This window comes from Flavobacterium notoginsengisoli, assembly GCF_014207905.1.
In the GTDB taxonomy this organism is placed as follows: Bacteria; Bacteroidota; Bacteroidia; order Flavobacteriales; family Flavobacteriaceae; genus Flavobacterium; species Flavobacterium notoginsengisoli_A.
In genome coordinates, this window is sequence record NZ_JACHLB010000008.1 from 1 (window position 1) to 57,671 (window position 57,671).

Annotated in this window: 58 protein-coding genes (1 of these 58 running past the window's edge); 40 read left to right on the forward strand and 18 right to left on the reverse strand. The window is 33.3% G+C overall.

Going from position 1 to position 57,671, the window contains the following annotated elements; genetic code table 11:
* Positions 1-241: 241 nt before the first annotated feature.
* The 10 genes from HNP35_RS20515 (at position 242) to HNP35_RS20560 (ending at position 9,735) form a co-directional block, all read left to right on the forward strand.
* Positions 242-2,461, forward strand: a complete 2,220-nt coding sequence (locus tag HNP35_RS20515; protein ID WP_184166611.1) for a RelA/SpoT family protein — start codon at positions 242-244, stop codon at positions 2,459-2,461.
* Positions 2,462-2,549: 88 nt separating this feature from the next.
* Entirely contained in the window at positions 2,550-3,005 is a 456-nt protein-coding gene (locus HNP35_RS20520) for a Fur family transcriptional regulator (protein WP_184166613.1), read from the forward strand.
* Between the two features lie 95 nt (positions 3,006-3,100).
* A complete protein-coding gene (locus HNP35_RS20525) occupies positions 3,101-4,372 on the forward strand; it encodes an adenylosuccinate synthase (RefSeq protein ID WP_184166615.1) in 1,272 nt (423 codons plus the stop codon).
* A 56-nt stretch (positions 4,373-4,428) separates the two neighbouring features.
* Entirely contained in the window at positions 4,429-5,010 is a 582-nt protein-coding gene (locus tag HNP35_RS20530; RefSeq protein ID WP_184166617.1) for an NUDIX domain-containing protein, read from the forward strand.
* A gap of 31 nt (positions 5,011-5,041) precedes the next feature.
* On the forward strand, positions 5,042-5,506 hold the full coding sequence (locus tag HNP35_RS20535) for a hypothetical protein (protein WP_184166618.1): 465 nt from the start codon (positions 5,042-5,044) through the stop codon (positions 5,504-5,506).
* A gap of 89 nt (positions 5,507-5,595) precedes the next feature.
* Positions 5,596-6,480 (forward strand): L,D-transpeptidase, encoded by an 885-nt coding sequence (locus HNP35_RS20540; protein WP_184166620.1) that lies wholly within the window; start codon positions 5,596-5,598, stop codon positions 6,478-6,480.
* Positions 6,481-6,637: 157 nt separating this feature from the next.
* Positions 6,638-7,228, forward strand: coding sequence for a TetR/AcrR family transcriptional regulator (locus HNP35_RS20545; protein WP_184166623.1), 591 nt, complete (start codon positions 6,638-6,640; stop codon positions 7,226-7,228).
* Positions 7,229-7,305: 77 nt separating this feature from the next.
* Positions 7,306-8,445 (forward strand): FAD-dependent oxidoreductase, encoded by a 1,140-nt coding sequence (locus HNP35_RS20550; protein WP_184166626.1) that lies wholly within the window; start codon positions 7,306-7,308, stop codon positions 8,443-8,445.
* Between the two features lie 115 nt (positions 8,446-8,560).
* Complete coding sequence (locus tag HNP35_RS20555; protein WP_184166629.1) at positions 8,561-9,394, forward strand: hypothetical protein; 834 nt, start codon at positions 8,561-8,563, stop codon at positions 9,392-9,394.
* Positions 9,395-9,441: 47 nt separating this feature from the next.
* Positions 9,442-9,735, forward strand: coding sequence for an RNA polymerase alpha subunit C-terminal domain-containing protein (locus HNP35_RS20560; protein ID WP_184166632.1), 294 nt, complete (start codon positions 9,442-9,444; stop codon positions 9,733-9,735).
* 136 nt (positions 9,736-9,871) lie between these two features.
* Here HNP35_RS20560 and guaB read toward each other — a convergent pair whose 3' ends face one another.
* From guaB to HNP35_RS20580, 4 genes are all read right to left on the reverse strand, one after another.
* Positions 9,872-11,344: an IMP dehydrogenase gene (gene guaB, locus HNP35_RS20565; RefSeq protein WP_184166635.1), complete on the reverse strand. Its 1,473-nt coding sequence runs from the start codon at positions 11,342-11,344 to the stop codon at positions 9,872-9,874.
* 280 nt (positions 11,345-11,624) lie between these two features.
* Positions 11,625-13,025, reverse strand: a complete 1,401-nt coding sequence (locus HNP35_RS20570; RefSeq protein WP_184166638.1) for a DUF5723 family protein — start codon at positions 13,023-13,025, stop codon at positions 11,625-11,627.
* Positions 13,022-13,570 (reverse strand): hypothetical protein, encoded by a 549-nt coding sequence (locus HNP35_RS20575; RefSeq protein ID WP_184166641.1) that lies wholly within the window; start codon positions 13,568-13,570, stop codon positions 13,022-13,024. The genes HNP35_RS20570 and HNP35_RS20575 overlap by 4 nt, the downstream gene beginning before the upstream one ends.
* Before the next feature lie 74 nt (positions 13,571-13,644).
* Entirely contained in the window at positions 13,645-14,511 is an 867-nt protein-coding gene (locus tag HNP35_RS20580) for a hydroxymethylglutaryl-CoA lyase (protein WP_184166644.1), read from the reverse strand.
* 211 nt (positions 14,512-14,722) lie between these two features.
* Between HNP35_RS20580 and HNP35_RS20585 the strand changes: the two genes are divergently transcribed.
* The gene (locus tag HNP35_RS20585; protein ID WP_184166647.1) at positions 14,723-15,334 is read left to right on the forward strand and encodes a hypothetical protein; all 612 of its coding nucleotides are present in this window, start codon (positions 14,723-14,725) and stop codon (positions 15,332-15,334) included.
* Positions 15,331-16,047, forward strand: a complete 717-nt coding sequence (locus tag HNP35_RS20590; RefSeq protein WP_184166650.1) for a DUF3307 domain-containing protein — start codon at positions 15,331-15,333, stop codon at positions 16,045-16,047. Before HNP35_RS20585 ends, HNP35_RS20590 begins: the two co-directional genes overlap by 4 nt.
* Here HNP35_RS20590 and HNP35_RS20595 read toward each other — a convergent pair.
* Entirely contained in the window at positions 16,033-17,067 is a 1,035-nt protein-coding gene (locus HNP35_RS20595; RefSeq protein WP_184166653.1) for a quinone-dependent dihydroorotate dehydrogenase, read from the reverse strand. The two genes, HNP35_RS20590 and HNP35_RS20595, sit on opposite strands and share 15 nt — an antisense overlap.
* A 315-nt stretch (positions 17,068-17,382) precedes the next feature.
* On the opposite strand from HNP35_RS20595, the gene HNP35_RS20600 reads away from it, so the two are divergent.
* The 7 genes from HNP35_RS20600 (at position 17,383) to HNP35_RS20630 (ending at position 26,044) form a co-directional block, all read left to right on the forward strand.
* The gene (locus tag HNP35_RS20600; protein WP_184166656.1) at positions 17,383-19,824 is read left to right on the forward strand and encodes an arylsulfatase; all 2,442 of its coding nucleotides are present in this window, start codon (positions 17,383-17,385) and stop codon (positions 19,822-19,824) included.
* Between the two features lie 92 nt (positions 19,825-19,916).
* On the forward strand, positions 19,917-20,504 hold the full coding sequence (locus HNP35_RS20605) for a hypothetical protein (RefSeq protein ID WP_184166658.1): 588 nt from the start codon (positions 19,917-19,919) through the stop codon (positions 20,502-20,504).
* Positions 20,505-20,654: 150 nt separating this feature from the next.
* Entirely contained in the window at positions 20,655-21,764 is a 1,110-nt protein-coding gene (locus HNP35_RS20610; protein ID WP_343069223.1) for an OprO/OprP family phosphate-selective porin, read from the forward strand.
* 79 nt (positions 21,765-21,843) lie between these two features.
* Entirely contained in the window at positions 21,844-22,830 is a 987-nt protein-coding gene (locus HNP35_RS20615) for a DUF6515 family protein (protein WP_184166664.1), read from the forward strand.
* Positions 22,831-22,927: 97 nt separating this feature from the next.
* Positions 22,928-24,058, forward strand: coding sequence for a formylglycine-generating enzyme family protein (locus HNP35_RS20620; protein ID WP_184166667.1), 1,131 nt, complete (start codon positions 22,928-22,930; stop codon positions 24,056-24,058).
* Between the two features lie 119 nt (positions 24,059-24,177).
* The gene (gene pepT / locus HNP35_RS20625; RefSeq protein WP_184166670.1) at positions 24,178-25,455 is read left to right on the forward strand and encodes a peptidase T; all 1,278 of its coding nucleotides are present in this window, start codon (positions 24,178-24,180) and stop codon (positions 25,453-25,455) included.
* 1 nt (position 25,456) lies between these two features.
* Complete coding sequence (locus tag HNP35_RS20630) at positions 25,457-26,044, forward strand: YdeI/OmpD-associated family protein (protein ID WP_184166673.1); 588 nt, start codon at positions 25,457-25,459, stop codon at positions 26,042-26,044.
* A 320-nt stretch (positions 26,045-26,364) separates the two neighbouring features.
* Here the strand turns inward: HNP35_RS20630 and yajC are convergent, their stop codons facing one another.
* The 3 genes from yajC to HNP35_RS20645 all read right to left on the reverse strand — a co-directional run bounded on the left by yajC (position 26,365) and on the right by HNP35_RS20645 (position 29,106).
* On the reverse strand, positions 26,365-26,649 hold the full coding sequence (gene yajC, locus HNP35_RS20635) for a preprotein translocase subunit YajC (protein WP_246453625.1): 285 nt from the start codon (positions 26,647-26,649) through the stop codon (positions 26,365-26,367).
* 154 nt (positions 26,650-26,803) lie between these two features.
* Entirely contained in the window at positions 26,804-27,715 is a 912-nt protein-coding gene (gene nusB / locus HNP35_RS20640; RefSeq protein WP_184166676.1) for a transcription antitermination factor NusB, read from the reverse strand.
* A gap of 284 nt (positions 27,716-27,999) precedes the next feature.
* Positions 28,000-29,106: a Glu/Leu/Phe/Val family dehydrogenase gene (locus tag HNP35_RS20645; protein ID WP_184166679.1), complete on the reverse strand. Its 1,107-nt coding sequence runs from the start codon at positions 29,104-29,106 to the stop codon at positions 28,000-28,002.
* Positions 29,107-29,310: 204 nt separating this feature from the next.
* Between HNP35_RS20645 and HNP35_RS20650 the strand changes: the two genes are divergently transcribed.
* The 4 genes from HNP35_RS20650 to HNP35_RS20665 all read left to right on the forward strand — a co-directional run bounded on the left by HNP35_RS20650 (position 29,311) and on the right by HNP35_RS20665 (position 33,095).
* Entirely contained in the window at positions 29,311-31,089 is a 1,779-nt protein-coding gene (locus HNP35_RS20650; protein WP_184166682.1) for an ABC transporter ATP-binding protein, read from the forward strand.
* 68 nt (positions 31,090-31,157) lie between these two features.
* Positions 31,158-31,526, forward strand: a complete 369-nt coding sequence (locus HNP35_RS20655) for a PUR family DNA/RNA-binding protein (RefSeq protein WP_184167051.1) — start codon at positions 31,158-31,160, stop codon at positions 31,524-31,526.
* A 167-nt stretch (positions 31,527-31,693) separates the two neighbouring features.
* Positions 31,694-32,524, forward strand: a complete 831-nt coding sequence (locus HNP35_RS20660; RefSeq protein WP_184166685.1) for an alpha/beta hydrolase — start codon at positions 31,694-31,696, stop codon at positions 32,522-32,524.
* Between the two features lie 16 nt (positions 32,525-32,540).
* The gene (locus HNP35_RS20665) at positions 32,541-33,095 is read left to right on the forward strand and encodes an RBBP9/YdeN family alpha/beta hydrolase (RefSeq protein WP_184166687.1); all 555 of its coding nucleotides are present in this window, start codon (positions 32,541-32,543) and stop codon (positions 33,093-33,095) included.
* A 158-nt stretch (positions 33,096-33,253) separates the two neighbouring features.
* On the opposite strand, the gene HNP35_RS20670 is transcribed toward HNP35_RS20665, so the two are convergent.
* A complete protein-coding gene (locus tag HNP35_RS20670) occupies positions 33,254-33,589 on the reverse strand; it encodes a tRNA-binding protein (protein WP_184166690.1) in 336 nt (111 codons plus the stop codon).
* Positions 33,590-33,717: 128 nt separating this feature from the next.
* Here HNP35_RS20670 and HNP35_RS20675 point away from each other — a divergent pair, with 128 nt between their 5' ends.
* The 3 genes from HNP35_RS20675 to HNP35_RS20685 all read left to right on the forward strand — a co-directional run bounded on the left by HNP35_RS20675 (position 33,718) and on the right by HNP35_RS20685 (position 36,074).
* Positions 33,718-34,611 carry an alpha/beta fold hydrolase gene (locus tag HNP35_RS20675; RefSeq protein WP_184166693.1) on the forward strand — a complete coding sequence of 298 codons (894 nt, stop codon included), beginning with the start codon at positions 33,718-33,720 and terminating at the stop codon, positions 34,609-34,611.
* Positions 34,612-34,737: 126 nt separating this feature from the next.
* Positions 34,738-35,292: a thioredoxin family protein gene (locus tag HNP35_RS20680; protein WP_184166695.1), complete on the forward strand. Its 555-nt coding sequence runs from the start codon at positions 34,738-34,740 to the stop codon at positions 35,290-35,292.
* Between the two features lie 386 nt (positions 35,293-35,678).
* Complete coding sequence (locus HNP35_RS20685) at positions 35,679-36,074, forward strand: GreA/GreB family elongation factor (RefSeq protein WP_184166696.1); 396 nt, start codon at positions 35,679-35,681, stop codon at positions 36,072-36,074.
* A gap of 106 nt (positions 36,075-36,180) precedes the next feature.
* Here HNP35_RS20685 and HNP35_RS20690 read toward each other — a convergent pair whose 3' ends face one another.
* From HNP35_RS20690 to HNP35_RS20725, 8 genes are all read right to left on the reverse strand, one after another.
* Positions 36,181-36,483, reverse strand: a complete 303-nt coding sequence (locus HNP35_RS20690; protein ID WP_184166698.1) for a c-type cytochrome — start codon at positions 36,481-36,483, stop codon at positions 36,181-36,183.
* A 91-nt stretch (positions 36,484-36,574) separates the two neighbouring features.
* Complete coding sequence (locus tag HNP35_RS20695; protein WP_184166700.1) at positions 36,575-37,507, reverse strand: peptidylprolyl isomerase; 933 nt, start codon at positions 37,505-37,507, stop codon at positions 36,575-36,577.
* A 42-nt stretch (positions 37,508-37,549) separates the two neighbouring features.
* A complete protein-coding gene (locus HNP35_RS20700) occupies positions 37,550-38,704 on the reverse strand; it encodes an MFS transporter (protein WP_246453627.1) in 1,155 nt (384 codons plus the stop codon).
* 142 nt (positions 38,705-38,846) lie between these two features.
* Positions 38,847-39,188 (reverse strand): cupin domain-containing protein, encoded by a 342-nt coding sequence (locus HNP35_RS20705; protein ID WP_184166705.1) that lies wholly within the window; start codon positions 39,186-39,188, stop codon positions 38,847-38,849.
* Positions 39,189-39,190: 2 nt separating this feature from the next.
* Positions 39,191-40,090, reverse strand: coding sequence for a Zn-dependent protease (locus tag HNP35_RS20710; RefSeq protein ID WP_184166708.1), 900 nt, complete (start codon positions 40,088-40,090; stop codon positions 39,191-39,193).
* A 12-nt stretch (positions 40,091-40,102) separates the two neighbouring features.
* A complete protein-coding gene (locus HNP35_RS20715) occupies positions 40,103-40,975 on the reverse strand; it encodes a sugar phosphate isomerase/epimerase family protein (RefSeq protein ID WP_184166710.1) in 873 nt (290 codons plus the stop codon).
* A 31-nt stretch (positions 40,976-41,006) separates the two neighbouring features.
* A complete protein-coding gene (locus HNP35_RS20720) occupies positions 41,007-41,540 on the reverse strand; it encodes an NADPH-dependent FMN reductase (RefSeq protein ID WP_184166713.1) in 534 nt (177 codons plus the stop codon).
* Positions 41,541-41,638: 98 nt separating this feature from the next.
* A complete protein-coding gene (locus HNP35_RS20725) occupies positions 41,639-41,992 on the reverse strand; it encodes a hypothetical protein (RefSeq protein WP_184166715.1) in 354 nt (117 codons plus the stop codon).
* Between the two features lie 246 nt (positions 41,993-42,238).
* Between HNP35_RS20725 and trmD the strand changes: the two genes are divergently transcribed.
* The 13 genes from trmD to uvrB all read left to right on the forward strand — a co-directional run bounded on the left by trmD (position 42,239) and on the right by uvrB (position 56,591).
* On the forward strand, positions 42,239-42,913 hold the full coding sequence (gene trmD, locus HNP35_RS20730; protein WP_184166718.1) for a tRNA (guanosine(37)-N1)-methyltransferase TrmD: 675 nt from the start codon (positions 42,239-42,241) through the stop codon (positions 42,911-42,913).
* A 176-nt stretch (positions 42,914-43,089) separates the two neighbouring features.
* Positions 43,090-43,440: a 50S ribosomal protein L19 gene (gene rplS / locus HNP35_RS20735; protein WP_008462155.1), complete on the forward strand. Its 351-nt coding sequence runs from the start codon at positions 43,090-43,092 to the stop codon at positions 43,438-43,440.
* 281 nt (positions 43,441-43,721) lie between these two features.
* Positions 43,722-45,941, forward strand: coding sequence for an NADP-dependent isocitrate dehydrogenase (locus HNP35_RS20740; protein WP_184166722.1), 2,220 nt, complete (start codon positions 43,722-43,724; stop codon positions 45,939-45,941).
* 141 nt (positions 45,942-46,082) lie between these two features.
* Positions 46,083-48,467, forward strand: a complete 2,385-nt coding sequence (locus tag HNP35_RS20745; RefSeq protein WP_184166725.1) for a TonB-dependent receptor — start codon at positions 46,083-46,085, stop codon at positions 48,465-48,467.
* Between the two features lie 30 nt (positions 48,468-48,497).
* On the forward strand, positions 48,498-49,319 hold the full coding sequence (locus HNP35_RS20750; protein ID WP_184166728.1) for a DUF4249 domain-containing protein: 822 nt from the start codon (positions 48,498-48,500) through the stop codon (positions 49,317-49,319).
* A 3-nt stretch (positions 49,320-49,322) separates the two neighbouring features.
* Entirely contained in the window at positions 49,323-49,805 is a 483-nt protein-coding gene (locus HNP35_RS20755; protein ID WP_184166731.1) for a GyrI-like domain-containing protein, read from the forward strand.
* Positions 49,805-50,254 (forward strand): DinB family protein, encoded by a 450-nt coding sequence (locus HNP35_RS20760; protein ID WP_184166734.1) that lies wholly within the window; start codon positions 49,805-49,807, stop codon positions 50,252-50,254. The genes HNP35_RS20755 and HNP35_RS20760 overlap by 1 nt, the downstream gene beginning before the upstream one ends.
* 115 nt (positions 50,255-50,369) lie before the next feature.
* Positions 50,370-51,032: a thiamine diphosphokinase gene (locus tag HNP35_RS20765; protein WP_184166737.1), complete on the forward strand. Its 663-nt coding sequence runs from the start codon at positions 50,370-50,372 to the stop codon at positions 51,030-51,032.
* Positions 51,033-51,156: 124 nt separating this feature from the next.
* On the forward strand, positions 51,157-52,038 hold the full coding sequence (locus HNP35_RS20770) for a leucine-rich repeat domain-containing protein (protein ID WP_184166740.1): 882 nt from the start codon (positions 51,157-51,159) through the stop codon (positions 52,036-52,038).
* Between the two features lie 82 nt (positions 52,039-52,120).
* Positions 52,121-53,071: a 23S rRNA (adenine(1618)-N(6))-methyltransferase RlmF gene (gene rlmF, locus HNP35_RS20775; protein ID WP_184166744.1), complete on the forward strand. Its 951-nt coding sequence runs from the start codon at positions 52,121-52,123 to the stop codon at positions 53,069-53,071.
* A gap of 80 nt (positions 53,072-53,151) precedes the next feature.
* Positions 53,152-53,388, forward strand: coding sequence for a hypothetical protein (locus tag HNP35_RS20780; RefSeq protein WP_026728847.1), 237 nt, complete (start codon positions 53,152-53,154; stop codon positions 53,386-53,388).
* Between the two features lie 85 nt (positions 53,389-53,473).
* Positions 53,474-54,418, forward strand: coding sequence for an alpha/beta fold hydrolase (locus HNP35_RS20785; RefSeq protein ID WP_184166747.1), 945 nt, complete (start codon positions 53,474-53,476; stop codon positions 54,416-54,418).
* A gap of 181 nt (positions 54,419-54,599) precedes the next feature.
* A complete protein-coding gene (uvrB, locus tag HNP35_RS20790) occupies positions 54,600-56,591 on the forward strand; it encodes an excinuclease ABC subunit UvrB (protein ID WP_184166750.1) in 1,992 nt (663 codons plus the stop codon).
* Here the strand turns inward: uvrB and HNP35_RS20795 are convergent.
* Positions 56,588-56,989: a TerB family tellurite resistance protein gene (locus HNP35_RS20795; protein WP_184166753.1), complete on the reverse strand. Its 402-nt coding sequence runs from the start codon at positions 56,987-56,989 to the stop codon at positions 56,588-56,590. The genes uvrB and HNP35_RS20795 overlap by 4 nt on opposite strands.
* 57 nt (positions 56,990-57,046) lie before the next feature.
* Here HNP35_RS20795 and HNP35_RS20800 point away from each other — a divergent pair, with 57 nt between their 5' ends.
* Positions 57,047-57,671 carry the 5' portion of an alpha/beta hydrolase gene (locus HNP35_RS20800; protein ID WP_184167054.1) on the forward strand. The gene runs 173 nt beyond the window's last position, so the window shows 625 of its 798 coding nt (coding positions 1-625); the start codon lies at positions 57,047-57,049; its stop codon lies off the right edge, out of view.

Genomic DNA, 57,671 nt, shown 5'->3' on the forward strand with positions numbered 1-57,671 from the left:
TTTTAGATTTTAGATTTTAGATTTTAGATTTTAGATTTTAGATTTTAGATTTTAGATTTTAGATTTTAGATTTTAGATTTTAGATTTTCTAAAAATCGCTTCGCTCTTTTTGGTATTTGGAATTTAAAAAATTGGAATTTATTCCTTTAAAAATCCAAAATCTGCACTCTAAAATCTACAATAGCAAAGCCTTGTGTATATTCAAACTAATTCTTATTTTTAGTACTTGAACTATGCCGTTATGACAGAAATAGATATTGAAAAAGAGAATAAAGCTATTGCGCAGGAATACAAGGAATTACTACGAATAAGTTACCAAACTTTAGACCCCGCTGACAAAAAATTAATTCGAAAAGCTTTTGATGTTGCAGTCGATGCGCACAAAGAACAGAGAAGAAAATCTGGCGAGGCGTATATCTTTCATCCTATTGCAGTTGCAAAAATTGTTGCCTCAGAAATTGGTTTGGGAGCGACCTCTATTGCCGCGGCATTATTACACGATGTTGTAGAAGATACTCCAATTACGGTTGAAGACATTGAACGTCTTTTTAACCCAAAAGTTGCACAATTGGTTGAAGGATTAACTAAAATTTCATTAGTTCAAAAAGATTTAAATGCTTCTATGCAAGCCGAGAATTTCAGAAAAATGATTCTGACTTTGAATGATGATGTTCGTGTAATTCTGATCAAACTCGCCGATCGTCTTCATAATATGCAGACTATGGATTCGATGGCGGAATACAAACAAACCAAAATTGCATCTGAAACTTTATATATTTACGCTCCTCTGGCCCACCGTTTGGGACTTTATAATATTAAAACCAAACTGGAAGATTTAGGATTAAAATATACTGAACCAGCTGTTTATAATGATATCGTAAGCAAAATTCGCGAAACGAAAGAAGAACAAGATGCTTACATCAAAGATATTTCAGATGTATTGAAAAAATCATTGGATAACGAAGGTGTTGATTATATTATTAAAGGCCGTCCAAAATCGATTTATTCTATTCGTAGAAAAATGCGCGCTCAAAATGTAAGTTTTGATGAAGTGTACGACAAATTTGCTCTTAGAATTGTCTATAAATCTGATCCTCACGAAGAAAAATTTATAGCTTGGAAAATATATTCAATAGTAACCGATCATTATCGTCCTAGCCCGAGCCGTCTTCGCGATTGGATTTCATCACCAAAATCTACTGGTTACGAAGCCCTTCACATTACCGTTATGGGACCAAAAGGTCGCTGGGTTGAAGTTCAGGTTCGAAGTGAACGTATGGATGAAATCGCCGAAAAAGGTTACGCCGCACATTATAAATATAAAAATGGAGCAACGGAAGAAAGTGGTTTAGACACTTGGCTGAATCTTCTTCGCGAAGCTTTAGAAAATCCAGAAACAAACGCGGTTGATTTTGTTGAAGATTTTAAAATGAATTTATATTCTAAAGAAATCTTCGTCTTTACACCAAAAGGAGAAATCAAATCATTGCCAAAAGGTGCCACATCTCTTGATTTTGCTTTCAGCATTCACTCAGAAATCGGAATTAAAACCCGCGGTACTCGCGTAAATGGACGTTTAGTACCTTTAAATTATGAGTTAAAAAGTGGCGATCAGGTCGAAGTAATTACTTCTGCTAACCAGAAACCAACGGTAAACTGGCTAGAATATGTAACGACTTCTAGAGCAAAAAATAAGATTAAAAATGTTCTTAATGAGAACACCAAGAAAATTGCAGAAGAAGGAAAAGAATTACTGGTTCGAAAACTGAAACATTTAAAAATCACTTTTAACGAACAAGTAACCAACGAATTAGTAAACTTTTTCAAACTGAAAACCAGTTTAGATTTATTTTACAGAGTTGGAATTGGTGCGATCGAAAATCAGCAGTTAAAAGATTACGCTGCCCAGAAAAGCAATTCGTTTATCAATTTCTTTAAAAATAAAATCAAAAGAAATAAAGACACTGCCGACGAGGATATTCATAAACCAGTTATCAGCAGCAACTACGATATGCTGGTTTTTGGAACAGAACACGATAAATTGGATTATAAATTATCGCAATGCTGCAACCCGATTCCTGGTGATGATGTATTTGGTTTTGTGACTATTAACGAAGGAATTAAAGTGCACAAAAAAGATTGTCCGAACGCAATCGGAATGCAATCTAATTATGCTTACAGAATTATGAGCGCAAAATGGATTGACTCTTCTCAAGAAGAATTCAAAGCCATTATCAACATTACAGGAATGGATGTTTTAGGACTTACCAACCAATTAACAAGGGTAATTTCGAACAATATGAGCGTAAATATCCAAAGTATTTCTTTGAGCACAGATGCTGGAATTTTTCACGGACAGATTGCTGTAATTGTAAAAAATAACACCATTTTAAAGAAAATGATCAACGCAATTAAGAAGATTGATGGTGTCGATAAAGTAACTCGAGAATACAGAACCTAACTTTTTAACCTATCTATAAGGGATTTATAACTAAACTTTAAACCCGAAACTTTTATTGATTGAAAATAAAAATTTATCTTTGCCGGATATGACACTCATTTCAACTGACAACACTAGAAATCAAGAAATTGTAAAAAACGTTTTTACAATGTATCTTGAGCAAAAAGGGCATCGCAAAACTCCTGAGCGTTATGCTATACTTCAGGAAATTTACGACAGCGAAGAACATTTTGACATCGAAAACTTGTATATCAAAATGAAAAACAAAAACTATCGTGTGAGTAGAGCTACTTTATACAACACGATCGAGTTATTGTTAGACTGCGCTTTGGTTAGAAAACATCAATTTGGGCAAAATCAGGCTTACTATGAAAAGTCTTATTTCGACAAGCAGCACGATCACATTATCATGACTGATTCTGGAGAAGTAATTGAATTTTGTGACCCAAGAATTCAAACCATCAAAAAAACAATCGAAGAAATATTTGATATCGAAATTACGAATCATTCACTTTATTTCTACGGAAACAAAAAACAGAAATAATAATCCAGAAAGGAATTATTCAAAAAATAAAAAAAGAAAATTAACTACATAATCAGTAGGACAACTGAGATTGTCCCAACGCAAATTAAAAAAGAATGACCGTAGATTTATTACTAGGATTACAATGGGGAGATGAAGGTAAAGGAAAAATTGTAGACGTACTTACCTCAAATTACGATATTATTGCACGTTTTCAAGGAGGACCAAATGCAGGACATACATTAGAATTTGACGGAATTAAACACGTACTAAGAACCATTCCTTCAGGAATTTTTCATAAAAATTCAGTAAACATCATCGGAAATGGTGTTGTAATCGATCCTGTAGTTTTTCAAAAAGAAATCGAAGGTTTAGAGAAATTTAACCTTGACATCAAAAGTAAATTAATCATTTCTAGAAAAGCGCACTTAATTTTACCAACTCACCGTTTATTAGATGCAGCTTCTGAAGCTTCTAAAGGAAAAGCTAAAATCGGTTCTACTCTTAAAGGAATTGGCCCAACTTACATGGACAAAACAGGTAGAAATGGTTTGCGTGTTGGAGATATCGAACTAGAAGATTTTAAAGAGCGTTACAGATCATTGGCTGATAAACATGAAGCTATGATTGCTTTTTATGATGTTAATATTCAATACAATTTAGCTGAGTTAGAAAAAGAATTCTTTGAAGCTATTGAAGAATTGAAAAAATTAGATTTCATTGACAGTGAAGAATACATGCACCAAGCTCAAAAAGCTGGTAAATCTATCCTTTGCGAAGGTGCTCAAGGATCTTTATTAGATGTTGATTTCGGAACTTATCCTTTTGTTACTTCATCAAACACCACAGCTGCTGGAGCTTGTACAGGTTTAGGAATTGCTCCTAACAAAATCAAAGAAGTTTACGGAATTTTCAAAGCTTACGTTACTCGTGTTGGTAGCGGACCTTTCCCAACTGAACTTTTTGACGAAGTTGGTGCTACAATGGCAAAAGTTGGTAACGAATTTGGTTCTGTAACTGGAAGACAAAGACGTTGCGGATGGTTAGATTTAGTAGCTTTAAAATATGCTGTTCAAGTTAACGGAGTTACGCAGTTAATGATGATGAAAGGTGATGTTCTTTCTGGCTTTGAAACTTTAAAAGTTTGTACAGAGTACAACTACAAAGGACAAAACATTTCTCACTTTCCTTACAACATTGAACCAGAAAATGTTACTCCGGTTTACAAAGAGTTTAAAGGATGGAAACAAGATTTAACTGGATTGACAACTTATGATCAATTACCAATTGAGCTAAAAGAATATATTGAATTTATTGAGAAAGAAATCGAAGTGCCGATCAAAATTGTATCGGTTGGACCAGATAGAAAGCAAACAATAACAAAATAACATACCTAAACGCTCTGATAATCAGAGCGTTTTTTTTTATACAAATTATTTCATTTATGAAAAATCCAAAAGTTAAAATTAAGGAAACTACATTATTATCAGACAATTGGTATATCTTAAACCGAGTTACTTTTGATTATCAGAAAGAAAATGGCGTATCTGAAGTTCATACTCGTGAAGTTTATGACCGTGGCAATGGTGCTGGAATTTTACTATACAATTCAACAAAAAAAACAGTCATTCTAACACGTCAATTTCGTTTACCGACTTTCCTTAACGGAAATAAAGACGGAATGATGATTGAGGTTTGCGCAGGACTTTTGGACAAAGACAATCCTGAAACCGCAATTATTCGTGAAACCGAAGAAGAAACTGGCTATAGAATTACTAAAGTTCAGAAAGTTTTCGAAACATACATGTCGCCTGGCGCCGTAACCGAAATTCTTTACCTTTTTGTAGGCGAATACGACGAAAGCATGAAAGTAAGCGAAGGCGGAGGACTAGACGCTGAACAAGAAAATATTGAAGTTCTTGAATTTACATTTGATCAAGCTTATGCCATGATTGAATCAAGAAAAATTACTGATGCTAAAACCATTATGTTATTGCAACATGCTAAAATAAAAGGTTTGATTTAATATAGGATTTCATCAAAAAAATAAATTAAAATTGGCAAATAAATTCTCTTATACGATTACATTAAATAATAATATTTCCGAAAATGAAGCGATTGATTTCTTAACAGCTTCAAATGTAAATTTTATTAAACCCGATAAAGACAGTAGAAAAAAGTTACTAGAACTACTTGGAGTAGATAAGAAATATTTCAGAGCTTTTGATTTGGTTTTAATTCCAGGACACACTAATCTTGAAAAAATTATAGAAGTAAAAAACATAGATGACATCACTCTTATCGAATTAAAAACTACTAAGAAAAAACTAATTAATTTACCATCTGGCTTTTTCTTTGGAGCTACAGAAAGTGAATTTGCATTAGCGACACAGCTTGGCAATCAATATAAATTTTGCTTTATTTCGCTACATATCGAATCATCAAATTATGTTTTACTTACATTGGAAGAACTAAACAAAATAATTAAAACAAAAAGAATTCAATATCAAATAAATTTATAATTAATGAAAATCCCGAAACCAATTCAAAAAATTATGTAACCCTTTTCAGCTATCATAATCATAACTTTATTTTCATAAAATTACGACCTATGAAAAAGTTATATTATACAGCAAACGGATTATTATTATTGACGTTAGTTTTATTAGGTTCTTGTAAAAAGACTGATACCATAACACTAACCGAAAATAAAACTGATAAAAAAGAAGTTATTGAGTATAAAAAACCTAAAACGGTTTCTTATCAAATTTCTAAAACCAAGGAATGGCTAAAAACAAATGAAGCTGACAGCAGCAAAATGAATATTGTTTACGCCTTAAACAGAACCGATAAAGCCAATTTCAAGAAACTAGATTCTGTTGTGATTCCAGCAGACTTTAGTGGCGATTTGGTTTATTATCTTCCATTTCCATTGCATGTTTCCGCTTTAGAAGAGGTTTCTAAAATAATTTTATTTTCATATCCAACTCAGACTTTTGCCGCATATGAAAACGGCGAACTCGTGCGTACTGGTCCAACTAATATGGGAAGAAAAAAAGATCCTACTCCAACAGGATTGTTTTTTACGAATTGGAAAGCAGAACAAACTACCAGCACTTTTAATGATGAATGGGACTTAAAATGGAATTTCAATATTGAAAACAAACTTGGTGTTGGTTTTCATCAATATGAATTGCCTGGATATCCAGCTTCGCATTCTTGTTTAAGATTATTAGAAAAAGACGCTAAATACCTTTATAAATTTGCAGATGAATGGATTTTGAAAGATAAAGAAAATGTAAAAGTAAAAGGAACTCCAGTAGTTGTTTTTGGAAGTTATCCCTTTGACGGTCCAAAACCTTGGCTGCAACTTGCATCAGACCCAAAAGCTTTAGATATTTCTGAAGGCGACATTGAAACCGCTACTAAACCATTTTTAAAAGAAATTCTAGAAAATCAGAATCTTAGAGAATCTAATCAGACTAGTGAAATTTAAAATTTCATAAAAATATTTTTTTTTGTTTTTTAGCTCGCAAGCCTTAATGTTTGCGGGCTTTTTTATTTTTTCAAGTATAAGTTTTAAAAAAATATTTTTATAAATAAGCGAACATTCATTTATATTATATATCTTTGTACCCTAGTTAATTAGAATTATGAGAACGAGAGATACCAACAAGGAAGAAACTGTAAAACAAAAGGCAATCGATATGATTGTTACACAAGGCATAGAAGGTTTTGGAATGAATCGTTTAGCAAAAGAATGTGGAATATCTGTTGCTACCCTTTACATTTATTATTCAGACAAAGAAGATTTGATTCGTAAAATCGGAATTGAAATTGGTCAAAATTTCTTTTCCAAAATGCTTGATGGGTTTTCTCCTGATATGTCTTTTAAGGATGGACTTAAAAATCAGTGGGAAAATCGTATTCACTTCACATTGAACTTTACGCGCGAAGCGACTTGTTTCGAAATTCTAAAACAATCTACTCATGGAGATGCTATTGTTGAAGAGATAACTGGAGATTTTAAAAAGACAATGTCGCAATTTATGATTTCCGCAATTGAAAGAAAAGAGCTCATTCCGGTTACTTTTGAAGTATTTTGGAGTATAGCCTATGGTTCGCTTTATTCTCTTTTAGAACTTCACAGAGAAGGAAAATCTATGTCGGGAAAACCTTTTGTATTTACAGATGAACTTAAAAACGAAACTTTCAATTTGGTTTTAAAAGCTCTTACTCCTTAATTAAATAATAAAAATTTAAATGATTTGTCGCTCTGAGCGAAGTCGAAGAGCAATTTTAAACATAATATTAAAACACAATGAAAACTTCAATTATAGAAAATAAAAAAATAGCTATTATTGGCGGCGGACCTGTCGGATTAACAACTGCTCGCATTTTACAGATAAATGGCGCCGAAGTAACAGTTTATGAAAGAGATGTTAATGCTGAAGCTAGAACGTCTGGCGGCACTTTGGATATCCATTCAGATTCTGGTCAATATGCAATTCAGAAAGCAGGTCTAATGGATGTCTTTCTGCAATATGCAAGACCAACTGGCGAAAAAATGGCAGATATAGACGGAAATATTACTTCTGATGAAATGCCTGATGATACTAACGCATTTTCTCGTCCAGAAATTGATCGAAACGATCTTCGAAAAATTATGCTGGATAATCTTCAAGAGAATACAGTTGTTTGGGATAGTCAATTGATTAATTTAGAAAAATCTGAAAATCAATATATTTTAGAATTCAAAAATGGCAAAAAAGAAACTGCAGATTTTGTTATTGTGGCAAATGGCGGAAGATCTAATGCTAGAAAATTTGTCAGCGATCAAGAACCAAAACTTTCTGGAACATATATTATTCAAGGCGAAATTGCAAATCCTGACCAAGATTACCCTGAATTTAAACCCAAATACGGAAATGGAAATGTAATGGCAATGGGAGAACATAAAATGTTTTATACGCATACAATGCGCGATGGTTCTGTACATTTTGGCGTTTCTTTTAAAGCCGATGAAGATTGGATTTCTAACCACGGAATTAATTTTGAAGACGACCAAAATGTCATTTCATTTCTTAATGAAACTTTTAAAAACTGGGGAGACGATTATAAAAAATTCTTTGCCGCTTCTACCGAATTTTCAGGTTTGCCTTTGCGCTTGTTTTCTTTAGAGGAAAGCTGGAAAGAACATTCGAACATTACTCTTGTAGGTGACGCGGCGCATTTAATGCCTCCATTTGCTGGTGAAGGCGTTAATATGGGATTGTTTGATGCTTTTCATTTGACAGAAAATCTAACTAACGGGAAATTCAAAACGATAGATGAAGCCATTGCCGATTACGAGAAAAAGATGTTTGGCTACGCTTTAGAAGCACAGCGCATGACAAAAAAAATGGAAGATTTATTGCATTCTGATATCGTTGCGGAAGATATTCTCAACAGCCGATTCTAATCATTTTTCAAGCTTTTACAGCGCACGAATATTCGTATTTAATAAAACAACATAGTTGCTTTTAATTTCTTACTTTCGCTTTCAATAAGTAAAAAAAACTACATTAAAAGCAACTATGAAAAAACTAATTGCACTTCTTTTTATTTCTGGAACATTTTTAAACTACGGCCAGTCTAATCAGATTTTAGATTTTAAAGCTGGATATTCTCCTCAAACCGTTTACAATCAGACAACACTTAATGCTTCGGATTATGAAGTGACCTATTCTGGAAGTGAAACTTTTTTAGAGACACTTAAGAAAAATCAAGTGCCAAATCCAACTACCATAAAAAGCAATATGACCATAGAAACACTTTCTAAAACTGGTAAAGCAAATAAAGAAGGTATGTTTCCCATCACAATTGAATACGTAAAAGCTGTTGATGGAAATGGAAAAATAATAATTCCAGGAGGCACTTTACTTTACGGAAATGCCACTTCCACTACTTTACCAAAGATGGATTCTATTGTGGCAAAAGATATGGAAGAAAGCTTAAAAAATGTTGTCTTTCAGACGGTACAAAGCACTTTTTCACAATTAGTTATGCCGCAGAAAAAACTAAAAATAGGAGAATCTTTTGTTCAAGAAAGTCCATTAACACTGCCAATTGCTGGCATTAATATTGAAATGATGATTACCACGGTATATAAATTAAAAAGCATGAATTCAAAAGATGCATTTTTTGATATTTCTCAGACTTATACCATGAAAATGTCTGACACAAGATTTGACACAACAGGATCTGGAATCGGAAGTGGAGAATTGACTTATGATATTCCAAATCATTTTATGAGTGAAAACACTTTAAAAATGGATTTCAATCTTAATCTAAAACACACCGATTTTAGTATGGAGTTAAAATCAAAAAGTGATTTTAAACAAACATCAGTAATAACAAAAAACAAATAACATGAGGACGTAAGATTTCTTACGCCTTTTTATTTGCAATCATACTTATGAAAGAGGTCTCAAAAAATAATAGGACTTGCAAAAATGGACATAACTATTTCAAAACTAGCGATTGCCCAACTTGCCCTATTTGCGAAGCTGAACGAAAACCAAATTCTGGATTTTTATCTGTTTTGTCAGCGCCTGCGAGAAGAGCTTTGGAAAGTAAAAATATCAAAACTGCAAAAGATTTATCTCAATATACCCAAAAAGAGATTATGTCTTTACATGGAATTGGGCCAAGCAGTCTTCCTAAACTTTTGGGAGAATTAAAAAAGTATGGATTAATGTTTAAAGACTAATAAAAGAACTACCTATAAGCTATTTTGCATGTAAAAACCCCAGCATGGAAAATATTTATAAAATTTCAATAAAGCAATAAAAAAGGCGTGAGAAATAAATCTTACGCCTTTTGTTTTATATTAAAAACTCAATTAATTATCTCGAATAATTTGGAGCTTCTTTAGTAATAGTTACGTTATGCGGGTGACTTTCAGTGATTCCACTAGAAGTGATTCTAACAAAACGTCCTGTTTCTTGTAGAGTAGGAATATCTTTTGAACCACAGTACCCCATACCTGCGCGAAGACCTCCAATAAATTGAAGCATGCTTTCATTCAATTCACCTTTGTAAGGAACACGTCCAACGATTCCTTCTGGAACTAATTTTTTAACGTCGTCTTCAACATCTTGGAAATAACGGTCTTTAGATCCTGTCTGCATCGCTTCAACAGATCCCATTCCTCGGTAAGATTTGAATTTTCTTCCTTCAAAAATGATAGTTTCACCTGGAGATTCTTTTGTTCCTGCTAATAATGAACCTAACATTACACAGTCAGCACCAGCAGCAATTGCTTTAGGAATATCTCCTGTATAACGAATTCCACCATCAGCAATTACAGGAACTCCAGTTCCTTTGATCGCTGCAGCAACTTCTAAAACTGCCGAAAATTGAGGAAAACCAACACCTGCAACGATACGTGTAGTACAGATAGAACCAGGTCCGATTCCAACTTTTACTCCATCAGCACCATTTTCTACTAAGTATTTAGCGGCTTCTGGAGTTGCAATGTTTCCAACAATTACATCAATTTGAGGAAATTTTGCTTTTACTTCTTTTAATGTGTTTACTACACCTTCTGTATGTCCGTGAGCTGTATCAATAATAATTGCGTCTACACCAGCAGCAACCAAAGCTTCAGCTCTTTGAACTGCATCTCCAGTAACTCCAATTGCAGCAGCAACTCTTAAACGACCAAAAGAATCTTTATTTGCGATTGGCTTTTGAGTTAGTTTTGTAATATCTCTAAACGTAATTAAACCAACTAATTCGTTTTTATCGTTTACAACTGGTAATTTTTCGATTTTATGTCCTTGTAAAACAACCTCAGCTTGCTCTAAAGAAGTTCCTTCAGAAACAGTCACTAAGTTTTGGCTTGTCATAACCTCAGCGATTGGCCTTGCTCCGTTTTTCTCGAAACGTAAATCACGATTTGTAACGATACCTTTTAAGATTTTGTTTTCGTCAACGATTGGAATACCACCGATTCCGAATTCTTTCATAGCATTCTTGGCGTCAGCAATAGTAGAATTCATTGGTAAAGTTACTGGATCAATGATCATTCCAGCTTCTGCACGTTTTACTTTTCGAACTTTTCCAGCTTGTTGTTCGATAGTCATATTTTTATGTAAAACACCGATTCCGCCTTCTTGCGCCATAGCAATTGCCATTGCACTTTCTGTTACCGTATCCATAGCAGCAGATACGATTGGAACGTTTAATGTGATGTTTCTTGAGAATTTCGATTTGATACTCACTTCGCGGGGAAGCACATTCGAGTAGTTAGGTACTAATAATACATCGTCGTAAGTTAAACCTTCGCCGATAATCTTGGAGTTGTGTGCTATCATGTTGCAATTTCTAGTTGAATTGCGTGCAAATATAGTGAATAAATTGCTAACTTAAATACTAAGTTATTCATAAAATTGTATTTACAAGAATTGTCTTATAAAAACATTTGTTTTAGCCTAGATGGAAATGGAAAGCCACGAAAAGTCAAAAAATATTTTTTTCTGGTTTAAAAAAGCGACCAACGGAAGCTCTTTTTAAACCTTGAAAAAAAATGTTTTGACTCGAGTGCTTGAAATGTACAGCTGGAATTAGCTCCTAATTAATTATTTAGAAATAAAATTAATCATCACGGTCTTGAAATACAAAATTAATTCCGAGCTGAAAAGTGGCGCTACTGGCTTTTGATAAATCTTTATATTCTAAAACATTACCAAATAAAGCGTAAATATTTACGGCTCCAACCGTACCTGCAAGGCCTAAACCAATATTCTTATTTGAAAATGTATCAAAAGTATAAGTTGCTTTTGCTTCTAATTTTCTAAAAATACTTCTTTTATAAAATGCTGTTAATGCAAATAATGGTTCTCGAGGTGCCGACATAGCAAATAATTGCGCTCCAACTGCATTCTTATAATAAGTATTGATTTTTCCTCGGCAATTACATTCATCATCTGGACGAGCCTCTCCAAAAGAATATTGTATAGAAGAATAAAATTTTGTTGGACGCCATGTAGTATACTTATTATATAGCGTATCTCTCGGTATAGCTTTATCGAATTCATCAAAAATATCTTCCGGGGCATCATTTCCTGTAAAATCAGGATTTACACCATCATACTTATATGTACCCTTGTAAGTTAGAGTTTCGATATCTTTAGATTGTTTTATAAAACCTAGATCTATGATGCTTGCTGTTAACTGCAAATTGTCTTTAATATAATATGTAAAACCGGCATCAACACCAAGACCTAAACTTCCGCTTAAAAAAGTATTATTTGCAATGTCTTTCACTACATTTCCTTCGTATTCATCTTTTGTGAATTTTGAAAGTCCAGATGTTTTTAATTCTAAATCAGAAGAAATGATTTGATTGTAAAGATTAGGATCTGTTGAACTTTGCCCTGTATAAATATATCCTGAATTTTTTGTTGATGTCGCGTTGGCACCACTTGAATAGATTTTAGCACGACCTCCATAAACAAATTTTTCGTTCACTTTTTTATGAAAACCAACATGCCAAACGGAAAGCACCTCAGCTTTCATACTCAAATCTCCAAGATTAAATGATTTTCCGATGTAATTTATGTTTCCATCTAAAGCTAAAATCGCCAAATCTTTTGGAACAAACATGAAAAAGTCAAATTCCTGATACAATCCGAAAGAGATATAAGACTTGCTTTCTCTGCCTCCAATTCTGAATCCACCAGAAAACACTTCCAATTGTTGATTGGTTACAACTTTATCTCTGTTTGTAGATTGATTAACTACGTTTCTTACCTTTTGGTTAAAATCGACTCCGTTATTAGCAAACAAATCGTAAGCCGTAAAACTGCTTGACCCTAAATTGGCAGAAATTCCAGATAAAACTGGAAATCCAAAATAATATTTATAAGAAACGTCGGCTCCTGGGTTTACCATTAGCGATTGCGGAATCGATGTAAAATTATACAGTATTTCTTTATTTTGAGAAAAACAAGAAAGCTGAAAAATGAGGCAGATAATCAGATATATTTTTTTCATCCAATTATTAAATAAGCTGTTGCACTTGATTTTAATTTTAAACCTCCTAAACTTTGATTATTTAATGGCGTTCCTTCAAAAATTGCAACTTTGAAACCTATTTTGATAGTTTTTTTTAAGAGATCCAATCGTTGGTTTTCAAAAACTTCTGTTGGAAATTTTATAACATTGGCAGTTCCTCTATAAGCAGGAATAGGAAACGTCAACGTTTGCAATACTTGGCCATTAGCATCTAATAATTCTAGACTTACTACAAAAGCGCGATCTATCGTATTTTCAAATTCAAAATTGAATTCGGCTTTTTTCAGATGATCATTAAAAAATTTATCTTTAAAAACATCAAAACCTCTTGAGTCGTCAATAACATGATTTCCTCCATCATCTATTAATTTGTTTGCTGGAATATCAAAATGAGCTAGATTAGCCAAAAAAGCAGGCTCTAACTTCAGATCATCTATTTGACCAAAGTCTAAATCACTTGAACAAGAAGAAAATAAAAGTGATAGGATTACTATTTTTATAACTTTATAGAAGTTGGATTTCATGGCAAAAGTATATACTATAAATGTAAAGCTTAATGTTGCAAATCGTTATCGAAGTTAGTAAATATAACCTTTTGTTAATGAAATTTTCCAAACAATTTTGAAGCTTCATTGTAAGCGCTTTCAAAACTTAAAGAATTTAAACCCGTAACTTTTTTATTTGCAGTAAAGTATGAAACCAATTTTTCTGTTGGCATGTTTCCGGTTAATTTATCAGCAGCCATTGGACAACCACCGAAACCTTGAATAGCTCCGTCAAAACGAGTACAACCAGCTTTTGCAGCGGCATCAATTTTTTCAAACCAACTTTCTGGAGTTGTATGGAGATGCGCTCCAAACTCGATTTCTGGATATTTCGGAATTAATTCTGAAAACAAATAGGTAATTACTTCTGGAGTCGAAGTTCCAACTGTATCTGAAAGGGATAGAATTTTTACTCCCATTCCAGCAAGCTTTTCTGTCCATTCTGCAACAATTTCAATATTCCACGGATCTCCATATGGATTTCCAAAGCCCATAGAAAGATAAGTTACGACTTCTTTCTTTTTCTTATAGGCAACTTCTAAAATTTCTTCTAAAGTAATTAAAGATTCAGCAATCGTTTTATGGGTATTACGCATTTGAAAATTTTCTGAAATCGAAAAAGGAAAACCCAAATATTGAATCTGCTCGTATCCCGAAGCCGTGATTGCGCCTTGTGTATTGGCAATAATAGAAAGTAATTTACTTGTTGTTTGAGATAAATCAAGTTGTTCTAAAACGGCAGCCGTATCCTGCATCTGTGGAATAGCTTTTGGAGAAACAAAGCTTCCAAAATCAATTGTATCAAAGCCCACACGAAGCAATGCTTGTATGTATGTTACTTTATTTTTTGTCGGAATAAAAGTCTTGATGCCTTGCATGGCATCTCTCGGACATTCGATAATCTTGATTTCTTTATTCAAAACTCATTCATTTGTAAAGGCTAAGTTAGTTTCTTTTTTATTGAAATAAAAGATAATTTTAGCCTAAGCAAAAACTATTACAAAATTTTGTAATAGTTATAATAATTACCAAAAAGTGTAATATTTTAAAATATTACCAAAAAACGTAATAATCAAAAATATTGCTTATATTTGTAATAGAAAGTTTATTATTTTTTAATTATATTTGGTTATGACTAGTGTAATTACAGGCGATATAATTGGCTCGAGACAACAATCCGAACATTGGGTTGAAGATTTGAAAAAAATCTTAACCCCCTTTGGGCAAACGCCAAGCCAATGGGAAGTTTATCGCGGAGACGAATTTCAAATTGAAGTTAGTAATCCAGAAGATGCTTTATTAGTTACAATTTTAGTAAAAGCACGTTTAAGAGCCATAAAATCTGATGCCCGTATGAGTATCGGCTTTGGAGATAAAACGCATCATGCAGAGAAAATTTCTGAAAGCAATGGTTCTGCTTTTATCAATTCGGGAGAACTTTTTGAAACTTTGAAAAAGCAAAAAGTAACTTTAGCAATGAGAACTGGTGATTTAAATTTCGATGAAAAAATGAATTTAATGATTCAACTCGCCTTGACGTTTATGGACAGTTGGCTCGTGCAATCGGCAGAATTTGTAGCATTGGCAATAGAAAACCCAAAACTATCGCAAGAAGAACTAGGACAAAAATTAGGCATTAATCAAGCCGCCGTTAGCCGAAGACAGAAACGTGCTCAGTTTGATTTAGTCATGCAATTAGATCGATATTTTAGAACACAAATAAAACAACTTACAGCATTATGATCCTATTTGTAAAACTGCTTTTGGCTCATTTATTAGGTGATTTTATCTGGCAACCCAATTCTTGGGTAAAAGATAAAGAAGCAAATAAACATAAAAGTGTTTATTTATATCTTCATATTTTACTTCATGGAGTTTTAGCCGCTGTTTTAATCGGTGACATTGGCTTTATTCGTTATGCTATATTAATAGCTGTAACACACGGAATTATCGATTTAATTAAATTGAATTTTCAGAAACCAAAAACAAAACGCACTTGGTTTGTAGTTGATCAAATTGCACATCTTTTGATTTTAATTGGAATTGCACTCTTCTATCATAGAAATAGCATTATCCCTTTACTTCCTTGTAATGATTGTTGGATTTTAATAACAGGCTTTTTATTGGTTACTAAACCTGCTTCAATTTTCATCAAAACCATTATTTCGATTTGGAGTCCGGAAAGCCAGAATAGCCATCAAGACAATTCTCTAGCCAATGCAGGAAATTACATTGGCATATTAGAACGTCTATTTGTGGTTTGTTTTATTTTGACTGGACATTTCGAAGCAATCGGTTTTTTATTGGCAGCTAAATCTATTTTTAGATTCGGAGATTTGAAAGAAGCCAAAGACCGAAAACTTACCGAATATGTAATGATAGGAACACTAATTAGTTTTGGAATTTCGATCCTTACTGGATTAGCAATTCAGGCACTTCTTTTACAATTGCCCTAAAACTTTTTTGTTGATTGCTTTTATTAAGGCTGGACCTTCATAAATAAATCCAGTGTATAATTGCACCAAACTTGCTCCAGCATTTAATTTTTCGATAGCGTCATCTGCAGAATGAATTCCTCCTACTCCAATAATTGGGAATGCTTTATTGCTTTTTTCAGAAAGAAAACGAATTACTTCTGTAGAACGTTTGGTTAACGGTTTTCCCGACAAACCTCCCATTTCTGATTGATTTGCAGATTGTAAACCATCTCTCGAAATAGTAGTATTAGTAGCAATAACTCCTGCAATCTCAGTTGTTTTCACAATATCGATAATATCCAATAATTGCTCATCTGTTAAGTCTGGAGCAATTTTCAAAAGAATTGGTTTTACTTTTTGAGTGCTTGTTTTTTGTTTTTCAACATTTCTATTTTGCAAGGTTTGCAATAAAGCCGTCAAAGGCTCTTTGTCTTGCAAGGCTCTCAAATTTGGCGTATTTGGCGAACTTACATTTACTACAAAATAATCTACATGATTGAATAATGCATCAAAACAAATGATATAATCTTTAACCGCATCTTCGTTATCGGTTACTTTGTTCTTTCCGATATTTCCACCAATCAAAACTCCTGAATTTTTCTTCAAGCGTTCTACAGCTTCTAGAACACCTCCGTTATTAAATCCCATTCGATTAATAATCGCCTGATCTTCTTTTAAGCGGAATAAACGTTTTTTAGGATTTCCTTCTTGGCCTACTGGTGTTACCGTTCCGATTTCAATAAAACCAAAACCAAAATCGCCTAGTTCTTTATATAGCTTGGCATCTTTATCAAATCCTGCTGCAAGTCCAACCGGATTTTTGAATTTTATTCCGAAAACTTCTCTCTCTAATCGAGAGTCTTTTACTTCGTATATCGCTCTTATTATTGATGAAACTCCTGGGATTTTTGAAATGAATTTAACGAATGAAAAAGTAAAGTAATGCACTTCTTCAGGATCAAACCAAAAAAGTATCGGACGAATTATCAATTTATACATAAGAGTTGTGTTGTTGTTATTTTGGCTGCAAATTTAAATATTATAGTTTAAAAAGGTGCTTATTTACTCAAACAAATAATTTCTATTTTGTTCAATTCTTCAAAATTGATTAAAAAGCTCTTAAAACCAAAACAACTTCCTTTTCCGTTCATTTTTAATGAAAACCTCGTTTTTGATGTTGCAAATTATAAAATGAAACATGTTTCTCTCTTAAAAAAAGCCTTACAAATTGTTTATCAGTTAATTTTGAGTCAATTAAGAATACTCCTCACAACAAATCTTTTTTTCCAATAACAATAAAAAATAAACTAAACTATGAAAAGCAACAACATCTCAGTACAGGAAAAAAGTCTTTTTCTATTTTTATTATTCTTGTTGTTTAGTGTAAATTCAAAATTATTTGCACAAGCTGATCCTCAGCAAGTAACCAAAGAAACGTTTAAAGGAAAAATGGCTTTAGACATTCGAGACTCAAAAAGTGACTGGACTCCATATTTACCCAAAAAAGCACCTGTAGGCTCACCAAACATCCTATTTATTTTGTATGATGATACAGGAATGGCTGCTTGGTCTCCGTATGGGGGAGCGATAAATATGCCAACCATGCAAAAATTAGCCGACAATGGAATTACCTATTCACAATGGCACACAACAGCATTATGCTCACCAACTCGTTCGACATTATTAACAGGTCGTAATCATCATCTTAATGGAATGGCAGCTATTACCGAAACAGCAGACGGGTATCCTGGTGCAAGTGGAAGAATTCCCAAACAAGCTGCCACAATTGGGCAAATTCTACAAGATAACGGCTGGAGCACTTTTTGGGTTGGAAAAAATCACAATGTGCCAGAACAAGATATTGCAGCTGGAGGTCCAAGAAGTACCTGGCCACTTCAAATGGGATTCGATCGTTTCTATGGTTTTCTAGGTGGAGAAACCAATCAATGGTATCCTGATTTAACAGAAGACAATCATTTTGTTGAACCACCTGCAACACCAGAAGAAGGTTATCATTTATCAAAAGATTTAGCAGATCATGCTTTAGAATTTATAAAAGACCAACAGGCCACAAATCCATCGAAACCTTGGTACATGTGGTATTGTCCAGGTGCAAATCATGCACCGCATCAAGCTCCTGAAGAATATATTGCAAAATATAAAGGTAAATTTGACGACGGATATGATGCTTATCGCAAATGGGTTCTGCCAAGAATGATTGCTAAAGGAGTTATTCCAGCAGGAACAAACTTTGACAAATTTAACCCAATGCCTCCTGGAGTCGCAAATCCAGCCGATAATGTTTTAGACTGGAATAAATTAAAACCAGAAGAGAAAAAACTATTCTCAAGACTAGCAGAAGTTTATGCAGGTTTTTCAGAATACACAGATGCTCAAGTTGGCCGAATTATCGATTATTTAGAAAAAACAGGACAGCTTGAAAACACCGTTGTAATTTATGCCGCAGATAATGGTGCTTCTGGTGAAGGTTCAGAATCGGGTTCTGTAAATGAAAACAAATTCTTTAACGGATATCCTGATGAATTAAAAGAAAATCTAAAATATATAGACAAATTAGGAAGTCCTGATACTTACGAGCATTATCCAACGGGATGGGCAGCTGCATTCTCTACTCCATTTAAAATGTTCAAAAGATACAGCCAATATGCAGGAGGAACTTGTGATCCTTTAGTAATTTCATGGCCAAAAGGTATTAAAGCAAAAGGTGTTGTTCGCGATCAGTTTCACCATTCAACAGATATTGTACCAACAATATTAGATGTTTGCGGACTAGAAATGCCTAAAGAATATCGCGGGGTTCCACAATATCCATTATCTGGAGTTTCTATGCGCTATACTTTTGACGCTGCTCCAAATACAAAAACTCAAAAACACATTCAGTATTTTGCCATGTTAGGAAGCCGCGCTTTATGGAAAGACGGATGGAAAGCGGTTGCATTGCATGCTCCTCTTGGCGGAAAAGGTCATTTTGATAAAGACGTTTGGGAATTATATAATACCGATGTCGACCGATCTGAATCTAACAATTTAGCAGCCAAATATCCAGACAAATTAAAGGAGTTGATAAAAGACTGGAATGACGAAGCTGCTAAAAATTTAGTATTACCACTGGATGACCGTTCTGCAATTGAAGTTTTAGGAACTGAAAGACCTTCGTCTGAAGCTCCACGCGACCTTTACAAATACTATCCAGGAACTTCAGCTGTACCAGAAGGAGTTGCAGTTAACGTTCGAGGACGTTCTTACAAAATTGTAGCCGATGTTGATGTAAAAGATGCGAATGCTTCAGGCGTATTATTTGCTCATGGCTCTCGTTTCGGAGGACATACCTTATTTTTAAAAGATAAAAAACTGCATTATGTATACAATTTCTTAGGAATTGCTCCAGAACAAAAATTCACTTCAAATGTTGCCATTACTCCTGGAAAACATGTTTTTGGAATGGAATTCAATCGTGAGAAAGCTGGTCCGAACGGTGAGTCTATTGGAACAATGAAACTTTACATTGATGGCAAAGAAGTCGCTTCGGGCCCAATGAGAACTCAGTCCGGTAAATTTACACTCTCAGGCGACGGACTTTGCGTTGGATTCGATAGTGGAGATGCCGTAAGTAAAGAGTATAAAACACCTGGAACTTTTAAAGGAGGGGAAATTTATGGCGTAGGTATTAACGTCGGAAAAATTGAATACTCCGACCTAAACAACGAAGCAAAAAGAGCTTTCAGTAAAGATTAATGAACTTAAAAAGGATCAAGAGGTATTTAATAAATACCTCTTTTTCTCATTTAAATTTAATTAATAAATGTTTCAATTAATTCCGACTCAAAATGCTTCATAGAACTACTTATAATAAAAAGAGTTTTTTCTTAATGCTACTTTCTTCATTTAGTTTTTTTGTTTCAAATAAAATGGTAGCTCAGGAAAATGAAGAAAAGACATTTAAGCCACACCATCAAATTGGACTTTCTATTAATCATGTTCATGTTTTTGAAGGTCGCGATGACGAAGGAAATCGAGAAGTTTTGAGTCTTCCTGCATGGGGTTTGGACTATACTTTTCAATTTCGTGAAAAATGGGCAATCGGACTTCATACTGACTTTATTATTGAAAAATTTAAAGTCGAAAAAAATCTTGCCAGTGGAGAAGATAAAGAAACCGTTGAAAGAAGTTATCCTATTGCACCCGCTTTAATGGGAATTTATAAACCCAATGAACATTGGAGCTTTCTACTCGGATTTGGAGGAGAATTTGCCAAAGAAGAAGATTTTTTCTTAACTCGTGCAGGTGTAGAATATGGTTACGAATTACCAAAAGGCTGGGAAATTTTCGGAACTGCCAGTTATGATTTTAAATGGAATGCTTATGACAGCTGGGGAATTGGTTTAGGAATCGCAAAAAACTTTGGAGGAAAATAAGATTTCAGGAGAAAATAAAATGATACAATTTGTACGCCTATGTTTAGCCCTAAAAATAAAATACTTGCTTGGAAAACTATTCTTTTGATTGCAATCTTTTTTATTAGTTTCAAAGGAATATCGCAAGAAGAAAAGGATACTACAAAAATAATGACTGTTCGATACGGAGACAAAGGTTTTGAGCTTCGAACGAAAGACAATAAATTCCTATTCCAACTGCACAGTAGATTGCAATTTCGTTTTTCTACACCTTATGATACCGATCCTCTAACTTACGACGATTACAGTCAGGATGCCAAAACTACTTTTAAAATAAATCGCGCTAGACTAAAAATAGGCGGCCACGCTTTCGAACCTTGGTTGAAATATTATTGGGAATACGAATTAAGTCAATCTAATTTACTTGATTTTAGATTAATGATTGAGAAATGGGATTTTCTGAGTTTCAAAGTTGGACAATGGAAAACTGAGTTTACTCGAGAGCGTTTCATTAGTAGTGGTGAACAGCAAATGGTAGAAAGATCTCTTATCAATAGGCCCTTTACAGTTGACAGACAATTAGGAGCCGAAGTTTACGGGCATTTAAAAGGAAAAGGTATTGCAGATTTCAATTATTGGTTTGCTGCTTTAACTGGAACCGGACGCGGAAGCACTTCTAATGATGATAATCATCTTATGTATTTCGGAAGAGCCCAATGGAATTTCTTAGGACGATTTCTAGATTTTGAAGGTTGTGATTTAGAATTTCACGAAAAACCAACTCCAATTATTGCTTTTTCAGCCATAACCAACCGAAGTCCATATACACGCTTTTCGCAAGCAGGAGGAGGTTCTTTAGATGGATTTGAAGATGGACAACCCGGTCAATACAGAGTAAATCAATGGAATCTAGAAACCGCTTTTATGTATAAAGGTTTTTCTTGGCAAAGCGAATGGCATACTAAAGAAATAATTGACAAATACAATAATGACGACACGACTATTATGAAAGGATATTATGTTCAGGCGGGTTATTTCTTTCACAATGTTTTTCATTGGTGGCCAGAACATTTAGAAATGGCAGCTAGACATGCTTCTTACAGACCCGATTATTCTATTAGAGAAAATAGACAAGCAGAGTCTACTTTGGCTTTTAACTGGTTTTTTAAAGGACATAAAAACAAACTAACTTCTGAGGTAAGCTATTTTAGTTTCCAAGACAAATCACTTCCTCTAGAACAAGGTTGGCGCTTTAGAATACAATGGGATATTTCACTGTAAATGCAGTAGCAAACTTTTGTTTAATTTCTTTAAATGAGACATTTTTTTTCATAACTTTAATTCATATAAATAACTGAAAATGAAAAACATATCAAAAACAATAAAAAAATCGGCACTGGTGTGTTTGATTGGTACATTTTTTCTTATTTCAATAGATAGTTTTGCTCAGCGTCATGGCGGCGGCGGTGCACACCGGGGCGGTGGCGGCGTAGGTGGCGGTACACATACTAGACCTGCCCAAACAAGACCTGGCTCTAATGGAGGTGGTATTAAGAGACCTGCAAATACTACTAGACCTACCAATTCTAATAATAAGGCTACTAGACCAGCTAATTCTAACAATAAAGTTACAAGACCTACAAATTCAAATAATAAGACGGCAAGACCAGCGACATCTACCAATAGAAACAACAATAATAGAACTGGCAACAGAAACACAAATATTAGTGGCAATACCGTTAATAGAAACAGAAACAACGTAAATATTAATGTAAATAACAGCGTTCATGTTCGTAACAATCGTAATACAGTTGTTAGACCTGGCCCTAGACCTTATGTACGACCTCCTTATGTATATGGCGGTTATAGATACAACTGCTACCATCCCTATTATCCACGTCCATACAGACCGTATTATTGGGGACCAGTTTGGCATCCATGGGGATTTTTCGTAGCTACATTAGCTGTTACGGCTATTGTAGTTAGTGTAGAAAGCACTCAATATCATTACGACCAAGGTGTATGGTATACTTCATCGACTGGCGGTTACACTGCTGTTCCAGCACCTGTTGGCGGTACCGTAAATAACATACCAAGCGGAGCAGAAACGGTAAATACCGGAACCGTAAATAATTATTATTACGGAGGAACTTATTACGAAAAAGATGGAGGCAAATATACCGTCGTCGCTCCAACGGCTGGAACGATTGTAGAAAATTTACCTGAAGGAGGAGAAGAAGTTACAATTGGAGATTCTAAATATGTTAAATTTGGCGAAACCTATTATCAACCCGTACAAGTTGATGGAAAAGACAGATATGAAGTAGTTCAGGTTGAGAAAGAATAAACTTTATTAATTCTATCATATTAGTATACTATTAAAGATTATTTTTCATAATTTTAGTCCCTCTATTACAACCATAATAAGCTCAAAAAAATAAACCATGAAAAACAAAACCTTTTGGATATTTGCGTTACTCACATTATCCATTATATCAATAGCGTATAGTTACACCAAATTTGCAGGCAAAGAAGAAAAAAAGGTTGCTGAATGTCACGACATACCAGTTACTGCAGAATCTGAATTTAAGCCCACTATCGAAAATAAATTCAAACCCGAAACAAAAGCACCAAAAGGGATGGTTTGGATTCCTGGCGGTGAATTTTCTATGGGAACAAATGTCGAAGATGAGAGTCTATGCAGTATAAAAGGAGTTACAAAAGACGCTGCTCCTATTCATCGCGTTTATGTTGATGGATATTATATGGATGAAACCGAAGTAACTAACGAAGAATTTGAAAAATTTGTAAAAGCGACAGGCTATGTAACTGTAGCAGAACAAAAACCAACCAAAGAGGAGTTTCCAACTGCAAGCGAAGAAGATTTAGTTACAGGTTCTGTTGTTTTTACTCCGACTCCAAAAGCTGTTAATTTGAATAATTTTCTGCAATGGTGGCGTTACGAACCAGGTGCGGACTGGAGACATCCAGAAGGTCCTCAAAGCACTATCAAAGGAAAAGAAAAATATCCTGTAGTTCATGTAGTTTACGAAGACGCTGCTGCTTATGCAAAATGGGCAGGAAAAAGACTTCCAACAGAAGCAGAATGGGAATTTGCTGCTCGTGGTGGTAAAACAGGAAATCTTTATGCTTGGGGTAACGACTTAAAACCTAAAGGAAAATTTCAAGCTAATATTTACCAAGGGCACTTTCCGATAAAAGATGGCGATACTGGTGAAGATGGATATAAAGGTATAGCACCAACAGCGCAATATGCACCAAATGCTTATGGTCTGTATGATATGGCAGGAAATGTTTGGGAATGGGTTAATGATTGGTACAGCATTGATTATTACAAATCATTAGCTGAAAGCGGCAAAGTAACCAAAAACCCTCAAGGACCGAATGCTTATTACGATCCAAATGACCCAACAGAAATTAAGCGTGTACACAGAGGCGGTTCATTTTTATGTACTGATCAATATTGCACTCGCTATATGGTAGGAACAAGAGGAAAAGGCGAAATTAGATCTGCCGCAAATCACGTCGGATTTAGATGTGTAAAAAGTAAATAAGAGCACTTAAATAACTGAAAGGGATTCTGTTTAGAATCCCTTTTTTTATTCATTCAAGATATTTAAAGCCAAAATCTTTCGCAGAAATTTTTTTCTATATTTGCTAAAAATTCAAAAAAATGCAACATATCATAGATCGTTTTATCAGTTACATAACAATTGACACTGAATCAGATCCACATTCACAAACTACACCAAGTACTCAAAAACAATGGAATCTTGCCAATAAATTAGTAGAAGAATTAAAGGCAATCGGATTAGAAGAAGTAACTATAGACGACAAAGCCTATATAATGGCAACACTTCCGAGTAATGTTGACCATGAAGTGCCAACTATTGGATTTGTTTCTCATTTTGATACATCTCCAGATTTTAGTGGAGCAAATGTAAAGCCTCAAATCGTTGAAAATTACGACGGAAAAGACATTATTCTTAATGCAGAAAAAAACATCGTTTTATCTCCAAACTACTTTAAAGATTTATTGCAATATAAAGGTCAAACGATTATTACAACTGACGGAACAACGCTTCTAGGCGCCGATGATAAAGCTGGAATTACAGAAATTGTCTCAGCAATGGAATATCTAATTCAGCATCCAGAAATTAAGCACGGAAAAATCAGAATTGGCTTTACACCAGATGAAGAAATCGGTCGTGGCGCTCATCATTTTGATGTTGAAAAATTCGGAGCGCAGTGGGCTTATACTATGGACGGAAGTCAGATTGGCGAATTAGAATATGAAAATTTTAATGCCGCTGGAGCGAAAATTACTTTCAAAGGAAAAAGCGTTCATCCTGGTTATGCTAAAGGAAAAATGATTAATTCTATGCTTTTGGCAAACGAATTTATTAATGAACTTCCGAAAGGCGAAACTCCTGAAGAAACCAAAGGTTATGAAGGTTTTTTCCACGTACATCATATTAAAGGAAATATTGAAGAAACGGTTTTAGAACTAATCATTCGCGATCATAACAAGAAAAAGTTCGAAAACAGAAAAGAACTTATTCATAAAATCGCTAAAAAATTCAATAAAAAATTCGCAAAGAAATTTGGCGAAGATATTGTAACTGCTGAAGTTAAAGACCAATATTACAATATGAAAGAAAAAGTTCTTCCTGTAAAATATATTGTAGATATTGCAGAAAAAGCAATGAGAGAATTAAACATCAAACCAATCATCAAACCAATTCGTGGCGGAACTGACGGTTCTCAATTATCTTTTATGGGATTACCTTGTCCGAACATTTTTGCGGGCGGACATAATTTCCACGGAAAATACGAATATGTTCCAGCAGAAAGCATTCAAAAAGCAACTGAAGTTATCGTGAAAATTGCAGAATTAACAGCAATTCCAGGAATCTTTGACGCGCCAGAAAAAACTAAAAAAGGAAAATAATTTGGAAAATCAATCCGAAAATAAAGGAATTTGGAAGTATAGCGAAAAATGGGAAGAAGAATTGCTTCTTCTTAAATCTATTCTTGATAAAACAGAACTGACCGAAACCACAAAATGGGGCGGTCCTGTGTATGTTTACAACAAAAGAAATGTCGTCGGAATTGGCGGTTTTAAAGATTATTTTACGATTTGGTTTTTCAATGGAGTTTTCTTGAAAGACACCAAAAAGAAGTTGGTAAACGCGCAGGAAGAACTAACAAAATCTTTAAGACAATGGCGTTTTACTTCTAAAAACGAAGTGAACGAAAAAGAGATTTTAGAATATATTTACGAAGCTATAGAGAATGAAAAGCAAGGAAAAGTTATAAAACCTTCCAAAAAAGAAGCGATTATTTCTGAACTTTTAAATAAAGAAATGGAACAAAATCCAGCTCTAAAAGCAGCCTTTGAAAATTTCAAGCCCTACAAACAATATGAATTTTTAGAATATATTGAATCGGCTAAACAAGACAAAACAAAACTCACGAGAATTGAGAAAGTTGTTCCAATGATTTTAGCAAATGTTGGATTGAATGATAAATACAGATAATTTAATTTTCAATATTTAAATTCCAAATTCCAATCTAGACGAGACCTTTGTCAAAGTTTTAAACTTTGACAAAGGTTTTTTCTTTTTTTGTCATTCCTTAAAAAAAAACGCTACAAACTTCTCTCCGTAAAGTTTGTCATTCTGAGGGACGAGGAATCTCCGTAAGAGATTCTACAAAGATTAGCGACATACATAACGGAGCTACTTGCGAAGATTTCTCGTTCCTCGAAATGACAAAACTAACTTGGTTGTATTTGTAAAAAAAAAAATCCCAAACTCCATTTTGGAATTTGGGATTTTAAAATATTGTAATTTAAAATTTAAGCTTTCTTATTCAAAGCTGCACTCATTTCAAGAGAAATCGCTGAACGCTCAATTTTTAATTTTCCAGCCATAGTTTCAATGATTATAGCAGTTGAATTTTCAGTAATCTCTGAAACCTTACCGTGGAAACCACTTTTTGTAACTATTTTATCACCTACTTTTAGGTTGCTTTCAAATTCTTTTTCGTTTTTAGCTCTTTTTTGCTGTGGTCTGATCATAAAGAAATAAACAACTACAGCCATTATACCTAATTGAATATATAGCATATTACCTCCGCCCATAATTTAAATTTGTTTTTGATTTATAATTAATATTTTCAGCTCTTCTCCCGAAACCTCGGGATCGCTCAGAGTGACATTATTTTTTAAACATTCAATTTTGAAGTTCCTGATTCAGATTGGAATTTGGAATTTATAAATTGATTATTTTATTTTTTTACATTAATCCTCTTCCCGCTTTTACCATCTTTTTATTTGCAGTAAGCTCTTTTACCAGATTATCTAAAATTCCGTTGATAAAAATACTACTTTTTGGAGTAGAATATTCTTTTGCAATTTCTAAATATTCGTTAAGAGTTACTTTTACTGGAATTGAAGGGAATTTGATAAACTCGCAAATTGCCATTTTCAAGATAATAGTATCAATTTCTGCAATACGATCGCTGTCCCAATTTGGTGTTTTATCGTCGTATTCTTTTGCAAATTCGTTTTCATTTAAAACTGTTCTTCTAAACAAATCTTTTGCGAAATCTTTATCTTCAATATCCTTATACAATTTAGGCACTCTAAAATCGTCTGGATCTTCTGTTTTGATTGCTTTCAATTGTTTTACAATATGTGTATTTACAACCGGAATATCATCAACCCAAGTCAATTTATCATCTTCTAAATACTCATATAATTTTTCATTAGGAACAATTACATTTTCAAACAAATCAATGATAAATTGTCTGTCTTCTTCAAATGTATTCACATTATTGCTCATGTATTTTTTGTAGATATCGCTTGCTTTAACATCATTCAAAAGCAAAATAATATAATCGTCGTTTAAAGACCAATTATTGATTTTACGAGTTTCTAAAGCGATGCTAAGAGAGTTGCTTTCGGCAAGAAGTTGAAAAATTTTATTCTTTACAAATTTTTCGTTTGGGTTACGTTCTGCTGCAGTAGCAAGGTGTTTTTTACTAGAAAGATGTAAAAAAACAGATTCTTTTTTACAAATTTCTATCAATGAAGAAAGCATTATAAGATATAAGTCCTGAATATTATCAATGCTATAAAAAAGAAATTTTTCTTCTTTTTCCATATTTTCAGAACCGCTTTGATGCATTGCATAAATGGATTGCATTACTTTAACGCGTATGTGTCTTCTATTTACCACCTCGTAAGAACATTTAAAAATTAGTCTGCAAAAGTATAACTTTTAAGGCGTATTTTAAAATTAATTCGTAAAAAAGTAGTTGTTTTAGTGGTCAGTTTTCAGAATTTAGTGGTCAGTCTCTATTTATACTGGTTAATAAGAAGTGTTTAGTGAGAAGCACCAAACATACACAAAAAAATCTCAGCTACAGATTGAACTGTAAACTGAGACTTTAAGACTGAACACTAAAAAAGTGAACACTGAACACTTAATTACTTAGCCGCGTTCTCGATTCTTCTTTGATCGATACGATTTTGAGCAATTGTAAGAGCCGCTTTATGAGTTGTAATATTATTTTTAGCAGCAAAATCTATAATTTCTAAAGTTGTATTATAGATATTTTCTGTTTTAGCCATAATTTCAGCTTTACCGTAATTTGCCAATTCAGCATAAACATTGATAATTCCACCAGCATTGATTAAGAAATCCGGAGCATATAAAATTCCTCTTTCTTGTAATCTCGCACCGTGAACATTTTCATCTGCTAATTGATTGTTGGCAGCACCAGCAATAACTTTAGCTTTAATTTTGTTTACTGTATTATCATTGATTGTTGCTCCCATTGCACAAGGCGCATAGATATCAACATCTGCAGTATATAAATCTTCGCCAGTGTAAATTGTCGCATTGTATTTTGAAGCAACTTGATATAATTTTTCTTCATTGATATCAGAAATTGTTACCTGCGCTCCTTCTTTAGTTAAATACTCAACCAAAGTTTCACCTACGTGCCCAATTCCTTGTACCAAAACTTTTTTACCATCTAAAACATCAGTACCAAACTGACTTTTAGTAGCTGCTTTCATACCTAAATAAACTCCGTAAGCAGTTACAGGTGAAGGGTTTCCAGAACCACCTCTTTCTTCAGAAATTCCAGTAACATAAGGCGTTACATCTCTTACAGTATCCATGTCTTTAGTTTCCATTCCGACATCTTCTGCAGTGATATATCTTCCGCTTAATGAATGAACGAATTCACCAAACTTACGCATTAATTCAGGTGTTTTTTGTGTTTTAGCATCGCCAATAATTACGGCTTTACCTCCACCAATATTAAGTCCAGTAATGGCAGATTTAAACGTCATACCTCTAGAAAGGCGTAAAACATCATTTAAAGCTTCCCATTCTGTGTTATAATTCCACATTCTGGTTCCTCCCAAAGCTGGCCCCATAACCGAATTATGAATACCAATAATTGCTTTTAAACCTGTATCTTTGTCATTGCAAAATACAATTTGTTCGTGATCGTCAAAAGATAATTGACCAAAAACAGGATCCATTTTTTGAAGTTCCTTTCCAGTTGCGAAAGTTGCATCCATAGCGCTAGTATTAATTAGGTTAAAATTATGAATTCGTCAAAAAGACATCTCAAACATAATTAAAAAATACACATGTGCTAATTTTTTATCTTTAAAATAACAATATTACAATATAATTGTTTTGATTAAATCGCAAATTATTATAATTTTATTTAATAATAATTCTTAAATACAAATCAATTCAATATCAGATTTCTTAAAAAAATGAAAGAATTAAGCTATTTAAACAAATATTTCGTCAAATATAAATACAGTTTTTCGCTTGGAATTTTAATAACTATAATCTCACAAATATTTGCATTATTCACTCCAAAGCTAGTTAGTAAGTCTTTAGATGCAATTGAAAAATTTGATAAACTTTCAAAAGCAGAACAATCTTCACAAGTAATAATAAATTCTTATTACGAGGGTTTAATTCACAATGTCTTACTAATTATTGCAACAGCAATAATTTCAGGTTTCTTTCTTTTCTTAACTCGTCAGACCTTAATCGTAATGTCCCGTCATATTGAATTTGATTTAAAAAATGAAGTTTTCAGACAATACGAAAATCTTTCTCAGACTTTCTACAAACAGAATCGTACGGGAGATTTAATGAATCGTATCAGCGAAGACGTTTCAAAAGTCCGCATGTATGTTGGTCCAGCGGTTATGTATACTATAAATACAGCTATTCGTTTTGCTATCGTTATATTATATATGTATAATGTATCACCACTTCTTACCTTGTATACTATATTACCGTTGCCGATTCTTTCTTATTGTATCTTCAAGCTTAGTTCTGAAATCAATAAACGAAGTACGACTTTCCAACAGTATCTTTCTAAAGTTTCGAGCTTTACTCAGGAAATATTTTCTGGAATTCGAGTAATAAAAGCGTATTCTTTAGAAAATCAGCATCAAAATAATATGGTTGATCTTGCTGAAGAAAGCAAACGTAAAAGTTTAAGTCTGGCAAGAGTTCAATCTTTATTTGGCCCTTTAATGATTGCACTTATCGGAATCAGTAATTTGGTGGTGATTTATTTTGGAGGTGTCATGTACATCAACGGAAGCATTCCGAATATCGGAACTATTGCAGAATTTATTTTATATGTAAATATGCTGACTTGGCCTGTTGCTTCTTTAGGATGGGTTTCATCTATGGTTCAGGAAGCAGAGGCTTCTCAAAAACGTCTGAATGAGTTTTTGAAAATTGAACCTGAAATTAAAAACAATAATGAAAACTCATCAGATATAGAAGGAAATATTACTTTCGAAAATGTTTCTTTTACTTATAAAGATACCAATATTGAAGCTCTAAAAAATGTTTCGTTTACCGTTAAAAAAGGAGAAACTTTAGCCATTTTAGGAAAAACGGGTTCTGGTAAATCTACCATTCTTTCTTTGATTTCAAGATTGTACGATGTAACAGAAGGCGAAGTAAAAATTGATCAAAATGAAATCAGTACTTTAAATCTAAATGATCTTCGAAATAATATCGGAATTGTGCCTCAAGACGCTTTTTTATTTTCGGATACCATAAAAAACAATATCAAATTCGGGAACCAAAATGCAACCGATGAAGAAGTAATTGAAGCAGCTAAAAACGCTGTGGTTCACGATAACATTATCGCTTTTAACAAACAGTACGACACCATTTTAGGAGAAAGAGGAATTACACTTTCGGGAGGTCAAAAACAGCGTGTTTCGATTGCAAGAGCGATTATTAAAAATCCTGCAATTCTTCTTTTTGACGACTGTTTGTCTGCTGTTGATACCGAAACCGAAGAAATGATTCTAAACAATTTATTCGAGATTTCTAAAGATAAAACAACCATAATTGTGAGCCATAGAGTATCATCTGCTAAAAATGCAGACAAAATTATTATACTTGAAGATGGTAAGATTATTCAACAAGGTTCTCATAATCAATTAATAAATCAAGAGGGTTATTATGCATCGTTATATTTAAAACAACTTTCGGAAAAAGAATTACTTTAATTGTTGCGTAATAGATAATTTTTTATGATTTTTGAGTACTATTAATTCCAAAAATGATAGAACGTATTATGAGAGAAAATGACATGTTAGAAAAAGAAGAGATTTTTTCTAAAGTATTACGAGCAGGAAGAAGAACTTATTTCTTTGATGTGAGAGCTACCAAAGCTGATGATTACTATATCACGATTACCGAAAGCAAAAAATTTACTGAAGAAGACGGTTCGTTTCACTTCAAAAAACACAAAATTTACTTATACAAAGAAGATTTTAGTGCTTTTGCTGAAATATTAGAAGAAATGACTTCATACGTTTTGAACCACAAAGGCGAAGAAGTAATTTCTGAAAGACATCAAAAAGATTTTAAAAAAGAATATGGTTCTGAAAAAGTAGAAACCCAAAGATCTAGCTTTACAGACATTGATTTTGATGATATTTAATTCAAAATAAAGCTTTTCAAAAAAGTACGAGTCCAATTTGTTTTACATTTTGGACTTTTTTTATACATTTATATATGAGACGTGAATTGTAAAATGTGAGACGTGCAATTCGCTTATTTTCTACAAATTATATTTTACTTCTAACACTTCACATCTAAAAACAAAAAATGAAAAAATTAATTCTTCTTTTCAGTTTCATCTTCTTCGGAATTTCGCTTACAGCACAAAACACAGAATATGAGACTAAAACCAATATTCAATACTACAATGCAGCAACAAATAAATCAGATAAATATATCAACGAAAGATGTGTTTTAGACATTTACTACCCAAAAAACAAAACTGGATTTGCAACCATCGTTTGGTTTCACGGTGGCGGATTAACAGGCGGAAATAAAGAAATTCCAGAAGCTTTAAAAAATAAAGGCTTTGCAATTATCGGCGTAAATTATAGATTGTCGCCAAAAGTAAAAGTGGCAAAATGCATTGAAGATGCTGCTGCTGCAGTTGCTTGGGCATTTAACAATATCACAAATTATGGAGGCGATAAATCTTCCATTTTTATTTCAGGACATTCTGCAGGCGGTTATTTAGATATGATGATCGGTTTGGATAAAAAATGGCTTCAGAAAGAAAATATCGATGCCAATCAAATTGCTGGAATCATTCCGTTTAGCGGACAATGCATTACGCACTTTGAAATGAGAAGAGAAAACGGAATTCCAGAAAAACAGCCAACAATTGATGCTTTTGCACCTTTATATCACGTTCGCGCCGATACTCCGCCTTTGTTATTAATTACTGGAGATCGCGAATTAGAAATGCTAGGACGTTACGAAGAAAACGCTTATATGGCAAGAATGATGAAATTGAACGGACATAAAGAAACAAAACTTTACGAATTAGACGGTTACGGTCACGGAATGACAGAACCGGGTTTTCCGCTTTTAGTAAATGAAGTTAATCGCATTTTAAAAGAACGTAAAAATAATCACTAAATAAAATTCCACGGCAATGGAGACACAACTTTTAATCGTACCAGGACTTGGAGATTCTGGAGAAAAACATTGGCAAACCTTTTGGCATCAGAAATTCGAAAACTCAATTCGTGTTGTACAAGACAATTGGGACGAACCAGTTCGCGAAGAATGGCTTGCCCGCTTAAACGAGAACATCTTAAAACTAGACAAACCAACCATTTTAGTGGCACATAGCCTAGCTGTTTCATTGGTTTTGCATTGGGCAGAAAAATATAGTAATCCGAATATTATTGGTGCTTTTTTAGTTGCTCCAGCTGATGTTGATTCACCTCAACACACGCCTGAATGCACGAGAAACTTCTCTCCAATTCCGCTTTACAAATTGCCATTTCCATCTGTAGTTGTGGCAAGTGAAAACGATCCTTATGCTTCTTTCGAAAGAAAAAAATACTTAGCTGAACAATGGGGAAGCGATTTCGTAAATGTCGGACAGCAAGGTCATATCAATTCCGATTCTGACTTAAAATATTGGGAAGAAGGACAGTTGATTCTTAGACAGTTTATCGAAAAAAACAAACTTTTAATTTAACCGCAAAGAACACAAAGATTTACGCAAAGATCGCAAGGTTTTATGAGAAGTTTTTTATATGTTAAAGTTCGCAAAGCTTTGCGAACTTTAACCTTTTCTAAAAAGTCACTTACAAAAAAAACTTTGCGTGCTTTGCGGTAAAATTTATTGAGTAGAAACTAGCCTATACGCAAACCATTTTCTATTTTAAAATCAGGAGCTAATAAAATTACATCTCCTTCCTCTCCTACAGCGCCAAGAACCAAACATTCGCTCATAAATTTTCCGATTTGTTTTCGAGGAAAATTAACAACAGCTACAATCTGCCGATTAATCAAATCTTCTTTTTGATATCGTTTTGTAATTTGCGCTGATGATTTTCTAATTCCGATTTCCAAACCAAAATCTATCGTTAATTGATAAGCCGGTTTTCTTGCTTCAGGGAAATCATTAGCTTCTATAATAGTTCCGACACGCATATCGGTTCTTTCAAATTCACTCCAAGTTAAATCCATTTCTTTAATGTTAGATTACAAACCTATTAATTTTGTAATTAATCGTCCTAATTCTGTAACCGTTTTCTTTCGCTTCCAATCTAATTTTACTAGAGTAAAGAATAAAACTCACGTAAAAAATATATAACATGGAACATACTGAACCAAATGCCTGCCTGTCAATAAAAGATTTTGAATCTAACCTAAAACAGATTCATACAGATAAATATATTGAAACCGCACAAAATGTGAGGCTTTATGTAAAAGATTATGGTCAAGGAAAACCAGTAATTTTAATCCATGGCTGGCCACTTTCTAACGAAATGTGGGAATATCAGATTGATCATTTAGTACAGAATAACTTCCGCGTAATTGCTTACGATCGTCGTGGTTTCGGAAAATCATCACAACCTTGGGATGGCTATGATTATGATACTTTAACGGATGATCTTCAAGAAATAATTGAACAATTGGAATTAGAAAATGTAACACTTGTCGGATTCTCAATGGGAGGCGGCGAAGTGGTGCGCTATTTCAGTCGTCATGGCGGAAAAAACGTTTCTAAAATTGCTTTAATTTCTTCAATCATTCCTTTTCTTTTAAGAACAAATGATAATCCCGATGGACATCCAAAAGAGAAAAGTGAAAATACGGCTGCCGCTATTAAAGAAGACAGAATCGGATTTATAGATAATTTCGGAAAAACATTTTTTGGTGTTAACATCATCAACAAGCCATTGAGCACACCATTGTTGGAATATTACAGAGCTTTATGTTCTGTAGCTTCTCCTCGTGCAACTTTAAAATGTGCCGAATCTTTTTCTTATACTGATTTTAGAGATGAGTTAGATTTTATAAAAGTTCCAACGCTTATTATTCATGGAAATGACGATAAAATTGTACCAATAGATCTTACTTCTAGAAAAGCTGCTGAAATGATTAAAAATAACACCTTTATAGAATATGAAGGCGCTCCGCACGGATTATTCTACACCGATAGAGAAAAATTAAATGAAGATTTACTGCAGTTTTTAAATTCATAAAAAATTAAAAAAGTATCCAAAGAAGCAAGCTGAATAAGCTAACTGCTTCTTTGGATATTTTTTATTCTTGTGCTCTTTTATTTACAGATTTTTAAACCTATTTTTGAAAATCAAATTTCTTGTAAAATGGCACGAACAGAATCTAAAATGCTTCCATTAGGAACCAATGCACCTGAATTTTATTTAAAGGATACCAATTCTAACGATACTTTTTCTTTTGAAGATTTAAAGGGATCTAAAGGCACTTTAGTAATGTTCATCTGTAATCACTGTCCGTTTGTACTTCACGTCATCAAAGAAATTGTTATGATTTCTAATGATTATCGTGTGCAAGGAATTGGAATAATCGCTATCTCAAGTAATGATGTTGTAAAATATCCTGCAGATTCTCCAGAATTAATGTCCGATTTTGCTTTAGAAAATAAAATTGATTTTCCATATTTATATGATGAAAGCCAAGACACAGCAAAAGCCTATCAAGCAGCATGCACGCCTGACTTTTATTTATTTGATAATCAAAACAAATTATTCTATCGTGGACAGTTGGACGACTCAAGACCCGGTAACGGAATTCCTCTTAGCGGAAGCGATTTAAGAGGTGCGATAGATGCGTTACTTTATAACCGAAGTTTAAAAGAACCACAGAAACCAAGTTTAGGCTGTGGCATTAAATGGAAGTAATATCTCACTAAATTCAAAAAGATTACCTATCTTTGCAAATCAATTTTAATAATCCTTATGGGAAATAGAATACCATTTACAGCCTCTAGACAGCCGTTTTGCCTAGCAAAACCAGTTGTTGCTGTAATTATTTCACATAATAAGGCCTTTATTTTTTAGGCCTCCGTCTACTTCAGTTTTCTTCTTTTTGACGGAGGATTTACAACAAGCTTAACATTTATTTATTTGACAAAAATTAGATTTTTTGATCAGATTCATTTTTGTTTACTAATCCAGACAATTTTAATCATTTTCTTTTTTTTAAAGACTAGAAAATTATTTGCTTACTAATTCCAAAAAAGAAGAAATGTCATTTTAAATAGTATAACAATAAATTCAATATAGATATGAAACCAACACCCACTTTCTGTAAATCAGATTATCAGTTTTTAAGAGAATTGATTTTAAAAAGTAAAAATTCGACAAATACAAAAGAAGCCAATCAGCTTTCACAAGAATTGGATCGCGCTGTAATTAGTAAAGAAAGCGAACTGGACAGTTCTGTAATCCGAATTAATTCTATTATAACAATTGAAGATGTAAAAGCAAATAAACAAATGAAAATTCAAATCGTTTTACCTTCTGCTGCAGATGTAAAACAATCAAAAATCTCAATTCTAGCACCTTTAAGTGTTGCTATTATTGGCTTTAAAGAAAATGACGAAGTAGATTGGGAATTACCTGCTGGCATCAAAACATTAAAAGTAGTAGCTGTAGACAATTCGGCTGTTTCGCATTCTTAACTTTTTAAACACCTCATTTTGTGACGGTGTTTTTTTTATATCTATTTGAAAATAAAAAAACTGTTCGATTGAACAGTTTTTTTTATGCTTTTTTCGAAACTATAAATTATAATTGCGAGTGAATGTAATCTGTAACAGATGCCAATTGAACTCCGTCTAATTTTGCTTTTTTACCCATACTTACCAAAATTGGTGCCCATTCTTCCTTTGTAAACTTTTTCGGTTCGTACAATTTATGGCATTTAGCACAATTATTTTCATACAAATTTTTACCTGCTTCCAGTTCAGGTGTTAAAGCTACTGTTTTTGGCGCAGCTTCTACTGGAGCAGAGGCAACTGGTGCTGCTTTTTGAGTTCCGCAAGAAACCACAAATAATGCAAGTCCTGCAAGAATTAAAATATTTTTCATCGTCTTTGTTTTTTAGTAAATATAAAAAAATCCCATATGCCAAAACATATGGGATTACTATTTAAAACAATACTAAATTGCTTCTAATCTCTTATTTTACGTCCATTAATTCAACGTCAAAAATCAAAGTTGCGTGTGGAGGAATTACACCACCTGCACCAGATGGTCCGTATGCCAAATCAGATGGAATTACGAAACGAGCTTTGTCTCCAACTTGTAATAAAGCAATACCTTCGTCCCATCCTTCGATAACTTGTCCAATTCCTAATTTGAATTCGATTGGTTTTTTACGTGGGTAAGATGAATCAAAAACTTTTCCGTTTTCTAAAGATCCTTCGTAGTGAACAGAAACTGTTTTTCCTGCTTCTGCTTTTTTACCTTCACCTTTTTGGATCATTTTATAACGTAAACCACTTTCAGTTCTATCAAAACCAGCAGCTAATTGTTCCATTTTTGCTTCAGATTCTGCCTTTAAAGCTGCTTCTCTTTTCATTCTAGCACCTTTTAAACCAATGAAAGCTTCAATTGCATTCCATTTTTGCGCTTCTTCACCAACTCTGATAATTTCTACAGATTCTAATGCATCACCTTGAGCAACAGCATCAACAATATCTTGTCCTTCAACAACGTGTCCAAAAACTGTATGTTTTCCGTCTAACCAAGGAGTTGGCACGTGAGTAATGAAGAATTGAGATCCGTTAGTTCCAGGACCAGAATTTGCCATAGATAAAACTCCAGGACGATCGTGTTTTAAACTTGGTACAAACTCGTCATCAAATTTATATCCAGGATCTCCAGTTCCAGTTCCTTTAGGGCAACCACCTTGAATCATGAAATCAGCGATAACTCTGTGAAAGTTTAAACCATCGTAGAATTTTTGTCCTTGAGGTTTTACTTTATTTTCCATATTTCCTTCTGCAAGAGCTACAAAGTTACCTACAGTTCCTGGCGTTAAGTCGTGTGTTAGTTTAACTAAAATCGAACCTTTGCTAGTGTTGAATTTAGCGTATATTCCGTTTTCCATTGTTGTTATTTTTTAATTGAACGCAAATTTACAATTAATTTCTTAATCAATTTGTGCTTTCTCTCTTTTAGATTTTGATTTATAAGTAAGTCCGTAAACTATTAATGATAATGAAGATAAGACCATACAGCCAATTGTTACAGCGTGCCATCCGCCTAATTTCCATAATAATAATCCGTATGCAGATCCTGCGGCAGTTCCTAAAAAGGTAAGTGACATAAATACCGTATTCAGTCTGTTTCTAGCTTCAGGCAATAACGAATAAACTCGTGTTTGGTTTGAAATATGGACACCTTGAATTCCGATGTCAATAAATACAATTCCGATTGCGATTCCGATTACACTTTCGATAGAAAAGTAAAAAATTAAGAAGCTTATCAAGACTAATAAAATTCCATAACCAACTGCAATTCTAGAATTCCCTTTATCTCCCAATTTTCCAACCAAAGGCGCTGCTAAAGCTCCAGAAGCGCCTACAATTCCAAATAAACCAATTGTGGCACTATTAAAATTAAAAGGTTCTCCAGAAAGCAATAAAACCATTGTAGTCCAGAAAGCACCAAACTGAGCAAAACTAAAAACATTAATTGCCGTAGCTTCGCGTAAAACAGGCTGTGTTTTTATAAGTGTAAATAAAGATTGAATCAACTGCCCATAAGTTCCCTGAAACTGAGGTTTATTAACGGGAAATTTACTTTGAATTACAAAAAAGATCAGAAGACAGATTCCGGCAGCAATGTAAAACATTGATCTCCAACCTAAAACCTGACCGATAAATCCGCTTAACGTTCGCGAAAGCAAAATTCCGACCAATAATCCGCTCATAATGGTCCCTACTACTTTTCCTCTTTGTTCCGGCGCGCTTAGAGAAGCCGCCAAAGGCAAAATAAGCTGTGGCACAATAGAAGTAATTCCGATAAGCAATGAAGCAATTTGTAAAACTAAAAAACTTTTAGCTGTTGCGGCAATCAGCAAAGCGATTACTGTTGCAAAAGTTGTCATTAAAATTTGCCTTTTTCGTTCTATTTTATCGCCAAGTGGTACCATAAAAAATAAACCAATTGCGTAACCTGCCTGAGTAAGATACGTTATTGTTCCGGCATTGGCTTCTGGAATTTTAAATTCATTAGCGATTAAAACAATCAAAGGCTGGCAGTAATAAAGATTTGCAACTATTAATCCAGTGCAAACTGCCATAAAAAGTACATTTGTTTTAGATAAATTCATGCTGCAAAAATACCGATCTAATCTTAATTGAAACTTTAAAAAAGTTATAAAATTTTTAATTTTAAGATTAGATCAGAATTTTTTAGTCAAAATTTAATTGATTATAAAGGCTTTAGTAATTCAAAAAGTCTTCTCTAGCCGGACTGAAAACATCTGTAAGCATTCCTTCTTCTAAACATACAACTCCGTGTACCGCATGAGGCGGAATATAAAAACTATCGCCTTCTTTCAAAGTCTCTGTTACACCGCTGATTGTTACATCAAACTTACCGCTTGCAATATAAGTTACCTGAGAATGATAATGATCGTGCAAAGTTCCGATTCCACCCTTTTCAAAATGAACGTTAACAAGCATCACTTTTTCATCAAAAGCCAAAATCTTGCGTTTGATTCCTTCTCCAACTATTTCCCATTCAATTTCGTCTCCTTTTATAAATTCTTTGCTTGTTTTCATTTCTATTTATTTTTAATTTTTTCGAGATCTTTTTCCATTAGCGCTAAACCATCGGTCAAATTATTCTCTTTAAAGTATTTTTGTAATTCTTCTAATCTTTTGATATTATCGTATTTAAACCCTGAATTTAATTTTCTTTGACAACGTGAGCACAGTCTAATTGAATGAGAATCTGTTTCCGGCATACTATTGGTTCCATTCATAACGCAACTCACTTCAACACAATGATGCAAGCCAAACATATGACCTATTTCATGAGAACAAATCTTAAGTAATCGATCTAATGCTAATTTAAAATCGGCTTCTTTTTGCATTCTATAGATAGAACTAACCGCAATTCTATCACTATAAGATGCCAATCCAAAAACATAACTCCATTCTGGTTTTGGATACAAATCATTTTCTGTGATAGCCATTAAAGCAACTCCTTTACTAGGTTTTTCTTTTTTTAAAACATCTCTTAAAATATATCCTGCTAAAAACTGCTCTTGCCCCATATTCCCCATCCTTCTTGCCTTATTGGGAATAATATCATTTGAAACACTTTCCAAAACTTTGGTTTCCAATTGAAAAAATATTTGCAAATACTGACGAACCAATTCAATTTGTTTGATTTGTGAAGCATCAAATTTACCGATTGGCTGTAAATAAATTATGTTTTCTTCTTTAGTTGGAACTACGTGTTTTGTCTTTATAAATTGCTCAAAACTCTGTTCTTTTTCTTTGTTAAAAAAACGCCATTCTCCGTAAGCTGGTGCAGCGAGCTTTACATCATTATCTTCAATATCCATAAAATACGGACTTGGAGGCGGAACCGAAACTGAGATTAAATTTGATTTTTCTTTTTTATTTGATTCACAAGCAATAAGAACTACAAAAGCCAACAAAAGAAGTTTCTTCATAAATTAAATATACTAGATTAAATTTTTAGAAATAAAATCGCAACTAGATTTAATGGATTCGAAAGAATTGTTAGCAAAATTATTCTCTTGTTCTACAAAAAAATGGATCATTCCTGATTGTTTTGAAGCTGCAAATAAAGGCTTAAAATCGATAGTTCCCGAACCCACTTCTGTATTCAAATCATTATTCTTTTTGTCTTTATCTTTTACATGCCACATTTTAAATCGTCCCGGATTTTCTTTGAATAATTTTAAGGGATCATTTCCAGAATGAATTACCCAATATAAATCCAATTCAAAAAAGACTAAATCTTTATCGGTTTCTTTTAATAAAATTTCAAAACCTGTAATGCCGTCGTGTTTTTCAAATTCAAAATCATGGTTGTGATAAGCTAGTTTCAAACCTGCTTTTTTACACATTACTGCCGCTTCATTTACACGAGCAGCAATCTTTTTATAATCTTGAATATTTCTTCTAAAAGGTTCATCGACCCAAGGAATGGTCAAAAACTCACTTTTTAGAATTTTTGCAGCTTCTATTGCTGCAATTAATTCTTCTTTTTTTCCATCATATAGAAAACTTCCTAAATTATAATGCCCGCTGACAGCTTTGAGATTATTTTCATCTAGAATTTTCTTTAGCTCAATTGGAGTTAAACCCCAAAACTGATCTTTGATTGAAAAACCATACGTTTCAACCGCTGTATAACCTGATTTAGCAACTTTCTCTAAAGTTGTTTTTACATCTTTTGGAAGTTCTTTACGAAGCGTATACAACTGTAATCCTATTTCTTTTTTACTCATAGAAAATGCAAATGATGGTGACGCCAAAACTGCTGCCGTGGCGAGACTTGTGGTTACTATAAAATTTCTTCTTGTGGTCATTTAGTTAGATAAATTTCAGAAAGTAAATATATTATAAAAAATGATTCTCAAATCTGTTTATAAAATTTTGAAGCAAAACGGCTGTTTCTAAATCTACAATTTCCCCTTCTGGATTGATTTTGCCTCGCACACCTTGAATTAATAATTGCGTATCAGAATCAAGCTCTGCTCCAAGAGTTTTCATAATTAGCAAAAGCTGTTCGTGTGCCATTTCTCCTGAAGCTGAAGCCGTTATCAACCCCACTGTTTTATCTGTGAAGAGAGTCGTCGACACAAACCATTCTAAGGCATTTTTCAAACTTCCCGGAAGGCTGAAAACATACTCGGGAGTACAAATAATTACTCCTTGTGCATCTCTTATTTTATTTCGCAAAGAAATAATCTCTTTTGGCAGATTGTCAGTATCTAAATCAGGATTAAAATGAGGCAGAATATCTAAATCTTCAAATATTTCTAATTCAAATTCCGAAGACAATTGATTGGAAATATATTTTAGGATTTTAAAATTACTCGAATCTTTTCTCGTGCTGCCTGATACAGCAAGTATTTTTATTTTTGATGACATTATGATATAAAAAAAAGTAGTACTTCTAAATTAACATTTAAAAATACTACTTTTTAGAGATTAAAATCTCAAAAGAAAATGCTTTTATTCAAAGGGAATTATTTTTTTGAAGCCATTCCTATCGTTTTTGCATCAACCGATTGAGGTGGAAATTTTTGTTTTTCATTTTTCCAAGAAATAATCTTACCTGATTTATTGATATACATATAATCATATTTCCAATAAGAAGGACCAGCATCACCTGAAACCTCTCTACTATGATTCGTTGTGAAAATTTGATCTGCATAAAGAAATATATCATTATTCTCGTCATCATGAAGAATTCTTACTGGCGGTCCCCATGATTTTATTAATTTTTGTTTCGATTCTCCGACCCATTTATCATGGACATCGTTACTCGAGCAGGATATTTGCAAGAATATAATTGCAATTAAAAGTAAAGTTTTCTTCATAAGCTTTTGGTAATTTTTAGAGTTTAGATATAGAGTTTATATAAATTTAACACTATTGCACCAAATAAACGTAATGATAGTTTATCATAACATTAAATCCGATGAAAGTCACAATATATACGACGAAATGCATCTTTTGGATTTATATCGTATAAAATCAATCTAAAATAAGCTACAGATAAATCTTTGAAAATTGACAAGCATTAACTTTGTATCTTTGTCGACAAGAAAATTATTGATTAGAAAATGCGAATTGACATTATTACACTTTTACCAGAATTATTAAGAAGCCCATTTGAAGCTTCAATTATGAAACGTGCCATTGATAAAGGTTTAGTCGAAGTTCATTTTCACAATCTGCGCGACTACAGTACAAACAGACAAAAAAGCGTTGATGATTACCCTTTTGGCGGCGGAGCAGGTATGGTAATGACAATTCAGCCTATTGACGATTGTATTACGCATTTAAAAAGCCAACGTGAATACGATGAAATAATTTATATGTCGCCAGATGGAGAAACTCTAAATCAAAAAATGGCTAATAAAATGTCAATGTATGAAAACATTATCATTTTATGCGGACATTATAAAGGAGTAGATCAAAGAGTGCGAGATCATTTTATAACTAAAGAAATTTCTATTGGGGATTATGTTTTATCTGGAGGAGAATTGGGCGCAATAGTTTTATCTGATGCTTTAATCCGATTAATTCCAGGTGTTTTAAGTGATGAAACCTCAGCTTTGACAGATAGTTTTCAGGATAATCTTCTTTCTGGACCTATATATACTAGACCCGCAGATTATAAAGGATGGAAAGTTCCAGAAGTTTTAACCAGCGGACATGCTGCAAAAATTGACAAATGGCGCGAAGATAAAGCGTACGAACATACAAAAAACAGACGTCCAGATTTATTAGAATAAATTTCAAATTTTTAAAATCCCAAATTCCAATTAATCAACTACTTAAGAAATTGAAATTTGAAATTTATTTTTATTGGAATTTAATTTTTTTTATCTACATTTGCACCCGAATTTGACCAACCTCTGGCGAGATCCGTGAATGTTGCTCTAATATAAAAACCATAATTTAAATTATCATGGCAGATTTATTAAAATTCGTTCAAGACGAATTCGTTGCTAAAAAAGATTTCCCAGATTTCGGAGCTGGAGACACAATCACTGTTTTCTACGAAATTAAAGAGGGTGAAAAAACAAGAACTCAGTTCTTCAAAGGAGTTGTAATCCAAAGAAGAGGTTCTGGAGTTACTGAAACTTTTACTATTCGTAAAATGTCTGGATCAGTTGGTGTTGAGCGTATCTTCCCAGTAAACTTACCAGCTTTACAAAAAATCGAAGTTAACAAGAAAGGTGCTGTACGTAGAGCTAGAATTTTCTACTTCAGACAACTTACTGGTAAAAAAGCTAAGATTAAAGATAAAAGAAGATAATCATTTATCTAAATGTTATAAAAAACTCGTTTCATACCATTTGAAACGAGTTTTTTTTATGTTCTAATTTTATCACTATCAAAACCGTAATTTTTTAATACCAAAATCATCGATTTAGCAATATAATGAGTATGAAATAACAATCTGTTAATTTCGTCTTTTCTCACCAAAACTCAACCGATTTCGTTGTGATTTTATTATATTTGCTCCGCTCATTTTGAGCCGAATATATCTTTGACATCGTTAACTCCTGACGATACGATTATAAAAAAAAAAAGAAAATGACAAAATCAAAAATTTTTTACACCTTAACTGATGAGGCGCCGTTATTGGCAACTTATTCTCTTTTACCAATTGTTCAAGCATTTACAGCAACAGCTGGAATTGAAATCGAAACCAGAGATATTTCGCTGGCAGGAAGAATTTTATCAAACTTCCCAGATTCTTTGACTGATGCTCAAAAAACTGGAGATGCATTGGCAGAACTTGGCCAATTAGCAACTCAGCCAGAAGCTAACATTATTAAATTACCAAACATTTCAGCATCTGTACCGCAGTTAAAAGCGGCTATTGCTGAATTACAATCACACGGATACAACGTACCAAATTTCCCAGAAGATCCACAAAACGATGCTGAAAAGGAAATTAAAGCAAAATATGCAAAAGTTTTAGGTTCTGCTGTAAACCCAGTTTTACGTGAAGGAAACTCTGACCGTAGAGCTCCTAGAGCAGTAAAAAACTTTGCAAAAGCAAATCCACACTCAATGGGTGCTTGGTCTGCTGACTCAAAAACTAAAGTGGCTTCTATGTCAGGCGGTGATTTTTACGGAAGTGAAAAATCATTAACTGTTGCAGAAGCGAATGATGTAAAAATCGAATTTGTTGCTAAAGACGGAACTACAACAGTTCTTAAAGCAAGCACTCCATTAAAAGCTGGAGAAATTATTGATAGCTCTGTTTTAAGTGTAAATAAATTAAAAGCTTTTGCTGCTGATGTTATCGCTGAAGCTAAAGCTGCAGGAGTTTTACTTTCTGTACACTTAAAAGCTACTATGATGAAAGTTTCTGATCCAATTATCTTCGGCGCTATCGTTGAAGTATATTTTGCAGATGTTTTCAAAAAATACGCTTCTTTATTTGCTGAATTAAACGTTGATACAAGAAACGGTTTAGGTGATATCTACGCTAAAATTGCTGGAAGACCTGAGCAAGCAGAAGTTGAAGCTGCTATTGATGCGGCAATCGCTAACGGACCAGCTTTGGCAATGGTTAATTCTGATAAAGGAATCACAAACTTACACGTTCCTTCAGACGTTATTGTTGATGCTTCTATGCCAGCAATGATTCGTACTTCTGGTCAAATGTGGAACAAAGAAGGAAAAGCTCAAGATACATTTGCAGTTATTCCAGACCGTTCTTACGCTGGAGTTTATACAGCAACTATCGATTTCTGTAAAAAACACGGTGCTTTTGATCCTAAAACAATGGGAAGTGTTCCTAACGTTGGATTAATGGCTCAAAAAGCAGAAGAATATGGATCTCACGATAAAACTTTCCAAATGAAAGCTGATGGAGTTGTTCGTGTTGTTGATGCAAACGGAAATGTTTTAATGGAACAAAACGTTGAAGCAAACGATATCTTCAGAATGTGTCAAGCAAAAGATGCTCCAATTCAGGACTGGGTAAAACTAGCTGTAAACAGAGCTCGTTTATCTGATACTCCTGCTGTTTTCTGGTTAGACGAAAACAGAGCACACGATAGAGAATTGATCGTAAAAGTTCAAAAATACCTTAAAGACTACGATACTACAAACTTAGATATCCGTATTTTAAACCCAATTGCTGCTACTGAATTTACTTTAGACAGAATCATTAAAGGTTTAGACACTATCTCTGTAACTGGAAACGTTTTACGTGATTATTTAACAGATTTATTCCCAATTTTAGAATTAGGAACTTCTGCTAAAATGCTTTCTATTGTTCCGTTAATGAACGGTGGTGGATTGTTCGAAACTGGTGCTGGAGGTTCTGCTCCTAAACACGTTGAGCAATTTACAGAAGAAGGATATTTACGTTGGGATTCATTAGGAGAATTTTTAGCTCTTGGAGCTTCTTTAGAGCATTTAGGACAAACTTTAGACAATTCTAAATCAATTGTTCTATCTGAAACTTTAGATCAAGCAAACGATAAATTCTTAGCAAACGATAAATCTCCAGCTCGTAAAGTGGGTCAAATTGACAACCGTGGTTCTCACTTCTATTTAGCATTCTACTGGGCTCAAGCTTTGGCTGCTCAAACTAAAGATGCTGAATTGAAAGCAATCTTTACTCCAATTGCTGCTGAATTTGAAGCTAACGAAGCTAAAATCGATGCAGAATTAATTGGCGCTCAAGGAAAAGCTCAAAACATTGGCGGATACTATCAGCCAACTCCAGAGTTAGTGAGTAAAGCAATGCGTCCAAGTGAAACTTTCAACGCAATTATTGCTAAAATCAAATAATTAAGAATACAATTATATTTCTTTATAAATAAAAGGACAACTCACAAGGTTGTCCTTTTTTTATCTTAACTTATGTTTAACAGTCGTTTCTTCCAGATATTTAAGCTAGAATTGTTATCTATGTAAATCAAAATCAATATAATGATTACAAAAAATACCTGCACATTTTTTCTTTTTATTCTAACGATTTTAACCTCATTTGCGCAGGAAAAATTTACTTTAAGCGGAACTATCAGCGACAGCAAAAACAATGAAACTCTAATTGGAGTTAACATCTATATTCCATCATTAAAAATTGGCACTACAACAAACGAATATGGATTTTATTCTCTTTCTGCACCAAAAGGAGAATATGATATTGAAATAAGTTATTTGGGCTATAAAACCATTCAAAAAAAAATCATTTTAAACCAGAACACTAAAAACAATTTTTTAATTAGCGAAAGCGACGCAGAAGAACTTCAGGAAGTTGTTGTTACCGACAATAAAGGTAAAATAAACATCAAGTCGCCCGAAATGAGCGTTAACAAACTCTCTATTTCAACCATTAAAAAAATGCCTGTTGTTTTAGGAGAAGTAGATGTTCTTAAATCTATTTTATTACTTCCTGGCGTTACCAATGCAGGAGAAGGCGCATCGGGATTTAATGTTCGCGGAGGTGGTGCCGATCAGAACTTGATTCTATTAGATGAAGCTACCATTTTTAATTCTTCTCACGTTTTTGGTTTTTTCTCTGTTTTTAATCCTGATGCTATTAAAGATTTAAAATTATATAAAGGAGGAATTCCAGCGCGTTATGGAGGAAGAGCTTCTTCTGTTTTAGATATTTACCAAAAAGACGGCAGCAGTAAAGATTTTCATATGAATGGTGGTATCGGTTTAATTTCAAGCCGATTACTTGCCGAGGGGCCGATTGTAAAAGACAGAGGTTCATTTCTAATTGGAGGAAGAGCTTCTTATGCACATTTATTCTTAAAACTTTCAGAAGACAACAAAGATAACGCTGCCTATTTTTATGACTTAAATACTAAATTAAGCTATAAATTAAACGATAACAACAGTTTATATTTGTCTGGTTATTTTGGGCGCGATGTTTTTAGATTAAACAAAAGTTTTACCAATACATACGGAAATTCGATTTTAAATTTGAGATGGAACCATTTGTATTCTGATAAATTATTCGCAAACCTTTCTCTAATCTATAGCGATTATTATTACGGATTAGATCTTGATTTTGTTGGTTTTAAATGGGATTCTGGAATTAAAAACTACAACATCAAATACGATTTCAAACATTATCTTTCAGACAAACTGAAATTGAATTACGGATTAAATGGAACTTATTATGAATTTAATCCGGGAACTGTAAAACCCACAGGAACAGATTCTGGAATAAATCCGGATCAACTTGATAGAAAGTACGCTTTCGAACCTTCTGCATACTTAGACGCAGAAAGCCAACTTTCTAATAAAATTAATATTGCATATGGATTACGCTATAGTTTGTTTTATAGATTAGGAAGTTCAACGATTAATTATTACGATAACAACCAGCCTGTTGTCTATGATACAGATCTACAGATTTACGAAAAAGGAACACCTTCTTCGACAAAATATTTTGGCAAAAACAAAGTCATTCAGAGTTATGATAATTTCGAGCCTCGATTTTCCGTTTCTTATCAATTAAATGAAAATCAAGCTTTAAAGGCAAGTTATAATAGAATGGCACAATATCTTCAGCTAATTTCAAATACTTCCTCTCCTACTCCTTTAGATGTCTGGATGCCTAGTGATAATTATATCAAACCTCAGCTCGCAGATCAAGTTGCTTTGGGGTATTTTAGAAACATTAAAAATGGAGACTATTCTTTTGAAATTGAAACCTATTATAAGGAAATTCAAAATAGATTAGATTATATAGATGGTGCCGATTTAATAGCCAATGACGCGATCGAACAAGTTATTCTAAACGGACAAATGAGATCTTACGGTTTGGAAATTATGTTTAAGAAAAACAAAGGCAAATTCAATGGTTGGATTGCTTATACTTTATCAAGATCGGAACAGCAAACACCAGGCAGAACTTCGGAAGAACCAGGAATAAATAATGGCAAATGGTATGCTTCTGCTTATGACAAAACACATAATTTAGCTATAACATCTGTTTACAATTTGAATGAAAAATGGTCTTTTGGGGCTAATTTTGCTTTGCAGTCCGGACAACCTGTCACGTATCCAAATGGACAGTATGAATATTTAGGAATTACGGTTCCAAGTTACGGGTTAAGAAATGAAAACCGACTTCCTGCATATCATCATTTAGATATTTCAGCTACTCTGACGCCGAGAAAAAATAAAGATAGAAATTGGAAAGGAGAATGGGTTTTCAGCATTTACAATCTTTACAATAGAATGAATGCAGCATCGATTAATTTTCGCCAAAATGTTGATACTGGTGTAAATGAAGCTGTACAATTGTCTATTTTTGGAATTGTACCAGCAGTAAGCTACAACTTCAAATTCTAAAAAATAGAGTAAAAGAATAAAAATATAGGTATGAAAAAAGCAGTTTATTTTATCTCATTTTTGACTTTTCTTTTCTTTGCAAGCTGTGAAGATGTTGTTGATGTTGACTTAGACACTGCGCCTCCAAAATTAGTTATCGAAGCTGCAATTAATTGGGAAAAAGGTTCTACAGGAAGACAACAGACTATTAAATTAACGACCACAACGGGTTATTTTGATCAATTAGTGCCAATAGTTTCGGGTGCTGTAATTTACATTAACAACAGTAGAAATCAAAGATTCAATTTTAATGAAGTTAATAAATCTGGACGTTATGTCTGTAATAATTTCACGCCCGTTATTAACGAAACCTATACCTTAACTGTCGTTAGCGGAGGAAATACTTACAAAGCTACCGAAACCCTAAAATCTGTTGCTCCAATAACTCGAATTGAACAAAAAAATGATGGAGGTTTTACAGGAAAAGATATTGAAATAAAAGCTTTTTACACCGATCCAGCTGATGAAGAAAATTATTATTTGTTTAAATACGTTTATTCAAGCAAAGTAACTTCTACCTATTATGTATCTGAAGATAAATTCTATCAAGGAAATGAAATCTACAGCAGCACGGAAGATGAAGACTTAAAAGCCGGAGATGAAATTGAAGTAACGCATTACGGAATTTCTAAACAATATTACAATTATATGAATATTTTGGTAAGCATTGCAGGATCTAATGTTGGCGGTCCTTTTCAATCTCCGCCTGCAACCGTAAAAGGAAACATCGTAAATACAACAGATAAAAATAATTATCCCCTCGGTTATTTCTCTTTAAGCGAAACCGATAATAAAAAATACAAAATTCAATAATTTATGCAGCCCCTAATCAAAGTCTTAGCCGAAAAAAAACTTACTGGCCATTTTATCGAAATGTCTTTCATTGAAAATAAAACTTTTCAATTGTGGAATGGCTTTATGCCTCAGAAAAAAGAAATTAAAAACACAGTCGATGCAAATTTGTATTCGTTAGAAGTCTATCCAGAGCATTATTTTGATAATTTTAATCCAAGCAATAATTTTCAGAAATGGGCTGCTGTTGAAGTTTCTAGTTTTGAAAATCTTCCGTCTGAAATGAAAACGTTAAATGTTCCTAGCGGTCTATACGCCGTATTTCTTCATGTAGGACCAGCAACTGACGCACATAAAACTTATAATTATATTTTTGCAGAATGGCTTCCTAATTCAGCATATAATGTTGACGAAAGACCTCATTTTGCAATAATGAATGAAAAATATAAAAAAGATGATCCTACTTCGGAGGAAGAAATTTGGATTCCTATAAAAAATAGAAATTAATGGCATTAATTCAAACCCTAAAAATACTTTTTAATCGAGATTTAGATAAACTTAAGTTCGAAATCGAATCGTATGAAAGCGAAAATTCACTTTGGATTATAGACAAAAATATTTCCAATTCAGCAGGAAATCTTTGTCTTCATTTGATGGGAAATCTAAACACCTACATTGGAGCAGAAATTGGAAAAACGGGTTATATAAGAAATCGTCCTTTAGAATTTTCACTTAAAGACATTCCGAAAAGAGAATTAATCCAAAAAATTGAAGATACAATCTCAGTTGTAAATAATGCGCTCGATTCTTTAGCCGAAGCAGACTTAGAAAACATTTATCCTCAAATCGTTTTTGAAAAAGAAATGACAACGGGATTTTTTCTGGTTCATCTTTCAACACATTTGGCTTATCATTTAGGACAAATAAACTATCATAGACGATTGTTAGATGAATAGTTTTTTTTTGCCACAAATTAAAAGAATCAAAATAATTAATCTGTGAAATCTGTGGCAAAAAATTAGAATTCTAAAATTGTAGCTGTAACTTAGCACCACATTCAAAAAAACGCACATGTCATCACACCATATAGTCCGAGACGATCAGGAACCAGCTTTAATCATTGCAAACGGAGCCGCGTGCGATCCTGAGTTATTAGGACAATTATTGGAATGGTCTCCGCTAGTTATCGTTTTGGATTCGGCAATAGAAAGAGTAATCGAATTAGGCATTAAAGTCGATGTTCTTTTAGGAGATTTTGATCGTGGATTTGATCCAGAAATCTACAAAACTTCACAGTTTCCAATCGAAATCGTTCACACGCCAGATCAGGACAAAACCGATTTGGAGAAAGCTTTTGATTATTTAATTGAAAGAAAAATTCCAGCCGTAAATGTCGTTTGGGCAACAGGAAAACGCGCCGATCACACTATTACCAATCTTACACAAATCGTTCGATATAGAAACTTATTGAAAATCGTAATTCTTGACGATCATTCGAAAATCTTCCTTTTACCAGCAAAATTTGAGAAATGGTATACAGCCAAAACACCTATCTCGTTAATTCCGATTGGAGTTGTAAACGGAATTTATTCGACTAATTTAAAATATGAATTAAATGACGATACGCTCACAATGGGTTACAGAACCGGAAGCAGTAATTCTGTAGAAAAAGACGGAATTGTAACGATAACACATCGTGAAGGTGATTTGCTTTTGATGGAATGTTTTGATTAATACTACCTTAAACAAGATTATTTTCTTGTAGTAAAAAGATTATTTAATATTTTTGATAAATATACGCAATTGAAATAGGACACAGATTCGATCTTTACGTATAATTGATATTATAATATAAATAATGAAACATCATTTTGGAGATAATTTGGATAGAACTGGTGATTACTGGACAACAATTCCAAATAGAGAAAGATTTGCTTTTATTGCAGATTTTGAAATCACAAACAAAGACGAAGTAAAAATTCTAACTATAAGTAAAACCCAAAATAAACTTCATTGGGAGCAAATTTTTGATTGTCCAAATCTTGAAGAATTAACTCTGCATGATGCAACTAAAGAACAAGTCCAAGCTATCCGAAAGTTGACTAACATTAAGAGATTGAGAATTACCTTTTTGAGAACTACTGACATTGAATTCATAGGAGAGTTATTCAATTTAGAAGAACTAATTCTTGAATATGTTTCTGGATTTTCAGATTTATCGCCATTAAAGAAATTAAAAAAACTAAAATCTGTTCATTTTGAAAATTTAAGAAGAGTAACTGACTTTAGTGGATTATCAGAAATAGAAAGCTTAAGATATATCTATATAAATGGAACTTTAGATTGGAATCAGCCAATTGAAAATTTTGACTTTTTAAGTGAAGTTCCTAATTTAGAAATTCTTTGTATGGGGTTTGGAGTTAAAATTCTAAATACAACATACCCAATTTTCAAATCGTTAGTTAAGAACAAAAAGATTAAGAAATTAAGATTAGGTCGGGGATTTTGCAGTTTAGAAGACTACGCGTTTGTTGAAGTATTATTTGGAAAAGAAAACATTGTTTATTTTGATGATAGTCCTGTTGAACTTTTCTTTGAATATGAAAAAAGAATTGAATTTTTAGGAAAAGGAATGAGAGCCATATCTTCGGAAAATTCAAATGAAAAGTGCGAAAAAATTAGACAAGAATACGAAAAAATGAAAATAACAGCGAAAGAGTATCTATTAAGTCACCCTTAATAAGCTTTATCATTCATTGAGCAGTAGAATAAAACCGTTTCTAAAAAATGGAATATCTATCTTTGCATCGAAATCAATACAAATGAAAGCAGACAACAATTCACAAAAAGACAATTTACATCCAAGAAATCTTCATCGTTTGCGTTATGATTTCGAAAAACTGATCTCAAATTGTCCCGAATTAAAAGCTTTTGTTTCGACTAATAAACACGGAATCGAAACGGTTGATTTCAGTAATCCGCTTGCAGTAAAAACTTTAAACAAAGCTTTACTTCAAACGTATTATGGAATTGAAAATTGGGACATTCCTAAAAATTATCTTTGCCCGCCAATTCCAGGACGAGCAGATTATATTCATTATATCGCCGATTTATTAGCAGAAAGCAACAACAATCAAATTCCTGATAGTTCCTATGTTTTAGGTCTCGATATCGGTACAGGCTCCAACTTAATTTATCCGATATTAGGAAATTCTATTTACAATTGGAGTTTTGTGGGAACCGATGTTGACCAAAAATCAATTGAAAATTGCAGCAAAATTATCGAAGCAAATCCCAATTTAATAGATTCTATAAGCTTACAGCAACAGACAGAACCTCGATTTATTTTTAAAAATATAATTACACCCGAAGATCGTTTTGCTTTTACGATGTGTAATCCGCCTTTTCATGCTTCGGCTGAAGAAGCAAACAAAAGCTCTTTAAGAAAAGTTTCTAATCTTAATCCGAAAGAGAAAAGAAACACCAATCCTGTTTTAAATTTTGGTGGTCAAAATGCAGAATTATGGTGTAATGGTGGTGAAATCGGATTTATAACTCAAATGATTTACGAGAGCGCCAAATATCCTTCGCAGGTTTTATGGTTTACTAGTTTAGTTTCTAAAAAGGAAAACCTCGCATCGATCTATAAAATCTTGAAAAAAGTAAATGCCGTTTCAGTAAAAACTATCGAAATGTCTCAGGGACAGAAAACGAGCCGTATTGTGGCTTGGAGTTTTTTCGAAAACCCACAATCACAAAACCAATTCTTCTAAAACACTGATTTCCAAATCAAAACCTTGATTTTATAATTTGCTTTTGCTACATTTATTGTAAACTATTTAAAATCAAAATCATGGCAGAATATATTGGTTATCTCGCATCTGTTTTTATTGTTGGAGGTTTTCTATTAAAAAACCTTAGAACAATCCGATTTATTAATATGTTTGGCTGTATTTGCTTTGTCATTTATGGCATTTTTCTAAATGATTATAGGGATTTTAATCAATGGCTTTGGCCTGTAATTATTCCGAATGCAATTTTAGCTTTTGTACAGATTTATTATCTGACTTCCAAAAATGATAAATCTTAAAATTATGATACTTTAAAATAAAATTCTGATACACTTTCCGCTTACGATAATCGTAACTTTAAGCTTAAAATTGAATTTTATTACCATGTTAAAACATTATTCTCGCCTTCTAATCTTATTGCTTTTATTTTTAATTTCAAGTTGTGCTTCAAAAAAAGCAAAATTTGAAGATTATGTTTTCAAAACCAAAACCGAAGAAGTAAAATATCAAACCGCCTACGATAAGGCTTTAAAACTTTGGAATATTCCTTACACGGAAGAAGATGTAAAAACAAGTTTCGGAACAGCTCACGTAGTTATTGCAGGCCCAAAAAATGGAAAAGATTTGGTTTTACTCCACGGAATGGATGCCAGCTCTACTATGTGGTATCCAAATATTAAAGCTTTTACTAAAAAACATCGTGTTTATGCCATTGATTTTATAATGGAACCCAATAAATCCAATTTAACGGCTAAATCTCTTTCATCAAAAGATATTCTCGCATTTTATAATGAAGTTTTTGATCACTATAAATTAAAGAAATTTGATTTAATTGGCGCTTCACGAGGTGGTTGGATTGCTACTTTATTAGCAACTCAAAAGTCAAATTCTATTGATAAAATAGTATTGTTAAGTCCGGCACAAACTTTCCAATTTATTGATAAAGTTGGAAAGACAAGTTCAGCTTTAATGCTAAAACTTTTTCCTAGTGAAAAGAAATTTGGAAAAACATTAAAAACCTTTTCTACTCATCCGGAAAACATCAGCGTTATTTATAAAAGACAGTTTTATTTGGCCAATAAATATTCAAAATCTAATTCGAGTATGCTTAAAATGATGCCTTTTTCTCAAAAAGAATTAGAATTAATTCAAAATCCTGTTTTGGTTTTAATTGGCGATAAAGATGTTATTAATTCAGAAGAAAGTTTAGAAAGAGCTAATAAATATCTCGCCAACTGCAAAACAAAAACGGTAAAAGATGCTGGACATTTTTTAACTATTGATCAACCAAAAATTGTAAATGATGCGGTTATTAATTTTTTAGAATAAAAGTTATTTTGCCACAACCCGAGCGATAGCGAACAGGCGAAGCAATTACAAGAATTAGTACGAATTTATATTTGTTTTAGAAACTAAAATTAGTTTAAATTGATGCAATTCGGAACAAACTTTTTAAAGCCTTTATTTACAATCTTCGTATCTTTACAAACCTAATTTTCATCAGTAACAAATGAATTTCCAAGTAGCTTCAGAATACAGTCCAAAAGGAGATCAGCCACAAGCCATACAAAAACTGGCACAAGGTGTAGTCGACGGAGAAAAATATCAAACTTTATTAGGAGTTACCGGTTCCGGAAAAACATTTACCGTTGCCAATGTTATTCAGGAAGTACAACGACCAACTTTAGTTCTGGCACATAACAAAACTTTGGCTGCACAGTTGTATTCAGAATTCAAACAATTTTTCCCAAATAATGCGGTTGAGTATTTCGTTTCTTACTACGATTATTATCAGCCGGAAGCTTTTATGCCTGTTACAGGAGTTTTCATTGAAAAAGATTTATCAATCAATGAAGAACTGGAAAAAATGCGTTTGAGCACCACTTCTTCACTCCTTTCTGGAAGACGTGATGTTCTGGTTGTAGCATCAGTTTCTTGTTTGTATGGTATTGGAAACCCTGTTGAATTTCAGAAAAATGTAATCGAAATAAAAAGAGATCAGGTTATTTCGAGAACTAAATTGTTACATAGTCTGGTTCAAAGTTTATATGCCAGAACAGAAGCCGATTTTAATCCAGGAACTTTCAGGATTAAAGGCGACACGGTTGAAGTATATCCAAGTTATGCCGATGATGCTTATCGTATTCACTTTTTTGGCGATGAAATCGAAGAAATAGAATCTTTTGATCCTAAGACTTCTCATGTAATAGAAAAATTTCAAAGACTTACTATTTATCCTGCTAATATGTTTGTGACTTCTCCAGAAGTTTTACAAGGTGCTATATGGCAGATACAACAAGATTTAGTTAAACAAGTTGATTATTTTAAAGAAATAGGAAAACATCTGGAAGCAAAACGTCTGGAAGAAAGAACCAATTTTGACTTAGAAATGATTCGCGAATTAGGTTATTGTTCTGGAATTGAGAATTATTCCCGTTACCTTGACGGACGTGAAGCTGGAACAAGACCTTTCTGTCTTTTAGATTATTTTCCAAGTGATTATTTAATGATTATTGACGAAAGTCACGTAACCGTTTCTCAGGTTCACGCCATGTATGGAGGTGACCGAAGCCGTAAAGAAAACCTAGTTGAATACGGATTTAGATTACCCGCTGCAATGGACAACAGACCTTTAAAATTTGAAGAATTTGAGGCTTTGCAGAATCAGGTTATTTATGTTTCGGCGACTCCAGCTGATTATGAATTGCAAAAAACCGACGGTATTTATGTAGAACAGATTATTCGTCCAACTGGTTTATTAGATCCTATTATTGAAGTCCGTCCGAGTTTAAATCAGATTGATGATTTGATTGAGGAAATTCAAGTTCGATGTGAATTAGATGAAAGAGTTCTAGTGACTACTTTAACTAAAAGAATGGCCGAAGAATTGGCTAAATATTTAACTAAAGTGAGCATTCGCTGCCGTTATATCCATTCTGAAGTTGATACTTTAGAGCGTATTGAAATTATGCAGGATTTACGAAAAGGGCTTTTTGATGTTTTAATTGGAGTAAACTTACTTCGTGAAGGTCTGGATTTACCTGAGGTTTCGCTTGTTGCCATTTTAGATGCCGATAAAGAAGGTTTCTTAAGAAATCATCGTTCGTTAACGCAGACTATCGGACGTGCAGCGAGAAATTTAAACGGTAAAGCCATTATGTATGCCGATAAAATTACGGCAAGTATGCAGCGTACGATTGACGAAACAGAATACAGAAGAACCAAACAGATTAATTTCAACGTTCAAAATAATATTACACCACAGGCTTTAAATAAAAAAATCGACAGTGCCTTTACGAAAAATCCGTTGGTGGAATATGAATTAGGGCATCCAATTCCTGTTGCTGCTGAACCCGAAACAGCTTATTTATCCAAAGCCGAATTGGAGAAAATGATTCGCGAAAAACGTAAAACAATGGAAAAAGCAGCTAAAGAATTAGATTTCCTCCAAGCGGCTAAACTTCGTGACGAAATTAAAAAACTACAGGAACAGTTGGCTTAATTGTGCTGTTCCTGAAAAATTTCCAGTAATACAATTGGATTGATTATCGTATTAGGCGATTTTTTCATCATTTCCAAAACACGTTTTACAGCAAAAAGATTTAATCCCATTTGTATAGCAATTTGCTGAATGGCCTGAAACTCTCTTTCATGCAAAACGCCATCACAATGCATTAACAAAGCCAGTCTGTAAAACTGATTGATTCGTTGCATTTCAGAAGGTATCGGCAAAGATTTTGTTTCCTGATGAAACAAATCCTGAAACTCTTCCTCACTTATATTCAATTCTGTGGCTACAAGCCGCAAAAATTCAAGCTCACGTTTATGTAAGTGGCCATCTACAGTGGCCAAAGTAATCATTTCTAAAAGTAAACTCTTTTTTTCCGCTTCTGTATTCATCAATTTGTTATTTTTAGCTAAAATATTGCTTTTAAATAAAAACACAAAACATTGATGATGAAGAGGATTTTTCTAGCAGCTTTACTTCTAATAACACTTATTGGAAAAGCACAAAGCACCGCTTCTAAAAATGTATCAACTTTTACAATTGAAGCTCCTCAACTGAATACCTCAAAAAAAATATGGATTTATCTTCCAGAAAATTATTCTAAAGACATTAAGAAAAAATACAGCGTTATTTACATGCACGATGCCCAAAATCTCTTCGATGCTAAAACTTCCTACTCTGGAGAATGGAATGTAGACGAAAAACTGGACAGTTTAAAAGCTCCCGTAATTGTAGTAGGAATCGAACATGGAAATGAAAAACGCATTGATGAACTGACTCCTTTTAAAAATGAGAAATACGGTGGCGGAAATGCCGATAATTATTTAGAATTTATTGTAAAAACATTAAAGCCGTATATTGATAAAAATTACAGAACCAAGGTAAAAGCTAAAAACACTATCCTTTTCGGAAGTTCTCTCGGCGGATTGGTTTCTTACTACGGTGCATTAAAATATCCAGAAGTTTTTGGGAAGGCAGGCGTTTTTTCACCTTCATTTTGGTTTTCTCCAGACATTTATACTTTCGCAGAAAAACAATCCAAAATCAAAACTAAAATCTATTTTCTGTGTGGTG

Excerpts from the sequence above, each read along its gene's own strand:
- yajC (WP_246453625.1), bottom strand. The coding sequence starts at position 26,649 with ATGGGCGGAGGTAATATGCTATATATTCAATTAGGTATAATGGCTGTA.
- HNP35_RS20675 (WP_184166693.1), top strand. The coding sequence starts at position 33,718 with ATGGAACATACTGAACCAAATGCCTGCCTGTCAATAAAAGATTTTGAA.
- HNP35_RS20600 (WP_184166656.1), top strand. The coding sequence starts at position 17,383 with ATGAAAAGCAACAACATCTCAGTACAGGAAAAAAGTCTTTTTCTATTT.
- HNP35_RS20705 (WP_184166705.1), bottom strand. The coding sequence starts at position 39,188 with ATGAAAACAAGCAAAGAATTTATAAAAGGAGACGAAATTGAATGGGAA.
- HNP35_RS20740 (WP_184166722.1), top strand. The coding sequence starts at position 43,722 with ATGACAAAATCAAAAATTTTTTACACCTTAACTGATGAGGCGCCGTTA.
- HNP35_RS20590 (WP_184166650.1), top strand. The coding sequence starts at position 15,331 with ATGATCCTATTTGTAAAACTGCTTTTGGCTCATTTATTAGGTGATTTT.
- HNP35_RS20765 (WP_184166737.1), top strand. The coding sequence starts at position 50,370 with ATGTCATCACACCATATAGTCCGAGACGATCAGGAACCAGCTTTAATC.
- HNP35_RS20760 (WP_184166734.1), top strand. The coding sequence starts at position 49,805 with ATGGCATTAATTCAAACCCTAAAAATACTTTTTAATCGAGATTTAGAT.
- nusB (WP_184166676.1), bottom strand. The coding sequence starts at position 27,715 with ATGCAATCCATTTATGCAATGCATCAAAGCGGTTCTGAAAATATGGAA.
- HNP35_RS20680 (WP_184166695.1), top strand. The coding sequence starts at position 34,738 with ATGGCACGAACAGAATCTAAAATGCTTCCATTAGGAACCAATGCACCT.
- HNP35_RS20540 (WP_184166620.1), top strand. The coding sequence starts at position 5,596 with ATGAAAAAGTTATATTATACAGCAAACGGATTATTATTATTGACGTTA.
- HNP35_RS20545 (WP_184166623.1), top strand. The coding sequence starts at position 6,638 with ATGAGAACGAGAGATACCAACAAGGAAGAAACTGTAAAACAAAAGGCA.
- HNP35_RS20755 (WP_184166731.1), top strand. The coding sequence starts at position 49,323 with ATGCAGCCCCTAATCAAAGTCTTAGCCGAAAAAAAACTTACTGGCCAT.
- HNP35_RS20695 (WP_184166700.1), bottom strand. The coding sequence starts at position 37,507 with ATGGAAAACGGAATATACGCTAAATTCAACACTAGCAAAGGTTCGATT.
- HNP35_RS20720 (WP_184166713.1), bottom strand. The coding sequence starts at position 41,540 with ATGTCATCAAAAATAAAAATACTTGCTGTATCAGGCAGCACGAGAAAA.
- HNP35_RS20555 (WP_184166629.1), top strand. The coding sequence starts at position 8,561 with ATGAAAAAACTAATTGCACTTCTTTTTATTTCTGGAACATTTTTAAAC.
- HNP35_RS20570 (WP_184166638.1), bottom strand. The coding sequence starts at position 13,025 with ATGAAAAAAATATATCTGATTATCTGCCTCATTTTTCAGCTTTCTTGT.
- HNP35_RS20710 (WP_184166708.1), bottom strand. The coding sequence starts at position 40,090 with ATGAAGAAACTTCTTTTGTTGGCTTTTGTAGTTCTTATTGCTTGTGAA.
- HNP35_RS20785 (WP_184166747.1), top strand. The coding sequence starts at position 53,474 with ATGTTAAAACATTATTCTCGCCTTCTAATCTTATTGCTTTTATTTTTA.
- HNP35_RS20645 (WP_184166679.1), bottom strand. The coding sequence starts at position 29,106 with ATGGATGCAACTTTCGCAACTGGAAAGGAACTTCAAAAAATGGATCCT.
- trmD (WP_184166718.1), top strand. The coding sequence starts at position 42,239 with ATGCGAATTGACATTATTACACTTTTACCAGAATTATTAAGAAGCCCA.
- HNP35_RS20525 (WP_184166615.1), top strand. The coding sequence starts at position 3,101 with ATGACCGTAGATTTATTACTAGGATTACAATGGGGAGATGAAGGTAAA.
- HNP35_RS20655 (WP_184167051.1), top strand. The coding sequence starts at position 31,158 with ATGAGAGAAAATGACATGTTAGAAAAAGAAGAGATTTTTTCTAAAGTA.
- HNP35_RS20515 (WP_184166611.1), top strand. The coding sequence starts at position 242 with ATGACAGAAATAGATATTGAAAAAGAGAATAAAGCTATTGCGCAGGAA.
- HNP35_RS20585 (WP_184166647.1), top strand. The coding sequence starts at position 14,723 with ATGACTAGTGTAATTACAGGCGATATAATTGGCTCGAGACAACAATCC.
- rplS (WP_008462155.1), top strand. The coding sequence starts at position 43,090 with ATGGCAGATTTATTAAAATTCGTTCAAGACGAATTCGTTGCTAAAAAA.
- HNP35_RS20770 (WP_184166740.1), top strand. The coding sequence starts at position 51,157 with ATGAAACATCATTTTGGAGATAATTTGGATAGAACTGGTGATTACTGG.
- uvrB (WP_184166750.1), top strand. The coding sequence starts at position 54,600 with ATGAATTTCCAAGTAGCTTCAGAATACAGTCCAAAAGGAGATCAGCCA.
- pepT (WP_184166670.1), top strand. The coding sequence starts at position 24,178 with ATGCAACATATCATAGATCGTTTTATCAGTTACATAACAATTGACACT.
- HNP35_RS20660 (WP_184166685.1), top strand. The coding sequence starts at position 31,694 with ATGAAAAAATTAATTCTTCTTTTCAGTTTCATCTTCTTCGGAATTTCG.
- HNP35_RS20715 (WP_184166710.1), bottom strand. The coding sequence starts at position 40,975 with ATGACCACAAGAAGAAATTTTATAGTAACCACAAGTCTCGCCACGGCA.
- HNP35_RS20700 (WP_246453627.1), bottom strand. The coding sequence starts at position 38,704 with ATGGCAGTTTGCACTGGATTAATAGTTGCAAATCTTTATTACTGCCAG.
- HNP35_RS20745 (WP_184166725.1), top strand. The coding sequence starts at position 46,083 with ATGATTACAAAAAATACCTGCACATTTTTTCTTTTTATTCTAACGATT.
- HNP35_RS20560 (WP_184166632.1), top strand. The coding sequence starts at position 9,442 with ATGAAAGAGGTCTCAAAAAATAATAGGACTTGCAAAAATGGACATAAC.
- HNP35_RS20550 (WP_184166626.1), top strand. The coding sequence starts at position 7,306 with ATGAAAACTTCAATTATAGAAAATAAAAAAATAGCTATTATTGGCGGC.
- HNP35_RS20665 (WP_184166687.1), top strand. The coding sequence starts at position 32,541 with ATGGAGACACAACTTTTAATCGTACCAGGACTTGGAGATTCTGGAGAA.
- HNP35_RS20595 (WP_184166653.1), bottom strand. The coding sequence starts at position 17,067 with ATGTATAAATTGATAATTCGTCCGATACTTTTTTGGTTTGATCCTGAA.
- HNP35_RS20690 (WP_184166698.1), bottom strand. The coding sequence starts at position 36,483 with ATGAAAAATATTTTAATTCTTGCAGGACTTGCATTATTTGTGGTTTCT.
- HNP35_RS20610 (WP_343069223.1), top strand. The coding sequence starts at position 20,655 with ATGACTGTTCGATACGGAGACAAAGGTTTTGAGCTTCGAACGAAAGAC.
- rlmF (WP_184166744.1), top strand. The coding sequence starts at position 52,121 with ATGAAAGCAGACAACAATTCACAAAAAGACAATTTACATCCAAGAAAT.
- HNP35_RS20670 (WP_184166690.1), bottom strand. The coding sequence starts at position 33,589 with ATGGATTTAACTTGGAGTGAATTTGAAAGAACCGATATGCGTGTCGGA.
- HNP35_RS20685 (WP_184166696.1), top strand. The coding sequence starts at position 35,679 with ATGAAACCAACACCCACTTTCTGTAAATCAGATTATCAGTTTTTAAGA.
- HNP35_RS20725 (WP_184166715.1), bottom strand. The coding sequence starts at position 41,992 with ATGAAGAAAACTTTACTTTTAATTGCAATTATATTCTTGCAAATATCC.
- HNP35_RS20615 (WP_184166664.1), top strand. The coding sequence starts at position 21,844 with ATGAAAAACATATCAAAAACAATAAAAAAATCGGCACTGGTGTGTTTG.
- HNP35_RS20750 (WP_184166728.1), top strand. The coding sequence starts at position 48,498 with ATGAAAAAAGCAGTTTATTTTATCTCATTTTTGACTTTTCTTTTCTTT.
- HNP35_RS20795 (WP_184166753.1), bottom strand. The coding sequence starts at position 56,989 with ATGAATACAGAAGCGGAAAAAAAGAGTTTACTTTTAGAAATGATTACT.
- HNP35_RS20520 (WP_184166613.1), top strand. The coding sequence starts at position 2,550 with ATGACACTCATTTCAACTGACAACACTAGAAATCAAGAAATTGTAAAA.
- HNP35_RS20650 (WP_184166682.1), top strand. The coding sequence starts at position 29,311 with ATGAAAGAATTAAGCTATTTAAACAAATATTTCGTCAAATATAAATAC.
- HNP35_RS20620 (WP_184166667.1), top strand. The coding sequence starts at position 22,928 with ATGAAAAACAAAACCTTTTGGATATTTGCGTTACTCACATTATCCATT.
- guaB (WP_184166635.1), bottom strand. The coding sequence starts at position 11,344 with ATGATAGCACACAACTCCAAGATTATCGGCGAAGGTTTAACTTACGAC.
- HNP35_RS20605 (WP_184166658.1), top strand. The coding sequence starts at position 19,917 with ATGCTTCATAGAACTACTTATAATAAAAAGAGTTTTTTCTTAATGCTA.
- HNP35_RS20575 (WP_184166641.1), bottom strand. The coding sequence starts at position 13,570 with ATGAAATCCAACTTCTATAAAGTTATAAAAATAGTAATCCTATCACTT.
- HNP35_RS20780 (WP_026728847.1), top strand. The coding sequence starts at position 53,152 with ATGGCAGAATATATTGGTTATCTCGCATCTGTTTTTATTGTTGGAGGT.
- HNP35_RS20530 (WP_184166617.1), top strand. The coding sequence starts at position 4,429 with ATGAAAAATCCAAAAGTTAAAATTAAGGAAACTACATTATTATCAGAC.